Source organism: Hymenobacter convexus (assembly GCF_030580955.1).
Classification (GTDB): domain Bacteria; phylum Bacteroidota; class Bacteroidia; order Cytophagales; family Hymenobacteraceae; genus Hymenobacter.
This window is the reverse complement of the sequence record NZ_JAUQON010000008.1, coordinates 115,344-173,014: the sequence shown is the minus strand read 5'-3', so window position 1 is coordinate 173,014 and position 57,671 is coordinate 115,344. Positions and strand designations below refer to the sequence as shown.

General features: G+C 62.8%; 47 protein-coding genes and 1 other RNA gene (2 of these 48 cut by a window edge). 33 read left to right on the top strand and 15 right to left on the bottom strand.

The genetic code is table 11. The features are described from left to right. Nucleotides 1-922, bottom strand: partial view of a glutamate-1-semialdehyde 2,1-aminomutase gene (gene hemL / locus Q4S41_RS17515; RefSeq protein WP_305032433.1) — the 5' portion only. The gene continues 380 nt to the left of window position 1, outside the view; only the first 922 of its 1,302 coding nucleotides appear in the window; its start codon is at nucleotides 920-922; its stop codon lies beyond the left edge, outside the window. A 173-nt stretch (nucleotides 923-1,095) separates the two neighbouring features. Continuing rightward, a complete protein-coding gene (locus Q4S41_RS17510; protein WP_305032432.1) occupies nucleotides 1,096-2,832 on the bottom strand; it encodes an ABC transporter substrate-binding protein in 1,737 nt (578 codons plus the stop codon). 145 nt (nucleotides 2,833-2,977) lie between these two features. Here Q4S41_RS17510 and Q4S41_RS17505 point away from each other — a divergent pair, with 145 nt between their 5' ends. Then, nucleotides 2,978-3,655: a DUF1361 domain-containing protein gene (locus tag Q4S41_RS17505; protein WP_305032431.1), complete on the top strand. Its 678-nt coding sequence runs from the start codon at nucleotides 2,978-2,980 to the stop codon at nucleotides 3,653-3,655. Nucleotides 3,656-3,792: 137 nt separating this feature from the next. Here Q4S41_RS17505 and Q4S41_RS17500 read toward each other — a convergent pair whose 3' ends face one another. Continuing rightward, nucleotides 3,793-4,302: a DUF1648 domain-containing protein gene (locus Q4S41_RS17500; RefSeq protein WP_305032430.1), complete on the bottom strand. Its 510-nt coding sequence runs from the start codon at nucleotides 4,300-4,302 to the stop codon at nucleotides 3,793-3,795. A gap of 87 nt (nucleotides 4,303-4,389) precedes the next feature. Continuing rightward, nucleotides 4,390-4,815, bottom strand: a complete 426-nt coding sequence (locus Q4S41_RS17495) for a DUF1810 domain-containing protein (RefSeq protein ID WP_305032429.1) — start codon at nucleotides 4,813-4,815, stop codon at nucleotides 4,390-4,392. A 241-nt stretch (nucleotides 4,816-5,056) separates the two neighbouring features. Here Q4S41_RS17495 and Q4S41_RS17490 point away from each other — a divergent pair, with 241 nt between their 5' ends. After that, the gene (locus Q4S41_RS17490; RefSeq protein WP_305032428.1) at nucleotides 5,057-8,068 is read left to right on the top strand and encodes a M1 family metallopeptidase; all 3,012 of its coding nucleotides are present in this window, start codon (nucleotides 5,057-5,059) and stop codon (nucleotides 8,066-8,068) included. Nucleotides 8,069-8,201: 133 nt separating this feature from the next. Next, on the top strand, nucleotides 8,202-9,569 hold the full coding sequence (gene dgt, locus Q4S41_RS17485) for a dGTP triphosphohydrolase (protein WP_305032427.1): 1,368 nt from the start codon (nucleotides 8,202-8,204) through the stop codon (nucleotides 9,567-9,569). Between the two features lie 46 nt (nucleotides 9,570-9,615). Here dgt and Q4S41_RS17480 read toward each other — a convergent pair whose 3' ends face one another. Both Q4S41_RS17480 and guaA read right to left on the bottom strand, forming a co-directional pair. After that, a complete protein-coding gene (locus tag Q4S41_RS17480; RefSeq protein ID WP_305032426.1) occupies nucleotides 9,616-10,329 on the bottom strand; it encodes a type 1 glutamine amidotransferase in 714 nt (237 codons plus the stop codon). Nucleotides 10,330-10,500: 171 nt separating this feature from the next. Further along, nucleotides 10,501-12,036 carry a glutamine-hydrolyzing GMP synthase gene (gene guaA, locus Q4S41_RS17475; protein WP_305032425.1) on the bottom strand — a complete coding sequence of 512 codons (1,536 nt, stop codon included), beginning with the start codon at nucleotides 12,034-12,036 and terminating at the stop codon, nucleotides 10,501-10,503. A 216-nt stretch (nucleotides 12,037-12,252) separates the two neighbouring features. On the opposite strand from guaA, the gene ffs reads away from it, so the two are divergent. The 8 genes from ffs to Q4S41_RS17435 all read left to right on the top strand — a co-directional run bounded on the left by ffs (nucleotide 12,253) and on the right by Q4S41_RS17435 (nucleotide 17,815). Then, nucleotides 12,253-12,350: signal recognition particle sRNA small type (gene ffs / locus Q4S41_RS17470), an RNA gene on the top strand. Between the two features lie 93 nt (nucleotides 12,351-12,443). Continuing rightward, nucleotides 12,444-13,100, top strand: coding sequence for a fructose-6-phosphate aldolase (fsa, locus tag Q4S41_RS17465; RefSeq protein ID WP_305032424.1), 657 nt, complete (start codon nucleotides 12,444-12,446; stop codon nucleotides 13,098-13,100). Nucleotides 13,101-13,215: 115 nt separating this feature from the next. Beyond that, on the top strand, nucleotides 13,216-13,419 hold the full coding sequence (locus Q4S41_RS17460) for a fructose-6-phosphate aldolase (RefSeq protein ID WP_196288256.1): 204 nt from the start codon (nucleotides 13,216-13,218) through the stop codon (nucleotides 13,417-13,419). 5 nt (nucleotides 13,420-13,424) lie between these two features. Continuing rightward, nucleotides 13,425-14,102 (top strand): cell division ATP-binding protein FtsE, encoded by a 678-nt coding sequence (locus Q4S41_RS17455; protein WP_305032423.1) that lies wholly within the window; start codon nucleotides 13,425-13,427, stop codon nucleotides 14,100-14,102. Nucleotides 14,103-14,156: 54 nt separating this feature from the next. Next, nucleotides 14,157-15,050, top strand: coding sequence for a glycosyltransferase family 2 protein (locus tag Q4S41_RS17450; RefSeq protein ID WP_305032422.1), 894 nt, complete (start codon nucleotides 14,157-14,159; stop codon nucleotides 15,048-15,050). A gap of 42 nt (nucleotides 15,051-15,092) precedes the next feature. Then, nucleotides 15,093-16,244, top strand: coding sequence for a DegT/DnrJ/EryC1/StrS family aminotransferase (locus Q4S41_RS17445; protein WP_305032421.1), 1,152 nt, complete (start codon nucleotides 15,093-15,095; stop codon nucleotides 16,242-16,244). 9 nt (nucleotides 16,245-16,253) lie between these two features. Beyond that, on the top strand, nucleotides 16,254-17,285 hold the full coding sequence (locus tag Q4S41_RS17440) for a Gfo/Idh/MocA family protein (protein WP_305032420.1): 1,032 nt from the start codon (nucleotides 16,254-16,256) through the stop codon (nucleotides 17,283-17,285). A gap of 35 nt (nucleotides 17,286-17,320) precedes the next feature. Further along, a complete protein-coding gene (locus Q4S41_RS17435; RefSeq protein ID WP_305032419.1) occupies nucleotides 17,321-17,815 on the top strand; it encodes a TlpA family protein disulfide reductase in 495 nt (164 codons plus the stop codon). 57 nt (nucleotides 17,816-17,872) lie between these two features. Here the strand turns inward: Q4S41_RS17435 and Q4S41_RS17430 are convergent, their stop codons facing one another. Further along, entirely contained in the window at nucleotides 17,873-18,799 is a 927-nt protein-coding gene (locus Q4S41_RS17430) for a DUF3078 domain-containing protein (protein ID WP_305032418.1), read from the bottom strand. Nucleotides 18,800-18,989: 190 nt separating this feature from the next. On the opposite strand from Q4S41_RS17430, the gene Q4S41_RS17425 reads away from it, so the two are divergent. The 6 genes from Q4S41_RS17425 to Q4S41_RS17400 all read left to right on the top strand — a co-directional run bounded on the left by Q4S41_RS17425 (nucleotide 18,990) and on the right by Q4S41_RS17400 (nucleotide 26,458). After that, on the top strand, nucleotides 18,990-19,445 hold the full coding sequence (locus tag Q4S41_RS17425) for a BLUF domain-containing protein (protein WP_305032417.1): 456 nt from the start codon (nucleotides 18,990-18,992) through the stop codon (nucleotides 19,443-19,445). Between the two features lie 96 nt (nucleotides 19,446-19,541). Next, entirely contained in the window at nucleotides 19,542-22,562 is a 3,021-nt protein-coding gene (locus Q4S41_RS17420; protein ID WP_305032416.1) for a PD-(D/E)XK nuclease family protein, read from the top strand. A gap of 12 nt (nucleotides 22,563-22,574) precedes the next feature. After that, nucleotides 22,575-22,883: a hypothetical protein gene (locus Q4S41_RS17415; RefSeq protein ID WP_305032415.1), complete on the top strand. Its 309-nt coding sequence runs from the start codon at nucleotides 22,575-22,577 to the stop codon at nucleotides 22,881-22,883. Nucleotides 22,884-22,896: 13 nt separating this feature from the next. Continuing rightward, on the top strand, nucleotides 22,897-23,331 hold the full coding sequence (locus tag Q4S41_RS17410; RefSeq protein WP_305032414.1) for a nucleoside deaminase: 435 nt from the start codon (nucleotides 22,897-22,899) through the stop codon (nucleotides 23,329-23,331). Between the two features lie 582 nt (nucleotides 23,332-23,913). Further along, on the top strand, nucleotides 23,914-24,456 hold the full coding sequence (locus Q4S41_RS17405) for a TetR/AcrR family transcriptional regulator (protein ID WP_305032413.1): 543 nt from the start codon (nucleotides 23,914-23,916) through the stop codon (nucleotides 24,454-24,456). A 214-nt stretch (nucleotides 24,457-24,670) separates the two neighbouring features. Then, entirely contained in the window at nucleotides 24,671-26,458 is a 1,788-nt protein-coding gene (locus Q4S41_RS17400) for a chloride channel protein (protein ID WP_305032412.1), read from the top strand. Between the two features lie 10 nt (nucleotides 26,459-26,468). Here the strand turns inward: Q4S41_RS17400 and Q4S41_RS17395 are convergent, their stop codons facing one another. Further along, nucleotides 26,469-27,659, bottom strand: coding sequence for a hypothetical protein (locus tag Q4S41_RS17395; RefSeq protein ID WP_305032411.1), 1,191 nt, complete (start codon nucleotides 27,657-27,659; stop codon nucleotides 26,469-26,471). Nucleotides 27,660-27,775: 116 nt separating this feature from the next. On the opposite strand from Q4S41_RS17395, the gene Q4S41_RS17390 reads away from it, so the two are divergent. After that, nucleotides 27,776-29,002: a TIGR03862 family flavoprotein gene (locus tag Q4S41_RS17390; RefSeq protein ID WP_305032410.1), complete on the top strand. Its 1,227-nt coding sequence runs from the start codon at nucleotides 27,776-27,778 to the stop codon at nucleotides 29,000-29,002. Between the two features lie 142 nt (nucleotides 29,003-29,144). On the opposite strand, the gene Q4S41_RS17385 is transcribed toward Q4S41_RS17390, so the two are convergent. After that, on the bottom strand, nucleotides 29,145-29,417 hold the full coding sequence (locus tag Q4S41_RS17385; RefSeq protein WP_305032409.1) for a hypothetical protein: 273 nt from the start codon (nucleotides 29,415-29,417) through the stop codon (nucleotides 29,145-29,147). 194 nt (nucleotides 29,418-29,611) lie between these two features. On the opposite strand from Q4S41_RS17385, the gene Q4S41_RS17380 reads away from it, so the two are divergent. The 9 genes from Q4S41_RS17380 (at nucleotide 29,612) to Q4S41_RS17340 (ending at nucleotide 37,853) form a co-directional block, all read left to right on the top strand. Then, nucleotides 29,612-31,060 carry a diadenylate cyclase gene (locus tag Q4S41_RS17380; RefSeq protein WP_305032408.1) on the top strand — a complete coding sequence of 483 codons (1,449 nt, stop codon included), beginning with the start codon at nucleotides 29,612-29,614 and terminating at the stop codon, nucleotides 31,058-31,060. Beyond that, nucleotides 31,060-31,938: a hypothetical protein gene (locus tag Q4S41_RS17375; RefSeq protein WP_305032407.1), complete on the top strand. Its 879-nt coding sequence runs from the start codon at nucleotides 31,060-31,062 to the stop codon at nucleotides 31,936-31,938. Before Q4S41_RS17380 ends, Q4S41_RS17375 begins: the two co-directional genes overlap by 1 nt. Nucleotides 31,939-31,990: 52 nt before the next feature. Then, on the top strand, nucleotides 31,991-32,449 hold the full coding sequence (locus Q4S41_RS17370; protein WP_305032406.1) for a hypothetical protein: 459 nt from the start codon (nucleotides 31,991-31,993) through the stop codon (nucleotides 32,447-32,449). 8 nt (nucleotides 32,450-32,457) lie between these two features. Then, entirely contained in the window at nucleotides 32,458-33,156 is a 699-nt protein-coding gene (locus tag Q4S41_RS17365; protein ID WP_305032405.1) for an SCO family protein, read from the top strand. A 144-nt stretch (nucleotides 33,157-33,300) separates the two neighbouring features. Beyond that, complete coding sequence (locus Q4S41_RS17360; protein ID WP_305032404.1) at nucleotides 33,301-33,696, top strand: c-type cytochrome; 396 nt, start codon at nucleotides 33,301-33,303, stop codon at nucleotides 33,694-33,696. 221 nt (nucleotides 33,697-33,917) lie between these two features. Then, nucleotides 33,918-34,853 carry an enhanced serine sensitivity protein SseB C-terminal domain-containing protein gene (locus tag Q4S41_RS17355; protein ID WP_305032403.1) on the top strand — a complete coding sequence of 312 codons (936 nt, stop codon included), beginning with the start codon at nucleotides 33,918-33,920 and terminating at the stop codon, nucleotides 34,851-34,853. A 164-nt stretch (nucleotides 34,854-35,017) separates the two neighbouring features. Next, on the top strand, nucleotides 35,018-36,376 hold the full coding sequence (locus Q4S41_RS17350; RefSeq protein WP_305032402.1) for a M20/M25/M40 family metallo-hydrolase: 1,359 nt from the start codon (nucleotides 35,018-35,020) through the stop codon (nucleotides 36,374-36,376). A gap of 18 nt (nucleotides 36,377-36,394) precedes the next feature. Next, entirely contained in the window at nucleotides 36,395-37,006 is a 612-nt protein-coding gene (locus Q4S41_RS17345) for a hypothetical protein (protein ID WP_305032401.1), read from the top strand. Between the two features lie 79 nt (nucleotides 37,007-37,085). Next, nucleotides 37,086-37,853: a slipin family protein gene (locus Q4S41_RS17340; protein WP_305032400.1), complete on the top strand. Its 768-nt coding sequence runs from the start codon at nucleotides 37,086-37,088 to the stop codon at nucleotides 37,851-37,853. Between the two features lie 122 nt (nucleotides 37,854-37,975). On the opposite strand, the gene Q4S41_RS17335 is transcribed toward Q4S41_RS17340, so the two are convergent. Next, a complete protein-coding gene (locus Q4S41_RS17335) occupies nucleotides 37,976-38,833 on the bottom strand; it encodes a DUF2911 domain-containing protein (protein WP_305032399.1) in 858 nt (285 codons plus the stop codon). 123 nt (nucleotides 38,834-38,956) lie between these two features. Here Q4S41_RS17335 and Q4S41_RS17330 point away from each other — a divergent pair, with 123 nt between their 5' ends. The 3 genes from Q4S41_RS17330 to Q4S41_RS17320 all read left to right on the top strand — a co-directional run bounded on the left by Q4S41_RS17330 (nucleotide 38,957) and on the right by Q4S41_RS17320 (nucleotide 43,469). Then, nucleotides 38,957-40,459, top strand: a complete 1,503-nt coding sequence (locus Q4S41_RS17330; RefSeq protein ID WP_305032398.1) for an SDR family oxidoreductase — start codon at nucleotides 38,957-38,959, stop codon at nucleotides 40,457-40,459. A gap of 183 nt (nucleotides 40,460-40,642) precedes the next feature. Further along, nucleotides 40,643-42,517 (top strand): prolipoprotein diacylglyceryl transferase family protein, encoded by a 1,875-nt coding sequence (locus Q4S41_RS17325; RefSeq protein WP_305032397.1) that lies wholly within the window; start codon nucleotides 40,643-40,645, stop codon nucleotides 42,515-42,517. A gap of 124 nt (nucleotides 42,518-42,641) precedes the next feature. Then, nucleotides 42,642-43,469, top strand: a complete 828-nt coding sequence (locus Q4S41_RS17320) for a hypothetical protein (protein WP_305032396.1) — start codon at nucleotides 42,642-42,644, stop codon at nucleotides 43,467-43,469. A 15-nt stretch (nucleotides 43,470-43,484) separates the two neighbouring features. Here the strand turns inward: Q4S41_RS17320 and Q4S41_RS17315 are convergent, their stop codons facing one another. After that, the gene (locus Q4S41_RS17315; RefSeq protein WP_305032395.1) at nucleotides 43,485-46,058 is read right to left on the bottom strand and encodes a type IA DNA topoisomerase; all 2,574 of its coding nucleotides are present in this window, start codon (nucleotides 46,056-46,058) and stop codon (nucleotides 43,485-43,487) included. Between the two features lie 348 nt (nucleotides 46,059-46,406). Here Q4S41_RS17315 and Q4S41_RS17310 point away from each other — a divergent pair, with 348 nt between their 5' ends. After that, on the top strand, nucleotides 46,407-52,061 hold the full coding sequence (locus Q4S41_RS17310; protein WP_305032394.1) for a beta strand repeat-containing protein: 5,655 nt from the start codon (nucleotides 46,407-46,409) through the stop codon (nucleotides 52,059-52,061). 166 nt (nucleotides 52,062-52,227) lie between these two features. Here Q4S41_RS17310 and Q4S41_RS17305 read toward each other — a convergent pair whose 3' ends face one another. Continuing rightward, nucleotides 52,228-52,956 carry a GAF domain-containing protein gene (locus Q4S41_RS17305; protein ID WP_305032393.1) on the bottom strand — a complete coding sequence of 243 codons (729 nt, stop codon included), beginning with the start codon at nucleotides 52,954-52,956 and terminating at the stop codon, nucleotides 52,228-52,230. A 258-nt stretch (nucleotides 52,957-53,214) separates the two neighbouring features. On the opposite strand from Q4S41_RS17305, the gene Q4S41_RS17300 reads away from it, so the two are divergent. Beyond that, on the top strand, nucleotides 53,215-53,934 hold the full coding sequence (locus Q4S41_RS17300; RefSeq protein ID WP_305032392.1) for a hypothetical protein: 720 nt from the start codon (nucleotides 53,215-53,217) through the stop codon (nucleotides 53,932-53,934). 259 nt (nucleotides 53,935-54,193) lie between these two features. Here the strand turns inward: Q4S41_RS17300 and Q4S41_RS17295 are convergent, their stop codons facing one another. Continuing rightward, complete coding sequence (locus Q4S41_RS17295) at nucleotides 54,194-54,898, bottom strand: hypothetical protein (RefSeq protein WP_305032390.1); 705 nt, start codon at nucleotides 54,896-54,898, stop codon at nucleotides 54,194-54,196. Between the two features lie 151 nt (nucleotides 54,899-55,049). Here Q4S41_RS17295 and Q4S41_RS17290 point away from each other — a divergent pair, with 151 nt between their 5' ends. Further along, the gene (locus Q4S41_RS17290) at nucleotides 55,050-55,520 is read left to right on the top strand and encodes a hypothetical protein (protein WP_305032389.1); all 471 of its coding nucleotides are present in this window, start codon (nucleotides 55,050-55,052) and stop codon (nucleotides 55,518-55,520) included. 138 nt (nucleotides 55,521-55,658) lie between these two features. Here Q4S41_RS17290 and Q4S41_RS17285 read toward each other — a convergent pair whose 3' ends face one another. After that, complete coding sequence (locus Q4S41_RS17285; RefSeq protein ID WP_305032387.1) at nucleotides 55,659-57,113, bottom strand: amino acid permease; 1,455 nt, start codon at nucleotides 57,111-57,113, stop codon at nucleotides 55,659-55,661. Nucleotides 57,114-57,280: 167 nt separating this feature from the next. Continuing rightward, on the bottom strand, nucleotides 57,281-57,671 hold the 3' end of the coding sequence (locus Q4S41_RS17280; RefSeq protein ID WP_305032386.1) for an LLM class flavin-dependent oxidoreductase. 629 nt of this gene lie beyond the right edge of the window; only the last 391 of its 1,020 coding nucleotides appear in the window; its start codon lies beyond the right edge, outside the window — the gene reads right to left on this strand; the stop codon is at nucleotides 57,281-57,283.

Sequence of the window (57,671 nt, the reverse complement as noted above, 5' to 3'; positions counted from 1 at the left end):
TGGCCATGGGGTTGCCGGAGAGCGTACCGGCCTGGTATACCTTGCCCGCGGGCGCCACGCAGTTCATGATGTCTTCGCGGCCGCCATAGGCGCCCACCGGCAGGCCACCGCCGATGATTTTGCCCAGCGTCGTCATGTCGGCCGTGATGCCGTAGAGCTGCTGCGCGCCGCCCGGCGCGAGGCGGAAACCGGTCATTACTTCATCGAAAATAAGAACGATGCCGTGCTCGGTACACAGGGCACGAAGGGCTTGCAGGAAACTTTCGGCCGGAGCCACAAGGCCCATGTTGCCTACCACAGGCTCCAGGATTAGGGCGGCAATCTGGCCGGGGTTGGCGGCGATGAGGGCCTCGACGGCGGGCAGGTCGTTGTAGGGCGCAGTGAGGGTATCCTGGGCCACACCCTGGGTCACGCCGGCCGAATCGGGCTCGCCGGCGGTGAGGGCGCCGCTGCCGGCCGCAATCAGGAAGGCGTCGCCGTGGCCGTGGTAGCAGCCTTCAAACTTGATGATTTTGTTGCGGCCCGTGTAGCCGCGTGCGGCCCGGATGGCCGACATGCACGCTTCCGTGCCGGAGTTCACGAGGCGGACCTTCTCAATGCTGGGCACCATTTGCCGAATCAGTTCGGCCATTTCTACCTCGCGATGAGTGGGCGCGCCGAAGCTCAGCGAATGCGGCAGGGCTTCTTTCACGGCGTCGAGCACCACGGCCGGGGCGTGGCCGAGAATCATCGGCCCCCAGGAGTTGATGAAGTCCACATAGCGGTTGCCGTCGACGTCGGTGAGCCAGGCGCCGCTGGCGCTTTGCATAAACACCGGCGAGCCGCCCACCGAGCGAAAGGCCCGCACCGGCGAGTTAACGCCGCCGGGAATGAGCGTTTTGGCGCGTTCGAAGAGAGCAGCGGAAGTGGTGAGGTTGAGCATGTTAGAAATCAAATTAAAAATCAAAAATTGAATGAATAAGAACGTCATGCTGAGCGCAGCCGAAGCATCTCTACCGCAGTAGTAATCCCTTTCGATTGGATTAGTATTGCGGTAGAGATGCTTCGGCTGCGCTCAGCATGACGGGCTGTTTTTTGTAAAGCCAGACAAGGCACCTACCGCAGCACCTGCAGCTCCAGGTTGCTGAGCTTGACGATGGGCACCACCTGGTTGTCGTGGGCGCCGCCGGTGTAGTTCATGCCATCGAAGATGACGCCCGGCATGGCACCGGCACTGGCCAAGTTGGCCTGGAAAGCCGGGCCGTACTGGAACAGCGCCGTGCCGAAATACATCAGCAGCTCGAAGCCCTGGCTGGCGAACAGCGACGGCGGCAGGTGCTGACGCTGCAAATACAACTGCCGGAAGCGGCGGAAGCCCGGACCCTGCTCGTCGTAGTATTTGGGCTGGATGAAATACACGCCCGGCATGCCGAGCTGCGACACGTCGAGGCGCGGGTTTTCGAGCCAGGAGCCGGGAGCCAGCAGCGGCACCCGCGTGGCAGCGGGCTGCTGCTGCCACTGGCTGAAGGTGTAAGGCCCCAGCCGGCGGTTGTCGGAAAACACCATCAGGTGGCTGGCGTTGGGCAGGTCGAGGGCGGCGAAGGCGGTGCTCAGGCTTTCGTCCACGTCGGGGTTGAAGCGGCGGACCAGGCCGATTTTGCCGCCCTGGCTTTCGTATTCGGCCTTGTAGGCGTTGGCGAAAGCGGCGTCATCCTTGCTGTCTTCGTGCAGCAGCACGCCCGGGCGCCCCCCGCCGAACGACGTGAGGGCAAACTGCGCAGCTACCCGGCCCTGCGTGGCGGTGCTGGGCGAAAAAAGGTAGTGCCAGGGGTTATCAATCACCAAATCAGCATCCTGCGAAAGCGGGTTGACGCAGATAATCTGGTGCTCGCGGGCGTAGCGGCCCAGCAGCTTGGCGCCCGACTTATACACTGGGCCAATGAGCAAATCCATGCTGGCCAACTCGGGCAGGGCTAGCACCTGCTTGAGGGTCAGGGTGTCGGCGCCGGTGTCGTAGGCGAAAAGCTGGAGCGGGCGGCCGGCGCGCTGCAGGCTGTCCTGGGCCAGCCGCAGGCCGGCGTATAGGTCGGTCACAAACTGGTTTTTGCGCACCGTCTGCCAGCTCGGGTCGTTCAGCTCGAAGGGCAGCAGCACGGCCACGTTGTAGCTGCTTTTTTTGGCCACGGTGCGGGGCCGCGGCGTGTAGCGGTTGCGGTCGAGGCCGAATTTGGTGATGAGGTCGTTGAGCTGGCCCTGGTCGGCGTCGGTGTAGGCGCCGCCGAACACGAGGCGGTCGGCGTAAGCGCGGGCCAGTGTGGCGTCGTCGGGGTAGCGGCGCAGGTTGCGCAGCCACGTGTTGCGCTCCTTGATGCGCGGCAGATAGGTGGCTTTCATGCCCTCGCGCTCGGGGCCAAACTTGCCGGCGGGCAGTGCGGCCAGGGTTTTCAGGGCCGTGTCAAAATCCTCCTGCTCAAAGGAAACCTGGCCTTGCAGCAGCAGCGCATCGGGTAGGTTCGGGTAGGTGGGGTACTCGGTGCGCAGCAGGTTGAGGAGCTGTTCGGCCTCGGGCCACTGCTTGAGGCGGGCGGCGGCCACGGCGGCCAGGTAGGCGGCATCGGCGGCACGGGCGAAGCGGGCGGTGGGCTGGGCCAGCGGCTCCAGCTGCGCCAGGGCGGCGGCGTAGTTGCCCTGGTCGAGCTGGGCTTTGGCGGTGCGGTAGCGGGCGGTAGGGTCGGCGGCCGGGGGCGCGGCGGGGCGCGGTTTGGCCGGCGTCTGGGCAAGGGCGGGCGCGCTCAGCAGCAGGCCGGCCACCAGCCACCGAAACGAATGAAGCCGCGTAAAAGGAAATAACATCAAGCCAGGAAAAGGGCTTTCCTTCTATGGAAAGCAACGCAAAATTAGCCACAAAAGCGGGCGCCTGGCCCGCCGTAGGGTCGGGGCGTATACGCAACCCTCGGCCCGGGGCGTTATCTTTCCTCACTCACCATTGCTGCCTGCCGTGTTGCTCACTTCCGCCCTCCCCCTCTCGCGCACCCGCCTCACGCTCATGTTCGTGCTCGGCACCTCGCTCACGCTCAGCTTCCTGCTGATTGTGGGACGCGTGCTGATGACGGGCCATTACACGTTCCTGTTCCTGATTTGGAACTTGTTTCTGGCCGTTATTCCCTTCGCCCTGAGCACCTTGCTCGGCATCGCCCAGGGGCCGCTGCAAACCCGGATGCTGGTGCCGGTAGGCGCGGTGTGGCTGCTGTTTTTCCCCAACGCGCCCTACATCCTCACCGATTTGTTCCACCTCGACACCCGCCCCGGCGTGCCGCAGTGGTACGATTTGGCCCTCATCCTGAGCTGCGCCTGGAACGGCCTGATGCTGGCCTACGCGTCGCTGTCCGACATGCAGCGGCTGGTGCAGGCGCGGCTGGGCTTCTGGCCGGGGTGGGCGTTTGCCACGGTGGCGCTGCTGCTTAGTAGCTTCGGCATCTATTTGGGCCGCTACCTGCGCTTCAATTCCTGGGACATTTTGACTAATCCGCTCACGCTGTTCTACGACATTGTGAACCGGATTCTGCACCCCTTCTCCTTCCCCGGTACCTGGGGCGTGACACTGGTTTTCGGGCTTTTCCTGCTGGTGGGCTATGGCACGGTGCGGCTCATGGGCCGGGCGCAGGAGGATGTGTAACGGTTACGCAGTTGCTGTAAAGCCGTCATGCAGAGCGGAGCGAAGCATCTTGCCCGCCACCACTAATTCTGTCGATTGGCTTACTGCTTCGTCAAAGACGCTTCTTAGCGCTCTGCATGACGTTCTGGCGCCAAAGCTTAATTTCTCGCCACCGTCCACCAATACCACAACCCCGGCAGCGCCAATAGCAACCCGAAATCAATGGGCATCGACCACGTGCCCAGTCCTTTTGCTTGCCCGGTAGCCACCTGCGCGGTTTGATACAGAAGCTGCACAAACACCAGCACAAACCCGATTCGCAGGCTCCGGGCCACTCGGATGGCACCGCGGTACTGGCCAAGCGCATTAGCGGGCGTGATGGTGACGGGATAATTCAAGGCGCGTGGGTTTCTGCCTACGGCATTTGCGACCACCGTCATCGCCGCAAACAGCGCGGTGGCCATGAGCGATAACACGGCCAAGGTGCCCTTTTCGTCGTAGCGGTCAGGTTCGCCGGCGGCGTTGAAATGTATTGGAATGGTATCGGGCAGGCGGAAAAGATACCAGGTGGTGAGGGCCCAAAGGGCCGCCAGCGCACCCCAGGCGGCTACATCGGCAGCCTTGTCGGCGGGCGTCTGGGGCACCTCGATTTTCGGTCTCGATTCCATTTTGAGGTAGAAATTGGACTTTGGTTCTTGCTGCCTCAGTAATCGCCGAAGCCAATCGGTCATTACCAGCGCAGACCAAAAATTCACTCAGCCGGCAATGATGCGCAAGGTTTTCTCGTCCTGCTTGCCGCTATAAAACTTATCCAGCACCTGCCGAAAAACCGCCGGGGCGCCGGGCAACGACGCGAATAAGGTCATGGACGATTGCAGCTTCATGTCGTCGGGGCTGCCGAGAATGGCGTGCGCGTCGTTCGATTGCAGCGCCAGCAAGGCCGCACTGATGTCCACCAGCCGCTGGCCCAACACCGGGTGTTGGGCGTAGGCCTCGGCTTCGCGCAGGTCTTTTATCGCGTAAAACCGGGCGGTTTCGCTCAGGCCCAGGCCCTGAATTTGGGGGAAGACGTACCACATCCAGTGCGTGCGCTTGCGGCCGCTTTTAATTTCGGAGAGGGCGTCCTGGTAGTTGGCGGCCTGCGCGTCGAGGAATCGGGTTAAGCTGTTCTTGCTGTCCATCCGAAGTAAAGCGTTTGGAAAAATGGGAAACGGCCAGCCTACGCGTGGCACGTAAGATGACAGACGAAAAAAACGGTCGAGGGCGCCAAGATAGCCGGCCGTGGCCTGAATAGTAGTCAGTAATGGCCTGCTGAGGTCGATTGAACGACCTCTCCAACCCGGGCTAATTCAACTACTCCGGCGGCATACCGTAGCTTCGTACCAGCATATAGCCTTCCCCACTGGCCCGCCCGCCGCTCGCATGAACAAACTCCTACCCCTCGCCCTCCTGGCCCTTCTACCCGGCCTCACCCTGGCCCAACGCCGCCCCAAACTCAAGCCAGCCGCGCCGGTGAAAGTAGCCACCGGCCCCTACTTTCAGCAGGAAGTTAATTATTCCATTGATGTGAAGCTGGATGACAAGGCACACCAGCTGCGCGGCCACGAGGAATTGACTTACCTCAACAACTCACCGCAGGCGCTGAGCTTCATCTGGTTTCATCTGTGGCCCAATGCTTACCGCGACAACAACACCGCTTTCGGGCGGGAACAAAAACGGCAGGGCAACCGCAAGTTTCTGTTTGCCAAAGCCGAAGACCGGGGCTTCATCGACAGCCTCGCTTTCCAAGTGAACGGCCAGCCGGCCAAGCTCGAATTCGACCCCGAAAACCCCGACATTGCCAAGCTGGTGCTGCCGCAGGCGCTGGCGCCGGGCGCCACGGCCACCATTGCCACGCCGTTTCGGGTGAAGCTGCCCGCGTCGTTTTCGCGCATGGGGCACGTGGGCCAGAGCTACCAGATTTCGCAGTGGTACCCCAAGCCGGCGGTGCTCGACCGGCGCGGCTGGCACCCCATCCCCTACCTGAGCCAAGGCGAGTTTTATTCGGAATACGGCTCGTTTGATGTGAGCATCACGCTGCCCAGCAACTACACCGTGGGCGCCACCGGCGTGCTGCAAAACCCCGACGAGCAGGCTCGGATGGCCGGTCTGGCCGCCGCCACCGCCCGCAAGAAAACGGCCGACGATTTCGGCAAGGACCTGGCCTTCCCGGCCTCGGCCCCCACCACCAAAACCCTGCGCTACCGGCAGGACCGGGTGCACGACTTCGCCTGGTTTGCCGACAAGCGCTTCAACGTGCTGCGCGACTCGGTGCGGCTGCCCTCGGGGCGCGTGGTCACGTCGTGGGTGCTCTTCACCAACCGGCAGGCCGAGCGGTGGATAAAGGGTTTGCAAGAGGTGAACGACGCCCTCATCAACTACTCGAAATGGGTGGGCGAATACCCTTACGCCAGCGCCACCGCCGTAGACGGCGCCCTCTCGGCCGGCTCCGGCATGGAATACCCCATGGTGACCGTGACCGAGCCCGACGCCATTGTACACGAGGTGGGCCACAACTGGTTTTACGGCATTCTGGGGTCGAATGAGCGCGACTATCCGTGGATGGACGAAGGCGTGAACACCTACGAGCAAATCCGCGTCGAGGAGCTCACCAATCCGCAGGCCGGCATGCTGTCCGTCCTCCAGAAAGTGAAGCCCGTGGCCAACGCTTTCGGCCTCGAAAACCTGCCCGGCACGGCCCTGAGCCAACTGCCCTACCAGGCGCTGGCCACGCGCGGCCTGGCCCAGCCGGTGCAGGGCCCCACCTCGGCCGACTACACGCAGGTAAACTACGCGGCCACGGTGTACGAGAAAACCGGCGTGTCGCTTAAGTACCTGGCCGGCTACCTGGGCCAGGAGAAATTCGACGCTGCCATGCACCTGTACTACACGCGCTGGCAGTTCAAGCACCCCTATCCGGAGGACATGCAGGTCGTGTTTGAGGAAAGCACGGGGCAAAAGCTGGGCTGGTTTTTCCGCGATTTCCTGACCACCGCCCAGCCCTACGAGGCCGACCTGAGTGCCGTGGCCGTGTTCAACGACGTGGTGAAAGTGCTGGTGCGCACCGAATCGGAGCGGCCCTGGTCGGTGCCCGTTTCGACGGTGGACGCGCAGAACAACGTCCTCGAAACCCTCTGGACGCCGCCCTTCGGCAACACCGACCCCAACGCCGACGAGGAAGTGACGAGCCAGTTGAACTTCAAGCGCGACAACGTGGTGGCCGTGGTGGTCGATGCCGGCTACCTCACGCCCCAGCTCAACCGCCGCAACGACCGCCTGCGCCTCGAAAACGGCCCCGGCGACCGGTCCGAGCCCGTGCGCCTGCGCCCGCTTTTCAGCGTGGAGCGCTGGGACAAGGCCACCATCAACTGGCTGCCCGTGGTGGGGGCCAACACGTCCGATAAGCTCATGCTCGGCGCCGCGTTCTACAACAACCCCATCGCGCCCAAGAAGCTGCAGTATCTGGCCATGCCCATGTACAGCTTCAACCGCAACGAGCTCAACGGCATCGGCCGCATCCAGCTGAATTCCTTACCCCAGCGCGGCGCGCGGCAGTTCATCACGGCCCTCACCGTGCAGCGGTTCGAGCGCTATTTCAAGACCGAGCCCAGCTTCACGTTTGTGCTCCCGCACCGCATCGGCTACGTGCCCCAGCAGCAGGTGCAGGTGGCGTTTACGTCCGTCACGGACCAGGACCGCAACCGCACCAGCAGCATCATCACGGGCGAATACTCGGTGCGCCACGACAACGCCATCAACAGCTGGTCGGCCAACGTGGAGCTCAACCACCTGCTGGCCAATGCCACTGAAAGCAACGACCAGGGCGCCATTTTGCTGCGCGCCTCGGCCGCCTTGCAGCACTTCTACACCAAGGACAAGCGCATCCAACTGCGTCTGTTTGGCGGCCGCTTCCTGCAAAGTAGCACCAACACCGGCTTCGTGCTGGGCCTGAGTGGCAGCCCCGACTACCGCCGCCAAACCCCGTTCCTCGACCGCCAGCAGATTTCCCACGCCCTCACTGCCCAGCTGCACCAAACCGACAACCGCGACGGCGCCTTCAAGGCCTTCGTGCCCGTGTACAGCGCGCGCTGGCTCAGCGCCCTCAATGCCCAGATTGACGTGCCCGGCCTGCCGCTGGCCGTTTTCGGCGACGTGGGCGCCACCAGCGAAGGCCAGTTCCTAGCGGGCCGCACCGCGCAGCGCGTGTTCTACGATGCCGGTTTCACGCTGCCCATCGCGCGGCAGATTTTCGAGATTTACGTGCCCGTGGCCGGCTCGCAGTTTGCCGACGGCCTGCCCGGCAGCCGCCAAGAATTCACCGACGGCATCCGCTTCGTGCTGAACCTGAACAAGCTCAGCCCCTTCCGTTTGCTGGATGAGAACCTGACGCGGTAATTTGCCTCGCCTGTCATCCTGAGCGCAGCGAAGGACCTTATCACGCTCAAACGACTTGTTCTGACGTGATAAGGTCCTTCGCTGCGCTCAGGATGACAGAAAACACACTCACATATCCACTCCTTTGGCCCAAATGTCCTGGCCGCGCCTGCTCTCGCCGCGCCGCTTCCCCGACCAAAAGCTCACGACTCCAAACGTCCTCCCCGAGCGCGGCGACTTTGTGCGCGACTACGACCGGGTGGTGTTCAGCTCGGCCTTTCGGCGCTTGCAGCGCAAAACCCAGGTGATGCCCCTGCCCGAAACCGACTTCGTGCACACCCGCCTCACCCACTCGCTCGAAACCGCCGTGGTGGGCCGCTCCCTGGGCCGCCTCGCCGCCCGCCACCTCATGGAGGCCGACGCCGCCCTGGCCCAACAGCTGCCTAACCTCGACCAGGACTGCGGCGACATCGTGGCCGCCGCCTGCTTAGCCCACGACATCGGCAACCCGCCCTTCGGCCATTCCGGCGAGGACGCCATCAGCAGCTACTTCCTCAGCCCTGCCGCCGCCCCATACCTAGCGCAGCTAAGTGCCGCCGAAGTAGCCGATTTGCAGCACTTCGAGGGCAATGCGGCAGGCTTCCGCATCCTCACACACACCTACGCGGCGCACAGCAGCGGCACCGCCGGCCTGGGCCTCACCTACGCTACGCTGGGCGCTTTCACCAAATATCCGAAGCCTAGTCTTGTGCCCGAAGCCGCCAAAGTGGGCGGCGCCTCGGAGAAGAAATACGGCCACTTCCAGACCGAAGCCGCCCGCTTCCAGCACGTGGCCGCCGAGCTGGGTTTGCTGCCCAAAGACGCCGCGGCCGGCTTCTACCACCGCCACCCGCTGGCTTTCCTGGTCGAAGCCGCCGACGACCTCTGCTACCGCATTATCGACTTCGAGGACGGCCTCAAACTGGGCCTTATCGCGCCCGAAACCGGCCTGCCCCTGCTCAAAAAGATGCTCAACGACCCGGCCGGGCGCAAAGGCAGCGTGCAGTGGCACGACTGGCGCGAGGAGTTGGGCTACATCCGCGCCCGCCTCATCGGCAAGCTGGCGGCCGAGCTGGCCGAGTTGTTTGGGCAGCACGCCCCCGCCATCCTCCGCGGCGAGTACGACCAGTCCCTCATCAAAGAGCTCAGCTGCTGGGTCGATTTGCAGGAAGTGCAGCGCCTGAGCATCAACCAGCTCTACCGCAGCCGCCCGGTGCTCGAAATTGAAGCCGCCGGTTTCGAAGTCCTCGGCGGCCTGCTCGACGCATTTCTCGCCGCCGTGTTCGATGCCAGCCAGGGCCACCGTAGCCGCAAGTTGCTGCTGCTCCTGCCTGAGCAGTTCCGCGCCGAAGGCCAGCAAGCCCACGTCTCGGCCTACGAAAAGATTCTGTTGCTCACTGATTTCGTGGCCGGTATGACCGACCAGAACGCACTGAGTTTGTACAAGACCATCAAGGGGATTGAGTTGCCGAAGGGGTTTTAGCAAACCTTTCCGGCAGCCAAGGCGCTGGGCAGTCACGCGCTACGCGCTAAACTGCGGCCAGCGCCTTGGCTGCCGCCTCCCTTTCGTGCAGCGCCACCAGATTCTCCAGTAGCGTTTCCAGCAGTTTGCGCCCCTTCCAGACGGACTTCAGCCGGCCGCGAATTTGCTGCGCCGTCTGCACGAACTCCTGTTCCTCGGCCTGCTCGTGGTTTTCATCGGCTATCAGTTGCTCCACCATAGCCACCGTCATTTCGGGGTGAAACTGCAGGCCAATTACGCCGTCGCCCCACACGAAGCCCTGCGTGGCCGTAGCCGCCGACATGCCTACGCGCAGCGCGCCCGGCGGCACTGTAAACGTATCCAGGTGCCAGTGCAGCACAGCGGCTTTTTCGGGCCATCCGCGCAGCAGCGGATGCTCCAGCGACTTGGCCGAAAACCGCACCGTCCAGAAGCCGATTTCCGGCGCGTGGTTGGGCCGTACCTCGCCACCCAGCGCCTCGGCTACCAACTGCGCCCCCAGGCAAATGGCCAACGTGATTTTGCCCGCCCGCAATGCCTCGCGGATGAATATTTTTTCGTCGCGCAGCCATGGCAGTCGGTCCTCGTCGTGCACACTCATGGCGCCACCCAGAATCAGCAATCCGTCGAAATCGGCCAGCGCCGGAAACACTGGGTTGGGCTCAAACAGCTTTGTGAACGTGAGCGGATGGTCGTGCGCCGCCAGCCAGTCGGCCGCGTGGCCGGGGCCTTCGTGGGGCATGTGTTGGAGGCAGTGGAAGCGCATGTTTATTCCGGCTAATGGTGGCAGAGAAGAACGTCCTGCTGAGCGCAGCCGAAGCATCTCTACCGCGAGAGTAAATGATTACTCTCGCGGTAGAGATGCTTCGGCTGCGCTCAGCAGGACGTTCTGAATTATCGTTTCAAGCTTACCCTACTCCCACTCAATCGTCGCCGGGGGCTTGCTCGAAATATCGTACACCACGCGGTTGATGCCGCGCACCTGGTTGATGATTTTATTCGAAACCTCGGCCAGGAAATCGTAGGGCAGGTGGGCCCAGTCGGCGGTCATACCGTCTACGCTGGTCACGGCGCGCAAGGCCACTACCCGCTCGTAAGTGCGCTCGTCGCCCATCACGCCCACGCTTTGCACCGGCAGCAGCATGGCGCCCGCCTGCCACACGTGCTCATAGAGGCCATGCTGCTTGAGCAGGTTGATAAACACGCCGTCGGCGCGCTGCAGCAGGTCCACTTTTTCGGGCGTAATGTCGCCGAGGATGCGGATGCCCAGGCCGGGGCCGGGGAAGGGATGGCGGTTCAGTATTTCGGCCGGCAGCTCCAGCGCCGCGCCCACCTCCCGCACCTCGTCCTTGAAGAGCATGCGTAGCGGCTCCACAATTTTCAGGTTCATCTTCTCCGGCAGGCCGCCCACGTTGTGGTGGCTCTTGATGGTGACGGACGAGCCGTGTACCGACACCGACTCAATCACATCGGGGTAAATGGTGCCCTGGGCCAGCCAGCGCGCACCCTGCACCTTCTGCGCCTCGCGGTCGAACACCTCAATAAATGTGCGGCCAATAGCCTTGCGCTTGCCCTCCGGGTCGCTGATGCCGGCCAGCGCGGCGTAGAACTCGGGCGCGGCGTTCACGCCGGTCACGTTCAGGCCGAGGCCCTCGTAGGCCTTCAGCACGGTGGCAAACTCATCCTGGCGCAGCAGGCCGTTATCCACGAAAATGCCGTGTAGGCGCGGGCCGATGGCGCGGTGCAGCAGCAGGGCCGCCACGCTGCTATCAACGCCGCCGGAGAGGCCCAGAATCACCTGGTCGTCGGGGCCGATGGTGTTTTGCAGCGCTTCTACGGCCGAGTCTACGAAGTGGTCGGGCGTCCAGCTTTGGGCGCACTGGCAGATGTTCACCACGAAGTTGTAGAGCAGCTGCTTGCCCTCGGTCGAGTGCGTCACCTCGGGGTGGAACTGGATGCCGTAGGTTTCCTGGCCTTCGATTTTAAAGGCGGCCACGTCTACTTCGGGCGTGCTGGCGATGATGTTGTAGCCGGCCGGCAGCACCTTAATCGTATCGCCGTGCGACATCCACACCTGAGAGTCGGTATGCATATCGGTGAGCAGCGGCGAGCTGCCATCGAGCGAGGTGAGGCGGGCGCGGCCGTACTCGCGGATGGTGGCGGGCAGCACCTCGCCCCCGCCCTGCTGGGCCAGCAGCTGCGCGCCGTAGCACACGCCCAGTACCGGCACTTGGCCCAGGATGTGGCTCAGGTCGGGATTGGGCGAGTTTTCGTCGCGCACCGAGCAGGGCGAGCCGGAAAGAACAACGCCCCGAATATCGTCGCTGAGGACGAGGTTCGAGGCGTGGGTGTAGGGGTGAATTTCGCAGAACACATGCAATTCGCGAATGCGTCGGGCTATCAATTGCGTGTACTGCGAGCCGAAATCAAGGATGATAAGTCGTTCCATGCCGCAAAGCTAACCACGGATTGGCCCGGATTTTAACGGATTTCACGGATTTCGGGGACAGCATTGCTTGATATAGCCCGTTCGCAAAAAACAGCAAACGGAGGCAGCGCAATCATAATCAACCACCTACCAATACTTCCTTAACAGGCCGGCTACAAAATCTATGAAATTCGCAAAAATTCGTGCCAATCCGTGGCTCCGTGTATTATCTTTGCAGCGGCAAGTCAGAACGACCAGCTCCTGCTGAACTCCCCCAGGACCGGAAGGTAGCAAGGGTAGGTGGTTGTAGCGGTGCGATTTTGGCTTGCTTTTTTTTGCCCTTTCGCGTCGGCCCCGATGCTGCTCAGTTCTGCTAATTGGCGGGCGTATGAGTAGCTTTGGGGCCGACTTTTTTTATTCCTGACTGCATGAAATTCTTCATCGACACCGCCAATCTGGACGAAATCCGCGAAGCCGTCGAGCTGGGCGTCCTCGACGGCGTGACCACCAACCCCTCGCTGATGGCCAAGGAAGGCATCCGCGGCCTCGATGCCGTGATGGCCCACTACCGCCAAATCTGCGAACTGGTAGACGGCGACGTGTCGGCCGAAGTCATTGCCACCGATTTTGACGGCATTATCCGAGAAGGTGAGGCGCTGGCCGACCTGCACCCCAACATCGTGGTGAAGGTGCCCATGATTAAGGAAGGCATCAAGGCCATCAAGTACTTCGCCGATAAGGGCATCAAAACCAACTGCACGCTGGTGTTCACCGCCGGGCAGGCCCTGCTGGCCGCCAAAGCCGGCGCCACCTACGTTTCGCCCTTCGTGGGCCGGCTCGATGACATCGGGCACGATGGCCTGCAGCTCATCGAACAGATTGTGCAGATTTTCAGCAACTACGGCTACCCGACCGAAGTGCTGGCCGCCTCGGTGCGCCACGTGCCGCACCTAATTCAGTGCGCTGAAATCGGCGCCGATGTGGTGACCTGTCCACTCAACGTCATCACCGGCCTGCTCAACCATCCACTCACGGACAAAGGGCTGGCCACGTTCTTGGCCGACCACAAAAAAGTAAATGGATAGATTGCCGAATGGCTAAATGGCTGAATTGTTTAATAGCACGCATTCCACCGGTTCAGCTGATGCTTCCAAATTCAGTACACCAATTCAGCCATTCGACCATTTAGCCATACCTCTCATGTACATCATCAAAGTAAAAGGCAAAGCCAAAATTCCGGATTATATCCAGTTGCGAGACGAGGCCTTCGTACTGATTGCCTACTTCCGGGCCGACCGGCCGTTGAAAGACCTGCACCGCTACGGTCTGGAAGGCAAGGAAACTGAGCTGGCGGCGGTGATTTCCGGGCTGGAATTTGGCAAACTGCAGCCGCTGAGCTTGTAAGGACTATGACCGAAAACGTGATTGAGCTGCACGACGCCACCATCATGCAGGAAGAGCAGGCCGTGCTGCAAGGCGTAACTTTTTCGCTGGAAAAAGGCGCTTTTTGCTACCTGGTGGGCCGCACCGGCTCGGGCAAGTCGTCGCTGCTGAAAACGCTATATGCCGACTTGCCGCTGCAAAGCGGCATGGGCACCGTGGCCGGCTTCCCGCTGGCCAAACTGCCGGCCAGTAAGGTGCCGTATCTGCGCCGCCGGCTGGGCATTGTGTTTCAGGACTTTCAGTTGCTGAGCGACCGCACGGTGGCCGAGAACCTGCTGTTCGTGCTCAACGCCACGGGTTGGAAGGGCAAGGCCAAAAAGCAGCAACGCGTGAGCGACGTGCTCACGCAAGTGGGCCTCAACGGCGCCGCCAACCGCATGCCGCACCGCCTCTCGGGCGGCGAGCAGCAGCGCGTGGTCATTGCCCGCGCCATGCTCAACGAGCCCGTGCTGCTACTGGCCGACGAGCCCACCGGTAACCTCGACCCGGAAGTGTCGGATAGCATCATGCGGCTATTTGCGGAGATAAATAACGCGGGCACAGCTATTTTGATGGCGACGCATAACTTCCAATTACTGGAGAAATATCCGCACCGCGTACTCACCTGTAAGGACGGTGAGTTACTGGATTCGGCCCGACAGTAAACCAGCATTGGCGTCGCATAATTGTTGATTGAACATTAGTAATTAACAATTATTATGACTGCTGGGCTATCGGTATTAATTCCGGTTTATAATTGGAGAATTGATGAATTAATTCATTCGATAATAGCCCAACAAGCCTCTTGGCCTGGCCCAGTTGAAATACTGTTATTCGACGACGGCTCGACGGAAGAATTTCGGCAGTTGAACCGGCCGCTGGGCGTTCTGCCCGGCGTGCGTTACCACGAATTGCCGCGCAACGTGGGCCGCGCCGCCATTCGCAACCAACTGGCCGTCGCCGCGCAGCACGAGTGGCTGCTGCTGCTCGACAACGACAGCCTGCCGCCCGATGCGCAGTTTCTGGCTCGGTACGCGGCGGCCCGCAGGCAGGCGCCGGTACTCGTTGGGGGCACCTGCTACCGCGCCGCGCCGCCAGTTGAAGCTGAACTGCATCTGCGCTGGCTTTATGGCCAGGCCCGGGAGGCACGGCCGGCAGCCGTGCGCCAGGCCACGCCATATAGCCAGCTGACCATCAACAATGCGCTGATACAGGCAGACATTTTTCGGGGGTTTCCGCTCGATGAAAGTCTAACCGGCTACGGCCACGAAGACACCCGGTTTGGCACCGCGCTGGCCGCGGCCGGCATCCCGCTGGTGCATATAGAGAACCCGGTGCTGCACGAAGGGCTGGAGCCGGCCGCTGTTTTCCTGCAAAAGAGCGAGCAGGCGGTGCGCAACCTGGTCCAGGTATACCGCACCGAAGGCCTGGGCCTGGACTCTCGCTTGCTGCAAACGGCCCTGCGCCTGCAGCGGCTTGGGCTGGCAGGCGCGGCCCGCCCTACACTGGCCGCCCTGGCCCCAATGCTGCGTCGGCAGTTGCTTTCAGCTACGCCTCAGCTGCGGCTTTTCGACCTGCTGAAACTGCATTGGCTGCTGCGGGAACTGGCCTGAGTTTGCCCAGTATCTTTGGCGGCTCCTGTTTCCTGCGCTGCTTTGATACTTCCCGCCCCGCCCTCCCCTGTTTTACTCCTCGATTTGGTGGCTGAACACGCCGCTCTGCAGCCGGCTTTGAACGCCGCCATGCAGGAGGTGCTCGATTCGGCGGCGTTCATTCAGGGGCCGGCCGTGGGCCAGTTTGCGGCGGAACTGGGCGAGTACCTGGGCGGCGCGCACGTGGTGCCCTGCGCCAACGGCACCGACGCCCTCACGCTGGCCCTGATGAGCCTGGAGTTGCCGGCCGGGGCCGAAGTCATTGTGCCCGCCTTCACCTACGTGGCTACCCTGGAAGCCGCCGCGCTACTGGGCCTGCGTCCGGTGCTAGTGGATGTGCTGCCCGACACTTTCAATATCGACCCGGCCGCCGTGGAGGCAGCCCTCACGCCGCGCACCGGTGCTGTGGTGGCGGTGCATTTGTTTGGGCAGTGCGCCGATTTGGAAACGCTGGGGGCCATTTCTGCCCGCCACGGCGTGGCCTTGATTGAGGACAATGCCCAAGCCCTTGGCGCCACTTTCCAACTGAAAAACGGCGAGACGGCTGAGGCCGGCACCGTGGGCGCGGTAGGCACGACATCCTTTTTCCCCTCCAAAAACCTCGGCTGCCTGGGCGACGGCGGCGCCCTGCTCACCTGTGACCCGGCTCGCGCCGCCTTGCTCCGCCAGCTCGCCAACCACGGCCAGAGCCAGAAATACCACCACCAGCGCATCGGCCTCAACTCCCGCCTCGACACGCTGCAGGCCGCCCTGCTGCGCGTGAAGCTGCGGCAGCTGCCCGCTAATACCGCCGCTCGCCAGGCCGTGGCCGCCCGCTACGATGCCGCGCTGGCGGGCGTGGCCGGCATTGCCATTCCGGCCCGGGATTCGCGTAGCACGCACGTTTTTCACCAATATACCATCCAAGTGCGCGACGCCGGGCGGCGCGACGAGTTACAGCACTACCTTAAACGCTGCGGGGTACCCACGATGATTTACTACCCGCTGCCGGTGCACGCACAGCCAGCGTATGCTTACCTGGGCTACCAGGCAGGGCAGTTTCCGGTGGCTGAGCACTTGTGTGGCGCGGTGCTGTCGCTGCCGATTCACCCGCTGCTGACGGTGGAGCAGCAAGAATACGTCATCGGGCGCGTTGGGGCTTTCTTTGGGAATTAATTCCACTCCGTGCCTGATTTTACCTCCAAAGTTCGCTTCGTCATCTGTGGCGTGGGCCACATCGGCCGCCGCCACGCCACGCTGGTTTCCCGCCACAACGGAGCCGAATTAGCCGCCCTGATTGACATTCGCGCCGACTTGCAGCCCGGGCTGGCCGCCGAGTTTCCGGGCGTGCCTTTCTTCGCTTCGCTCGAAGAATACCTGCAAAACGGCCCCGCCGCCGACGTGCTCACCGTGGCCACGCCCAACGGCCTGCACGCCCCGCAGGCGGTAGCCGGCCTGCGCCACGGCTTGCACGTCGTCATCGAAAAGCCCATTGCCCTGCACAAGACCGATGCCGAAACCATCGTGCACACGGCGCTGCAAACCGGCCGGCTGGTGTTCGGCGTCATGCAAAACCGCTACTCGCCCCCCGCCACCTGGCTGAAGCAGATTGTCGACGAAGGACGCTTGGGCCAGGTGTTTCTGGTGCAGCTGAACTGCTTCTGGAACCGCGACGCGCGCTACTACCGGCCCGGCGGCTGGAAGGGCACGCAGGCGCTGGATGGCGGCACGCTCTTCACCCAATTCAGCCACTTCGTCGATTTGCTGTACTGGGTGTTCGGCGACATCGCCAACATTTCGGCCCGCTTCCGCGACTTTACCCACGCGGGGCTGACCGAGTTTGAAGACAGCGGCTTCGTCACCTTCGACCTCGTGCGCGGCGGCAGCGGCACGCTCAGCTACAGCACCGCCGTGTGGGACCGCAACCTCGAAAGCTCCCTCACCGTGGTGGCCGAGCGCGGCAGCCTGCGCATTGCGGGCCAGTACATGGATAAGGTAGAATATTGCCACCTCGACGGCTACCAGATGCCGGAACTGGCGCCCACCAACCCCGCCAATAACTACGGCGCCTTCCAGGGCTCGGCCGCCAACCACGTGCAGGTCATCGAAAACGTGGTGGACACCGTGCAGCAGCGCAGCCACGCCACCACCAACGCGTTGGAAGGGCTGAAAGTGGTGGAAATTATTGAACGTATTTATGCGCTGCGCCCTGCCTAAATTGCCTTAACCAACCACTTACTCAGCTTTTCCAAATGAAACATTTGCTACTCGCCTTAATTCTGCTGGTAAGCTTTCCTGCTCTTTGCCAGGACCTGGCCGTTGGCCAGCCCCTCCCCGCTTTCACCGTCAGCAACGACCAGCAGACGATAAAATCGTTGGATTTAAAAGGCAAGGTTGTGCTGATTAATTTCTTTGCCACCTGGTGTGGGCCCTGCATGCAGGAGTTGCCGCAGATGCAGCAGCTTTGGGCAACGCACAAAAGCAATAAGAACCTGGTAATCTTGGTCATCGGGCGCGAGCACACGCAAAGTGAAATTACCGCTTTCAAGGCCAAGAAAGGGTTTGAACTGCCGATGTACCCCGACGAAAACCGAGCGGTTTATTCACTCTTTGCCACGCAATACATTCCCCGCAACTACCTCATCGACGCCAAGGGTAACATTGCCTACGTATCCGTGGGATTTGAGCAAGGCGAATTCAACAAGATGCTGAGCAAGGTCGACGAGTTGTTGAAACAGCAGCGATAATAGTCCGCCCCCTGAGTTCGGCTTGTTGTTGCCAGCCGGCTTCGGCGCGCACCATGTTTACTTCTTCGCGTCCGTGAAATTCTGCACCGCATACGCCACCCCGATGGTAAGGCCCTGCGAGTATTGCAGGCCGTGGTCCTGGTCGTAGTCGTAGAGGGCGATGCCGTTGAGGGCCACGTTGATGTACTTGCCTACTTTGGCGGTGAGGCCCACGTCGAGGCGGTGGTCGATTTCCCGGGGGGTGAGGTTGCGGTAGTTGGCGAAGAGCAGGTAGCGGGCCTTGAGGTTGACGTTGGGGCTGATGTTGCGGTCGTATTCGGCCAGAATTTGGGCGGCCAGCACCTCGAAGCGGGTGCTGTGGCCGGGGTTTACGCCGTAGGGCGTGTCGCCGAGGGCGGCCACGAAGCGGTCGGCGCGGTTCACCACCGTGAGGCGCGGGGCGAAGGGCGAAAGGCGCAGGTGGAAGTACGTGGCCGGGTGGTACTCAAAGCCGTAGGCGGCCGTGAGGAAGGCGGGCGCAAAAAAATCGGAGGTAAGCCGGGCATTGTCGCCGTCGTATTTGTAGCCGGGTGCGAACTGGGAAAGCAGGTTCAGCGACAGGAACATGTCCCACTGGCTGCTCATGGCCCGGCCGTATTTGGTATCGAGATAGAGGCGGTCCTGGCCTTTGCGGTAGCCCAGGCCGCGGGTTTGGGAAAAAGCGAACAGGAAATCGGCCTCGTTGTCGAAGCTATGGATGCCGCTTTTGCGGTTGGCCTTGGCGTTAAAGAGGGCATTGAAGCCAATGGTGTTCACGCCGCCGCCTTTCCAATTGGTACTGAGCAGCGACTCGTTCAAGCCCAGTCCGGTTTTGAGGCTTTTGCGCCAGAGCGGGTCCGGGGCGGGCGCCGTGGGGGCTGGGTCGGGGATGACGGTGGGCGTGGTTTGGGCACGGGCTGGCAAAACCAGCAGGGCCATCAGGGACAGAAGTAGTGTTGCTTTCATGAGAACGGCCAGAAGGGAAGACGTAAAATAAGCGTTTATCAGGAGCCCACCCGCCGCCCAGACAAAGGCAGCTCGTGGCAGCCGGCTCAGCAGCAAGCATCCAACATTACATATAAATTTACGTATATTATTCTTCTATCTAGTGCCTTTCCGGTGGTTGGTGCTGAGTTTGTCTTTCAATTGAGCGCGCATGGGACTGTACCAGCTATTGTATCAAAGCCAGTCGCTCGTGCCTTTCGCCCCGGCCGAGCTTTCGGCCCTGCTGAAGCAGGCGCGGACGTTCAACCGTGGCCACCACATCACGGGCCTGCTGCTCTACACGCCCGACGGCCGTTTTTTTCAGCTGCTTGAAGGCGAGTACGAAGAGGTGCGAAACCTTTACTACAACCACATTGCCCTCGACCCGCGCCATTTCAATTGCCAGATTCAGGGCGAAGGCCCCTGCCAGGCCCGCACCTTTGCCGACTGGTCGATGGGCTTTCGGGCCACCACAGCCGCCGACCTGCGCCGCCTGCTGGGCCACGTCCTCCCCGACAGTCCGGCCCTGCTCATCCCTCGCCCCCACACCCGCCCCGAGCTGCTGGAGCTCCTCCTGGAACTAGTGGCACAGGGCGAAACCGAAGGCTGGCCGGAATCGCAGGCGTAACCCGGTTTACTTTTTGGCCCCTCAGGCTGAGCGCAGCCGAAGCATGAGGTGGTAAAGGCCAGCACCCATTCCCCCCGCCCGGGTATCTTTACGCAGATGCCCAACCTACCTGCTTCCGCCGTCATTTCTGCCCCTGATGCGCCCTTGGCGGCGCCTGTTTCATTCCTGGCCGCCACCGCCCGCGAATTGCTCGACCGCTACGGCTCTGGCCCGCTCGATGAGCTGTCCGACATCGTGGTGATTGTGCCCACGCGCCGCGCCGTGGTGTATCTGAAGAACGAATTGGCGATGAATCTGCCGATGGGCGCGCCCCTGTGGGCCCCGCGCGTGGCGGCCATGGAGGACTACATGGTGGAGCTGGCCGGCGTGCAGGTGGAGGAGCCCATTGCCCTCCAGCTCCTGCTGTATGATATTCTGAAAGGCATCGACACAAAGCTCGATTTCGACCAGTTTGTGGGCTGGGCCGGCCTGCTGCTCAGCGACTTCTCCAACCTCGACCAGAACCTGGCCGACACCCACGCCGTGTTCGAATACCTGAGCGAAGCCAAGGCCCTGGAGCGCTGGGACCTGGCCGAGCTGCCGCCCAAAAGCCAGGCCGCCGCCCACTCCTTCGGCTTCTGGAACCAGCTCGAACGCGTGTACCACCAGCTCAAAAAGCGCATGCTGGCCAACCACCTCGCCTATCCCGGCCTGGCCTACCGCCGCGCCGTAGAACGCCTGGAAAAGCAGCTGAAAGACCCCGCCGCTCCTACGCCGGCTATGCATGTCTTCGTGGGCCTGGGCAATTTGTCGGCGTCGGAAGAAAAGCTCATCCGGCTGCTGCTGAACGTGGGCCGCGCCGAAATCCGCTTCGACGCCGACCCGTTTTACCTCGAAAAAGACTCGCCCAACCGCGCCGGCCAGCACCTGCGCCGCTATTACGACAAGTGGAAATTGCCGCTCGATAACTTCGGCGGCGGCGTGGAGTACCTGCGCGGCCGGCCCCACCACGTCCGCTACCTGGGCGTGGCCAACCCCAGCATGCAGGGCAAGCTGGCCGGCCAGCTCCTGGCCGAAGCCCGCCAGCGCTACCCCGACGCCACCGTGGCCGTGGTGCTGCCCGACGAAACCCTCCTCCTGCCCGTGCTCCACGGCCTGCCGCCCGACGAGGTGCCTGACTACAACGTGACCATGGGCCTGAGCTTTCAGGCCACGCCCCTGTTCAACCTGGTCGATTTGCTGTTCGAGGTGCACCTCACCGGCATCCGCGAAGGCAGCCCGGAAACCGGCTACGGCGTGCCACGCTACCACCACCTGGCCGTGACCAAGCTGCTGAGCCACCCCTTCCTGCGCCGCTACCAGCAGTGGCAGGACCAACAGGCCGACCAGCCCCAGTACCACGGCGTGCTCGACCAGATTTGCCGCGAAATCGTGCGCGTGAATGCCGTGCTGCTGCCCGCCGAAGAGCTGCTACGCATGGGCGCCCACCACCCGCTCATTGAGGCCCTGTTCAAAACCTGGGACAACTGCGATGACATCATCCGGGCCTGCCATACGTTGATTGACCTGTTGCGGCAGGTTTACTCCGCCGAAGTGGCCGACTCAGACCGCGAAACCAGCATTGGGGCCGAGTACCTATACCTGTTCTACACCCTCGTCAAGCAGCTCGATTCGGCCTTCGACTGCCGCGAGCAGCGCCTGTCGGTGCGCTCGTTCCGCCGCTTCCTGTACGAACAGATGGGCCGCACCCGGCTGCCTTTCTCGGGTGAGCCGCTGGCCGATGTACAGGTGATGGGCCTGCTCGAAACCCGGGCTCTGGATTTCGACCATCTCATCATCCTCAGCTGCAACGAAGGCGTGCTGCCGGCCCCCAAGCGCCAACAGTCGCTGTTTCCCTACGACGTGCTTACCACCGCCGGCCTGCCCACCTACGCCGACGCCGAGGCCATCACGGCCTACAATTTCTGGCGCCTGCTGCAACGCGCCCAACGCGTTGATTTGGTACACGTGCTGCCCGGGGCCGAGGGCATGAAAAGCGGCGAGCGTAGTCGTTTCCTGCTGCAATTGCAAAACGACCTGCTGCCCCAGAACCCCCAGCTCACGCTGGAGGACTTGACCGTTTCGGTAGCGGGGCCGGAGGTTGAAGTGGGGACGAACCAATACGAAGGCGACCTCCTTCTGGAGAAAGACCCAGAAATGCTGGCCGCCCTGCGCGGGGTGTTGGAACGTAACATTTCGCCCTCGCGCCTCAACGATTTTCTGGCCTGCTCTCTGCGCTTCTACTTCTCGAAAGTGGCCCGCTTCCACGAAAACGACGCCGTGGAAGAAACGCTGGAAGCCAGCAGCTTCGGCACGATGGTGCACGAGGCGCTGGAAAACCTGATGCGCCCCTTCGAGCAGGATGCCCGCCAGATTACCGCCGATGATATTCCCGAGCTCATCCGGCAGGCCCCGGCCGAAGTACAAAAGGCTCTGCGCCAAGAAGAAACCGAAAAGCACGCCCGTGCCGACGAAGGCCTGAACCACGTGTACGGCCAGGTGGCTACCCGCCTCGTGGTGCGCCTGCTCGAAAGCCTAACGGAGCAGCCTGGCCTGCTCCCCATCCGCCTCTTTGGCCTGGAGAAAGAGCTGGCTGCCACCGTTTTCGTGGACGTGCCGGGCCTCGCTGAGCCGCTGGCCGTGCGCCTCTTCGGTTTCGCCGACCGCGTGGACGAACTGCCCGACGGCCGCCTGCGCGTGGTCGACTACAAGTCCGGCCTCGTGAAGCGCAGCGACCTGCAGCTGCGCGGCTACCGCGACAAGCTCACCCCCGCCGAAGCCGTTGACCGCCTCCTGCACGAGGCCAGCAGCAGCGTCGACAAAGTGCGCCAGCTTTGGCTCTACCGCCTCATGCTGGCCCACACTGCCCAGCGCGAAACCGCCGAAACCGCCATCCTCTCCCTGCGCAACATCGACGAAGGCCTGCTCTCCGCCGACCTCGGCTTCCTCACCGAAGGCGGCGAGGACTTCGTCGCCGTTTCCGAAGAGTTGGTGCGTAAAATTGCCCTGCGGATTCTCGACCCTACCGAGCCCATCCGCAAAACCGACGACTTCACCAAGTGTGAGTATTGTCCCTATAAAGGCATCTGCGCGCGGTAAATTCAATAAAATATGTTCATTGCATTTACCGCTCCGTTGGCCTTATTGCTGCTGGACATTTTATCTACCGGAATTAGCCTACGGATTTACAAGTCCACCCGCTCTGCAACCCGTAATGCAGCCTTTACTTATGGGCGTTTGCTATTGCTCACCGGCGTATTGCAAGTCGTGTTTGTCGCCTTGCTCCTAGGTGTCGACCTGAACTTCCGCCTCAGCATGCGCCAGAATGAAATGGCACTTTACGCTTTGCTGCTGAGTGCTTTTCTTATTCCCCCTTTGCTGCTGTGGTGGAAGCACCGGCAGTATTTCAATCAATCATAACCTGATACATTCCATGGATGAATTCATGCAAGCCGCCATCGACGAAGCCCGCCTGGGCCGCTCACAAGGTGGTATTCCCATCGGCTCCGTGCTCGTGCGCGACGGCAAAATCATTGGCCAGGGCCACAACAAGCGCGTGCAGGAAGACAGCGCCATCAAGCACGGCGAGATGGACTGCCTCACCAACGCCGGCCGCCAGCGTAGCTACCGCGACACCGTCATCTACACCACGCTGATGCCCTGCTACATGTGCGCCGGCACCATCGTGCAGTTTAAAATCCCGAAGGTGATGGTGGGCGAGTCGCGCACGTTCGGCGAGTCGCGCGCTTTTTTGGAAAGCCACGGCGTGGAGGTTGTCGACCTCGACCTGCAGGAGTGCGTGGACATGATGAACGAGTTCATCGAAGCCGAGCCTACGCTCTGGAACGAAGACATCATGGAGCTGTAGGGCTTCGATTGACCAGCGGCACTCGGCCGCTCAAAGCCTTACATAACGCTGGAACCACAAAGCAACGCACTAACAAGCTGAATTTATGCATTTGATAATCAGGCAAGTGAGTATACACTTACCGATAGTGAGCTAACACTCATACGGCATTAGTACACCCTCACCTACTTTTGTATTGTTATCGGAGCACAAATTGACTGGTTGCCCTGATAACCAATTCCCACGTTCTCTTTCGCTGGATGTATCCCACCCCATCCAGGAAGCAATTGGTTGAATCCGTTCGGTCTCCGTCCTAGGAGCTACGGCATGCGGAGTTCGACACGTTACAGCCGGTTAAATCGAACCCGTTCGATTTAACCGGCTGTATTGTTTCAGGGCCTGCTGGCTGACAGGCAGCCCGCCGCGGGCACTAAGCAGTGCCGCGGCGGCTGGTGGCCTAAGCAATATTTGATGGCTACCAGTGCAATTTGCGGCGCGACGGAAGCGGCAAATGCCTGCTGTCGGCCTTATCTTGCCGCAGTTCCTGGCCAGAAAATGGCCTGAGCGTTGATTTTTGGCAGTTTATTATTATTCGGTTGGGCTATGACCAGTCATTCCAAAATAGAGCAGGCAGCCCTGCAGCTTTTCGGAGAGCGAGGCTACGATAGCACCTCCACCCTATTGATTGCCAAAGGCGCCGGCGTATCGGAAGCCCTGCTGTTCAAGTATTTCCAGAGCAAGGAAAAGCTGTTTGAATACCTCATCAAGCAGGGGTTCCGGCGCATTGTGGAAGCCAACCGCGGCATCCTGACCGAGCAAAACCCGCGCGTGCTCATCGAAAACGTCATCGACCTGCCCTACAAACTGGTGCACGACGAGCCCGACTTCTGGAAAATGCAGGACAAAGAGTTTAACCGCCCGCTGGTGCAGAAATATTTTCAGCGCTTCATGAGCCCCATCGACAGCCTGTTACAGCAGGCCTTCAAGGACGTGGGCGCCGATGCCGCCGAGATGACGACGCAGCTCCTGCTACTCATCATTCAGAGCCTATGGCGCAACCTGCTCTACGAACACGACGCCAGCCTGCTGAAGCTGGGCGACCATTTGAAGCGGACTTACCTGCAGCGCCCAGCCGCTGCGAAATAGCAGGTGTTTTAGACCGTCATGTCGAGCGCAGCCGAGACATCTCGCGTGGCCCACTAAATCAATCGTTAAAAAGGATTAGTGGTGGCAAGCGAGTTGTCTCGGCTGCGCTCGACATGACGTTTTGAGCGGCCTGAAAGAGCGGCATTTCACAGAGCGCACATCTACCGGCATTTTTTTTGCGTTGGTACGCTAGCGCCAACCTTCTGCTGCCCCTATGCCCCACCACGCCGTCCACCGATTGCTGCGTCCGCTGTTAGTGTGGCGGGCCCGCCACATCAGCGAGCGGATGTATATGCTGCTGTTGAGCGTGCTGGTGGGCGGGGGCGCGGGGCTGGCGGCGGTGCTGCTGAAAACCTCGGTGCACTGGGGACAGGAAATGTTGCGGGAAGGCATTTCGGAGCCGAGCCGCGTGTTTGCCCTGTCGGTTTATCCGGTGATTGGCATCACACTTACGGTGCTGTTTACCAAGTTTTTTCTGGGGGGTCAGTTGGGCCGGGGCATCGGGCCCATCATCTACAACACGGCCCGGGAGGGCAGCGTGGTGCCGCGCTCCAAGCTATACTCGCAGCTCATAACGGCTTTTCTCACGGTCACTTTTGGCGGCTCGGCCGGTACGGAGGCGCCCATCTCCGTGACGGGCTCGGCGCTGGGCTCCAACGCGGGCCGCGTACTGCACTTGGACCGACGGCGCCGGCGCCTGCTCACGGGTTGCGGGGCGGCGGCGGGCGTGGCGGCCATCTTCAACTCGCCAATTTCGGGCGTGCTGTTTGCCGTTGAAACCATTTTGCTGGAACTGCCGGCGCAGTATTTCATTCCGCTGCTCATCTCGTCGGCCACGGCCACGGTGGTGTCGAAGGCGCTGTATGCGGGGCAGCCGTTCGTGCTCATCACCACGAGCTGGCCGGTTGATGCGGTGCCGTTTTACGTGCTGCTGGGCTTGTTTACGGCTTTTTTCTCGGTTTACATGATTCGGACCTATCACTGGTTCGACCATTTTTTTGAGCGGTGGCCGGGGCTGGACTGGCGAAAGGTGGCACTGGGCGGCATCGCGCTGGGCGGGCTTATTTTCCTGTTTCCTACGCTCTACGGCGAGGGCTACAACACGGTAGAATTGCTGCTACGCGGCCATCCAGAGCACATCACCGACGGCAGCATCTTCTCAGTGTATCAGGACAACAACCCTTGGCTGCTGCTGTTGCTGGTGCTGTTCAGCATGATGCTGAAAGTGGTGGCCACCAGCATCACGGTGGGCAGCGGCGGCAACGGCGGCATGTTCGGCTCGTCGTTGTTTGCGGGGGCGCTGGCAGGGTTTTTCTTTGCCCGCTTGATTAATCTGAGCGGGCTGGTGCACATTCCGGAGGTGCATTTCATTGTGCTGGGCATGGCGGGCACGCTGGCGGGCGTCATTCACGCGCCGCTCACGGCCATCTTCCTCATTGCCGAAATCACGGGCGGCTACGCGCTGTTTGTGCCGCTGATGGTGGTAACCAGCTCCTCCTACCTGATTACCAAATACTTTGAGCCCTATTCGGTGTACACGCGCAAACTCACTTTGAAAGGCGTGGACGTATACGCCAACCGCGACCGGGGCCTGCTGGCCCAGCTCGACCCGCGCAAGCTGCTGGCCACCGATTTTATTCCGGTGCGGCCCAGCACGACGCTGGGTGAGCTGGTAGATATTTTCCGGCATTCCTCGCGCGACTTGTTTCCGGTGGTGGCGGCCGGGGGGCGGCTGCTGGGCGTGGTCAGCCTGAATTCGGTGCGCGATGCCTTGTTTGACGACGCGCACTACAGCACCACCCACGTGCGCGAGCTAATGAAGCCCGCCCCTGCCGTGGTAGGCCCGGCCGACGACCTGGAACACACCCTCAGCCTCCTTGACCGCTACGGCTACTGGGCCCTGCCGGTGTGCGAGGAAGACGGCCGCTACCTCGGCTTCATCCTGAAAACCGACATTCTGGCCCGCTACCGCCGCCAACTTATTCAGGAAAGCGAGGCGTAAAGTCTGCGGCTCAATACTCGCCCAGCTCCGGCGCTTGGCGGGCTAGCTGCAGGCCCACCATCATGAGCAGGCCCGTGAGCAGGATGACGACGAAAAGAATGTTTTCGCTCACTTCACCGATTAAAAACCGGGCCGGAATGCTGTAGAATAACAGCACCGAAATGAGGCCTTTGGGCGCGATGAAAAGCTCGGGAACGAGGTCGGTGCGGGCCACGTAGCGTAGGTACACGTAGCGTACCAGCGTGAGCACGCCCACAATGAGCCCGCCTTGCAGCAGCAGGCTCACGCTCACTAAGTTGCTCAGGGTGATGGAGTAGCCAAAGAGGAGAAAGAAAAACGTGCGAATCAGAAAAGCCGATTCGGCGGTGATGCTTTTGAGCTGGTGCAGTTCGCCGGCCAGCTGCTCGGGGTGCAGGAAGCGGCGCAGCAGCGGGTGCTTCAGCAGCTGGTCGGCGTTGTTGACGGCCAGGCCAAAGGCCAGCACCAGCACCAACGACGAGAGGTGCAGCTTTTTGGCAATGCTATAGATGAGCACCAGAAAGGCGAACAGCAGAAAAAACTTGACGTGCGAGCGCAGCCGCCCCAGCAGCCAGGCCAGCAGCGCTGTGCTCAGCACGGCCACCACGCCCACAGCCAGCACATCGCGCCCAAACGTGACGACGGACCAGCCCTGGGCGAAATCATCCTGCAGGATGAAATTGAACAGCATGATGCCCACGATGTCGGAAAAAGTGCTTTCGTAGATGATGAATTCCTGCTTGGCGCCACCCAGGCCGGCCACGCTGGGGATGGCCACGGCGCTGCTCACTACGGCCAGCGGCACGGCATTGAGCAGGCAGCTTTGCCAGCGGGCCCCCACGTAGAAATGCAATAAGGCCGCAATGGCTGCCACCTGCACCCCCATGATGAGTACCGCCGCCAGAAACGAGCGGCGAATGAGCGGCGCCTTGTCGCGGGTGAGACGCAAATCGAGGGAACCCTCCAGCACAATGAGGATAAGACCCACGATGCCAAACAATTGCAGTAAAACCGACGGCACAGCCACGGCCACGCCCCAGTACGTGGCCGCCTGGCTTAGTGCAATGCCGGAAAGCAGGAGCAGCAGCACCGACGGCACCTTGGTAGCCCGCGCGGCGAGGTCGAACACGTAAGAAAGCAGCACGGCCAGGCTCAGGCCGATAAGAATGGTATATGGTCCCATAGATGCCTTGGCTAACGGCTGCGCTACGGTTGGGGTTAAGCCCGGCCGCACCGGGAGCGTACCTTTGGTGGCCTGTTTTCGAGGTGCGCGATGGTTGTTTTCACTTGCTATTGGATATGAATGAGCGCCGTGAATGGGTGGCCATCATCGGGGGCGGGCCGGCGGGCCTCATGGCCGCCCAGCGCCTGGCCGAGGCCGGGCTGCCGGTGCAGGTATTTGAGGCCCAGGCCACGGTGGGCCGCAAGTTTCTGGTGGCGGGCCACGGCGGCTTCAACCTGAGCAATGCGGAGGACAAACGGCATTTTGCCAGCCGCTACGGAGCCGAGGAAACGCGCTTTGAAGCTTTACTAAACCACTTTTCACCCACCGACCTCCGCACTTGGGCGGCCGACCTGGGCATCGAAACTTTTGTGGGCACCAGCGGGCGCATCTTTCCCGTGGCGGCGCACAAGCCCGCCGATTTGCTTCGCGCCTGGCTGCACCGGCTGCGGGAGTTGGGCGTGCAAATCCATACCCGGCACCGCTGGCTGGGCTTTGCGGACGCTACCGGCCTGCGCCTGCGCAACGAAATTTCGGGAGCAGAAACCACGATTGAGCCCGCGGCCACCGTGCTGGCCCTGGGCGGCGCCAGTTGGGCCAAAACTGGCTCTGATGGCGCCTGGGTGCCCCTGCTGCAGGAAATTGGCGTGCCGGTGACGCCTTTCGCACCGGCCAACTGCGGCGCGGAAGTGGCTTGGTCGGAGTTTTTCAAAACGAAAGTGGGCCGCGCGCCGCTCAAAAACATTGGCCTGCGAGTGCATGATGGCCCCATGGTGCGCGGCGAACTCATGCTGACGGACTATGGCGTGGAGGGCACGCCGGTATACGCCCTGACGCCGCAGGTGCGGCAGGCGCTACACCGTGGCGGCTCTGCCACGTTGTTCCTGAACCTGAAACCCGACCTGCCTCCCTCAACGCTGCTGGCTAGGCTGCAGCAGCGGCGCAACGGCGCGTCGCTGCCCGATTTTCTGCGCAAAGCCTTGAGCTTGGCGCCGCCGGTTCCCACGCTGCTCCGTGAGCTGGCGCCCGAAGTTTCTACCTTGAAACCGGAAGCGTTGGCGGCACTGCTCAAGGCCCTACCGCTGCCCGTTGCGGCCCTGCGGCCGCTGGATGAGGCCATTTCCACGGCCGGCGGCATCCCCTTTTCCGCCGTCGATGAACACCTGATGCTGCGGCAGCGGCCCGGCACATTCGTGGCCGGCGAGATGCTGGATTGGGAAGCCCCCACGGGCGGCTACCTGCTGCAGGGCTGCTTCAGCACCGGCGCCTGGGTGGCACGAGGGGTGGCGCTACGCTTGGGGTAAGCAATGAGCAGTAAGCAAAAAGAACGTCCTGCTGAGCACAGCCGAAGCATCTCTACCGCGCAATGTAATCATTTACTACTGCGGTAGAGATGCTTCGGTTGCGCTGAGCAGGACGGTCCGTTCCGTGTTACTTACTCGTTCTTTATTCCTTGTTCTTCGCTAAACGCAGCACCTTTTCCCGCTCCTCGGCTTCGCGCAGGAGTTGGCGGGCTTCGTTGAGCAGGCGGCGGCCGGGGTTCAGCTCGTCGCGGGCGATGAGGGCGAAGAGCAGGAAAAACGAGGCGATGGGCACCAGCCAGCCGAGCGCAAACCACAGCCAGAACGAGCGGCCCCGGCTCTGGGCGCAGTAGCCCGTGAGGATGGGAATGAAAGAAATGGCCAGCGCCACCACAAAAAGCATGTCGACGAAGAGCATAGGCGGGCTTTTGAGGTTGGCGGTGGAAGGGGCGGCTGAAAGGGCCGGCGATAGCCCGAAGATACGATTTTCCGGGTCGGCAAAGAAGCACTGAAATGGGAAATTTGTTTCGGAACGCCACTTTCCACCGGTTTTTTCCGTAGTTCGGGGCGAAGTCGGGGCCCCAACGTGGCCCGGCTGTCTTGAATCTGCCCATGTGGGAACACCAAAGTCTGTTTCGCGTTTCGGCCCAACTCTTTGCCGAGGGGGTTTTTAACTTGCTCGACCGCAACCTGCGGCCCGAGGTTTTTCTTCTGGGCTTCGCCTCGGCCAGGGAGGCCGACGAGCCCGAGGCCGTGGTGGTGGAACCGCCCACGGCCCGCTACGCGCCCGCCGATTTTCGCGAAGTAAAAACCAATGCCGCCGCCCTCGAAGCTGACACCGGCCCGCAGGGCTCCGTGTACCACCTGCACCCCAACGACCACGACCGGTTTGAGAAGCAGCACTGGTACGAGCTGATGTGCCGCGCCACCGAGACCGCGCTCAACAGCATCACGGCGGCGCGCCACGAAAACCGCCGCTCGTTCTGCTCGGTGCCCGTGAGCTTGCAGGGGTACCTCGTGACGGTGGTGCTCCAGCTCTCGGCTGACTGCTACGACGGGTATTATTCGCTGCCCAAGCCCAGCAGCGGCCGCCCCGCCAACCTGCCCCACGCCACGGTGATGGAGTTTTTGCACGACTGCGCTCGGGCCCTGCGCGAAGCCGACACGGCCGACAACGACCAGCCTGTGCTCGACCGCGACTACAACGAGCTGCTGCGCTCGGCCGGCCGCCGGCTGATGCTGCGCGTGGCCCCCGCCGGCACCCACGGCCTGTATGACGCCTGCAACGGCGTGGCCGCCCTGCGCCACGAGGGCGACGAAGGCATTGGCACCATGCTGATTAGCCGGCGCCTGCACCCGGCCATCGTGCCGGTGCTCACGCTGGAAACGCCGGTGCCCATGCGCGACCACCGCTCCATCCGGAAGCTGCTGGAGCTGAGCGAGGGCCACACGGCCCTGATTTCGGACGCCTCGCACGTCTTTGGCCTGGGCCAGCTGGTGCCGGAGTCCGACGCGCAGTTTGAGCCGCTCGTGACGGTGCATTTCACCAACCACTATAGCTGGGAAATGAGCCACAACGGCCAGGTGCTGATGCGCGTGGTGAGCAACACGCCGCGCCTGCCCCAGGGCCGAGTGGCGGCCGACAATTTCGCCCGCATCATCCGCATCGTGTTTCCCAGCCTCGACGTGGACAGCACCGACTACCTCTGGGACTTGGCCCAAAAGGCTACCACCCAGCCCAATGGCACTATCCTGGTCATCACCACCGGGGCGGCGCAGGAGGCCCAGCGCCTGGCCCGGCAATGCTTCCGGGTGGTGCCGCGCATCATGACGCCCTCGGTGCTGCGCCTCGTCACTAACATCGACGGGGCCGTGCTCATTGAGCCCAACGGCATGTGCCACGCCATTGGCGCCATTCTGGATGGCTTGGCCACGGAGAAGGGCGATTCGTCGCGCGGGTCGCGCTACAATTCGGCCCTGCGCTACGCCCACAGCAGCAAATACCCCGTGCTGGCCGTGGTGGTGAGCGAGGACGGCTGGATTGATTTGCTGCCCAGCTAATGCCGGCCTGGGCTCTTGCAGCCGACTTGGCCGACCTTGAGCAGAATCCAGCCTTACGCGAAGAACTGAATTTTACCGGCCGGGCCGAGGCGCTGGATACTCTTGATTTTCACATCATTGAACAGCTCGCAAGCCTGCCACCAGCCCCGGGCTCGTCGGCGCTGCAGCGTCGGGCCGAGTTGCTGAAGCAGCAATTGGAAGCCATTGATACAGGGCTTTTTGAGCGGCTAAGGGCCGGGATTCACGCGGGGCAGTACCGGGGCGCGGCATTTCGGGCGATGGTGGAAACGTACGTGAGCCGCCCGCCTGGTGCCCGCCCGCAGGCCGGGTATGACCTGCTCGATGTGTTTACCAACGGCCTGTTTCCTCTGCCGGTGCTGCCGCGGGAAACCGCGGCCCGCGAGCCGGAAATGGTGCACTACCAGAAAACGCCGGCCCGCGTCATTTTCGAGCTGGCGAAAAGGGCGGCTTTCAATCACAACGATGTATTTGTGGACGTAGGCGCGGGGTTGGGTCACGTGGCGCTGTTGGTACATCTGCTCAGCGGCTTGCCGGCCCAGGGCATTGAAATAGAGCCGGTTTATTGCGCGCTGGCTACTGGCTGGGCCACAGATTTGGGTTTGCCGCAGGTGACTTTCATGGAAGCCGATGCGCGCTACGCTAATTATGCCTGCGGCACAGTTTTCTTTCTCTACACGCCTTTCAGGGGCCATATGCTGGTGCAAGTGTTGGAACGGCTGCGCACCGAAGCACGTCGGCGCCCAATCCGGCTTTTCACCTACGGGCCCTGCACGTTGGAAGTAGCCCGCCAGCCTTGGCTGCACTGCGCCGATGCAGCGAAGATTCAGGCCGACCAGCTGGTTGAGTTTAAAAGCTAAACGGGCACCGGCCGGCCGTGCCTGTGCTCCGCGCCGGCCGTACCTTTGGGGCGTGAAAAATTCCTGCAAAAACTCGCTGCGGGTAGCGCTGGCCGCCTTGATTCCGGTGCTGGCCGCCTGCTCCTCGCCCAACAAGCCCACCACGGAAAACGGCGCGCCCTCGCCCACCAGCGCGGCCGAGATAGCCCTCATGAGCAAGCACGACTCGCTGATGGCCCAAACCGACCAGCTCTACAAGCTCAAAACCAAGCTCTCGGGCTACCACTCGGAGGCCCCGGCGCCCTACATCCAGGGCCTGAAGGCCGCTGATGCGGCCATGATGAACTGGATGCACCAATACAAGGCGTCTGACAGCACGGCCACCCCAGAGGCACGCCTGGCTTATTTCCAGCAGCAACAGCAAATGCTGAACACCGTGCAGCGGCAGTTCCGGTCGTCGCTCGACTCGGCCACCCGCTTCCTCACCCAGCACCCGCCCGCTGGCGAAGTGCAATCCACGCCTGCCAAATAACTACCGCTATGCTTCTCAATCGCCTTTTGCTGCTGGCCGGGCTAGCGGCCATTTTGGCCGCGCCGGCCTGCACCGAAAAACCCAAGGAAGTGGCCCGCCTGCCCATCATGGGCGAGCGCGACGTGGTGCCCCGCGCCGACGGCGGCCCCGCCGATACCGTCTTTGCCACCGTGCCCCGCTTCCGCCTCATCGACCAGGCCGGCCAGACCCTCACCAACCAAAGCTTTGCCGGCCGGGCCTACGTGGCCGATTTTTTCTTCGCCACCTGCCCCGGCATCTGCCCCAAAATGCAGGGCGAGCTGCTGAAGGTGTACCACCAGTTCGAGAAAGACCCGCGCGTGGTGTTCCTCTCGCACACCATCGACCCGGCCCACGATTCCATTCTGGTGCTCAAGGACTACGCCCAGCGCCTGGGCATTGCCGATGCCAGCCGCTGGCACTTCGCCACCACCGGCGCCCACGGCGAGCCCACGGCCCGCGACACGGTGTTTCAGCTGGCCCGCGCCTATTTCACCGCCGCCCAGCCCGACAAAGAGGCGCCCGGCGGCTTCGCCCACAACGGCACCTTCGCGTTGGTGGACGACCAGGGCCACATCCGCGGCCTCTACGACAGCCTGAACCCCACCGAAGTGGCGCGGCTGCAAAAAGAGCTGCCCGTGCTGCTGGCCGAAATTGACAGCCGCAAGGCCGGCACGGCCGGGAAGTAAGGGGAAATCGGCTGTCATCGTGAGCGCAGCGAAGGACCTTGTAAAGACAGAACAGTTTGCAGTAATTAAATCGTTTATCGTGATAAGGTCCTTCGCTGCGCTCAGGATGACAGCCGATTTTCATCACCTCGTGCCCATTCATCAATGTCTCTCGCACGCCTCTTCGCCAGCTTTCTACTGCTCCCTGCCCTCACCGGCTGCTTCAGCAACAACCGGCACCAGGGCGAGAAGCTCTACGCGCAGCGCTGTGCCAGCTGCCACGGCGAGCAGGGCCAGGGCTTGGGCCGCCTCATTCCGCCCATTGCCGGCTCCGACTACCTTGCCGACCATCGCGACGAGCTGCCCTGCCTGCTGCGCAACGGCCAGAACGAGGTGATTGTGGTGAACGGCGTGGGCTACCACAACGTGATGCCTGGCAACAAAAGCCTCAGCCCCGCCCAGGTAACCAACCTGCTGAACTACATCGAAAGCCATTGGGGCAACGAGGCCGCGCCGCGCACCATCAGCGACGTGCAGGCCCAGTTGGATAAGTGCCATTGAGGTTAGAGGCACGTCGGGCCGCAGAACGTCATGCTGAGCTTATCGAAGCATCTCTACTGCGCAACGCAATTGATTACGACTTCGGTAGAGATGCTTCGGCTGCGCTCAGCATGACGGCCTATTTTCTTCTAGTCCGGCACCTACCAACCCGCATTTCTCCAGCCAAAAACTCGTTTTTCGCCGTAGATTGCACTCCCAATTCACTTGCTTGCTTATCCTTTATGGGCCTGTTAGACTTTCTGAAAAATAAACCCGCCGAGACTCCGGCAACCCCTCCCACCCCGAACGCCGCCCCCAACGCGGCCCCGGCCGACAAAGCTGCCGGCGGCCCCCGCTACCAGGGTTCCAAGTTCGTGGCGCCGGCTGAGCCCGTGGCCCCGGCCCCGCCGGTCTATCAGATTCCGGAGCCCCTCCCCATGCCTTTCGAGCCCGAAAACGTGCTGGAGCAGCTTCTGCTGCTGGCCGCTACGGACGAAAACGCCAGGCCCGCCTTCTACCAGGCGCTGCTGCAGGAGGAGATTCTGATGATTCTGGCGCCCATGGAAGGCATCGAGCCCGGCGAAGTGGTGCTCAGCGAAGGCCAGGAAATCCAGCTGCAGGTGCTGAACGACGGTAAATTGCCCATTTTCAGCTCGGTGCCACGCCTCACCGACGGCGGCATCGATAACGGCCCCGTGCCCTACGTGCGCATCCCCGGCCACGCCTTCTTCCAGATGATTCAGGGCCAGGACTGCGTGCTAAACCCCTTCTCGCCCGCTGGCAAGCTGCTGCCCAAAGACGAGTTGGCCGCCCTGCTCAACGGGCAGCTCACCGGCCCGCTTTCGCCCGGCGGCGGCGATGCCCAGGTGCTGCTCAGCCAGCCCGCCGAACAGCCCCAGGCCGTGGCCGATGCCATTGCCGCCTGGGCCGCCACCCAGCCGCACATCGAAGCCGCCTACCTGGCCCAGATGCAGCTCGCCGACAACCCCGACGTGCCGCGCCTGCTGCTGGCCTTCATCAGCACCAACCCCGACCCCAGCTTCATGCAGGAGCTCGGCCCCGTGCTCGAAGGCAAAACCAACGTGTACCAGTTCGTGGATTTGATGCTGCTGGACATGAATTCAGAGGAAGGCGTGAACCCGTATTTCCGCACCATCGAGCCGTTTTATAAGGCTTAGTTAAGCGCAAGCTCAGCAGATGATAAGAACGTCATGCTGAGCGAAGCCGAAGCATCTCTACCGTGCAAGTAATCTATTTACTTCTGCGGTAGAGATGCTTCGGCTTCGCTCAGCATGACGTTCTTTTTGCTTCTACTTTTCGATTCGCCCCCTACCTTCCCGCCATGAAACTCGCCGCCGTCCTCCTGGCCCTCGCGCCCTTCGCCGCCTTTGCCCAAAAGCCCGCCCCGCTCCTGCCGCCCGCCGACCCCGCCATTCAAAAGCTAGTGGACGAGATTTCGGCCAAAAACCTCGAAGCCGACATCCGCAAGCTGGTTTCCTTCGGCACGCGTCACACCCTGAGCGACACGCAGAGCCCCACCCGCGGCATCGGCGCGGCCCGCAACTACGTGCGCGACGAGTTCCTGAAATACAGCAAAGCCGGCGGCGGAAGGATGACCGTGGAGATGGACACCTTCACCGTGAAGCCCGACGGCCGGCGCATCAACCGGCCCGTGCTGATGGCCAACGTGCTGGCCACCCTGCCCGGCACCGACCCGGCGGACACCCGCGTCATTCTGGTGAGCGGCCACATCGACTCGCGGGTAACCGACGTGATGAACGCCACCGCCGACGCGCCCGGCGCCAACGACGACGGCTCCGGTACCGTGCTGGTGATGGAACTGGCCCGGGTGCTGGCCGGCCAGAAATTTCCCTGCACGCTCAAATTTGTAGCCGTACAGGGCGAGGAGCAGGGCCTCTACGGCTCGGGCCACCTGGCCGAGCGCGCCAAAAAGGAAGGCTGGAATTTGGTTGCGATGCTCAACAACGACATCGTGGGCAACTCCCACGGCTTCGACCCCGAAATCAGCGACGCCACGCAGGTGCGGGTGTTCAGCGAAGGCGTGCCGGCCAACGAAACGCCCGACCAGGCCAAAATCCGCCGCCAGCTCAGTTCCGAAAACGACGCGCCCAGCCGCCAGCTGGCCCGCTTCATCAACCGCACGGCCCAGCTCTACGGCCACGGCCACAAAGCCACGTTGGAGTACCGCCCCGACCGGTTTCTGCGCGGCGGCGACCACACGCCCTTCAACCAGCAGGGCTTCGCGGCCGTCCGTTTCACCGAGATGAACGAGGATTTCACCCACCAGCACCAGGACCTGCGCACCGAAAAGGGACGCCCCTACGGCGACGTGACCGAAGGCGTGGACTTCGCCTACCTGCGCCGCAACGCCGGCATCAACCTCGCCACGATGGTGGCCCTGGCCAAAGCCCCCGCCGCCCCCGCCAAAGTCGAAGTCCTCACCGCCAACCTCACCAACCGCACCGAGCTGCGCTGGCAGGCCCCCGCCGCCGGCCCCAAGCCCAGCGGCTACGTGGTGCTGGTGCGCGAAACCAGCACGCCGCAATGGCAGCAGCGCTTCCCGGTTTCGGATACCAAAGCCGATTTGCCCATCAGCAAGGACAACTTCATTTTCGGCGTGGCTTCGATTGATGCGGCCGGACACGAGAGCGTAGCGGTGCTACCGGTGGTGGGGCGGTAATAATTGCGCCATAATGAAATGGGATATTCATTTATAATTCCGGCAACATTTCTTCTTTCAATTTCCTTATCGCAAGGCCAGACGATTCAACGAAAAAGCGCAGAAACCACCGAGCAATTCGCAACCAGGCTGAAACCGCGCGTTCGCCAACTGGCGCACCCAGTGCTGGAAACCACAGCTTGGGGCGGCCAAAAGGCCATTATTGCGCTATATGGTTACGACGATACCAAGGATGACAATATTGGCTACAACCGAATAGAAGGGCATATTTATCTTCAGGAATCGCCGGGTCAATACCGGAATATTGCGTTTGGTCCAATTGAAGAGGATGGTGGATACCCGGAAATTCTTTCGGTATTCTTTGCCAATTCGGATACTGATGCCGCTAAAGAATTAATTATTCTTTGCAAATACCCACAAAACCATTACGACTACGAAGGTGCCTTTTATGAAACCTTCATTTTTGATAATCCCGGTCAAAAAAATCAGCTCACATATTTAAAAAAGACCAGCGAAAAATTCACTGGCTGCGAATGTGATTGGAGGGACGGAAAAACGGAAATTGCCAAATACAAAACTGCCGCAGCTGTGAAATCGCGGTTAAAAGGGCTGGGGTTTAAGCAGCAATAATTATTTATAATTGATTCGCTGTAATTCCTAGCCTCTCACCGCGATACATCACCCAAAACCTCACCAACCCCAACCCACCATGTTGCTGTACATCCTTTTAATTGTTGTTGCAATCCTGCTTTCCGGCATTCGCATTGCGCAGGAATACGAGCGGGCCATTGTGTTTCGGCTGGGCCGGTTTGTGGGCACGCGCGGGCCGGGGCTGTTCTGGATAATTCCGTTTTTCGAGCGCCAGCAAACCATCGACATCCGCACCAAAACGGTGGATTTGGAGCAGCAGGAAACCATCACCAAGGACAGCGTGACCATCAAGGTAAACGCCGTGCTGTGGTTTCGGGTGACGAACCCGGCCGATGCCATCATCAAAGTAGCCAATTTCAACCAGGCGGTTTACCAGCTGTCGGTCACGGCGTTGCGCAACATCATTGGCCAACATCAGTTGGATGAAGTGTTGCGCGAGCGCCAGCAAATCAACTCGGCACTGTTGCAGATTGTGGATACCGCCACCGAAAACTGGGGCGTGAGCGTGGAACTGGTCGAAATCAAGGACGTAGAAATTCCCGAATCCATGCAGCGGGCCATGGCACGCGAGGCGGAGGCCATCCGGGAGAAACGCGCCCGCATCATCAAGGCCGAGGCGGAATTGGAAGCCTCCATCAAGCTCACGCAGGGCGCCAAGCAGATGGAGGAAAGCCCCATTGCGCTGGAGCTGCGCCGCATGCAGATGCTGTCGGAAATCGGTATTGACAACAACACGACGACGGTGGTGCTCATCCCGTCGGAGTTCACCAACGCGGCCAAGAGCTTCTCGAAAATGGTAGAGCAGCACGACAAGCCGAGCGAGTAGGCTGGCAGGTCACCATTCCTGTCATCCTGAGCAAAGCGAAGGACCTTATCACGATACAACATGTCGTTCTATCGTGATAAGGTCCTTCGCTTTGCTCAGGATGACAGAAGTTACAAAAAGCCCTATTTCCGCCCTCCTGCGGCGGCCAGCACTTCCTGGTTCAGGCGGGTGTATTCGGCTTTTGAAACTTCGTTTTTATCGGCCTGCACCAGCTCCAGCGACTTGTTGGCGGCTTCGATGGCTTCTTTGTTTTTGCCCTGCTTTTGTAGCAGCTTGGCTTTCCAATAGTAGCCGTAGTAGCTGGGGCTGGCTTTGATGGCCTCGTCGACCCAGCCAATAGCGGGCGTGAGGTCTTTGCCAGTGTTGTAGTAATACTGCGCGGCCGTGATGTAAGGCTTCTTTTCGCCCTTCATGGCTTGCTCAATCTGGCCCATCACAATGCGGTCGGGGTCGGCGGTGATGGGCAGGGCCACTTGGGTGCGGTCCCAGGTCACGACGAGGTCGGCGGTGGCAGGGCGCAGGTTTTCCACGGTTAGCGACATGGTTTCGACGGGCGCGGCCAGCTTGGTGGGCTTGGCTTTTACGCGCAGCACGTCGAGGGCCTGCTTGTACTCGTAGCTGCCCCACTGGGCCGTGTCGCGGTTCAGAATGAACGTCCACTCCTTGGCATCGGGAATGGTGAGCAGGGCGTAGGCGCCGGCCGGCACCGTCTGGCCGTTGATTTTCACTTCCTCGCCGAAACGCACCTTGGTGATGGTGTTGGCCCCCGTGCGCCATACCGTGCCGTTGGGCACGAGGCTGCCGAACGCCGTGCGCCCCCGCAGCGACGGCCGCGAATACGTGAGGTCGATGTAGGACGTGGAAAAGCGCTGCTGGATGTGCGTGGTGGGGCTCAGCGGGGGCATGCTGAGCTTGGTTTGGGCCTGGGCGCCGGCGGCCAGCAGCAGGCTGGTGGCGAGAAGTGGTATAGCGTGTTTCATGAAAGTAAAGATGGGAGTTGGCAGCATAGGGTTGCGGCCCGCCCAGGCCGGGCTGCGAACAACTCGGCGCTAGGACCGTTCAACTTATGCAGGCCCAGCTTTTCCAATACGGCCACTACCCGCATGAAAATCCTCCTCACTGGCGCCACCGGCTACATTGGCCAGCGCCTGCTCCCGCTGCTGGCCGCCGACCACGAGGTGGTGTGCCTGGTGCGCGACGCCCGCCGCTTCGCCCTAACCGACATCCTGCCCGAGGCGCTGCAAAGCCGCGTGAGCGTGGCCCAGGGCGACCTGCTCAAGCCCGATTCGCTGGCCGACGTGCCCACTGACATCGACGTGGCTTATTACCTGGTGCATTCGATGAGCGGCGGTAGCGCCAACTTCTTTCAGCTGGAGCAGCAGTCGGCCCACAACTTCACGCAGTTTCTGGACACCACCACGGCGCGGCAGGTCATCTACCTTTCCGGCATTGCCAACGACGAAGGCCTGAGCAAGCACCTGCGCTCCCGCCACGCCGTGGAGGCCGTGCTGAGCGAAGCGAAAAAGGCCCGACTCACGGTGTTGCGCGCCAGCATCATCATCGGCTCGGGGTCGGCGTCGTTTGAAATCATTCGGGATTTAGTGGAGAAGCTGCCCGTAATGGTGACGCCGCGCTGGCTGAACTCGCGCTGCCAACCCATTGGCATTCGCGATATTATGTTCTACCTCACGGCGGTACTGGATAACGAGGCGTGCTTTGGCCGGGCCTTCGACGTGGGCGGGCCAGACGTGCTGACCTACCGCCAGATGCTGCTGGGCCTGGCCGCCGAGCGCGGCTACAAGCGCTGGATAGTGACGGTGCCCGTGCTTACGCCGCGGCTGTCGTCGTGGTGGCTGTACCTGGTCACGAGCACCACGTTTTCATTGGCGCAAAGCCTGGTCGAAAGCCTGAAAAACGACACCGTGTGCGACCCCGCCCGCAGCATCAGCCAGGTCATTCCGCACGCGTGCATGAGCTACCGCGCCGCGCTGGCGCTGGCTTTCCAGCGCATCGAGCAAAACGAGGTGGTGAGCAGCTGGAGCGACGCCATCAGCAGCGGCACCATGCGCCAGAACTACATGGACGCCATCCAGATTCCGAAAAACGGCATGTTCTTCGACCGCCAGTTTCGGCACTTTACCCGGCCGGTGGCCGAGGTGCTGGACAACATCTGGCGCATCGGCGGCGACCGGGGCTGGTACAAAACCGACTGGCTCTGGCGCATCCGGGGCATCATGGACAAGGCCGTGGGCGGGCCGGGCCTGCGCCGGGGCCGCCGCTCGCCCTCGCGTCTGCGTGCCGGCGACCCGCTCGATTTCTGGCGCGTGCTGGTGGCCGACAAGCCCGGCCGCCGCCTGCTGCTCTACGCCGAAATGAAACTCCCCGGCGAGGCCTGGCTGCAGTTCCGCATCGTGGACCAGCCCGACGGCACCCACGCCTTGGAGCAGCTGGCCGCCTACCGCCCACGCGGGCTGGCCGGGCGTTTGTACTGGTACTCGGTGCTGCCCTTCCACGGCATCATCTTCAAGGGAATGGTGAAGAATATTGTGGAGTACCGGGAAAGCCCGGCGCTGCCCACCAGCCAGCCCGAGCTGACAAAGCAGTAGTATCTGCACGTATCTCAAAGTCCAAATATTATTCATCTATTTATTGAATAACAATCATTTATACAGGAGTACATCTGCTGTAAAAGTCTGATATTCGCAGAAGTTGGGTTTCATTCTTTTCAGTTAAGAGGGTAGGTTTAGCAGCCGCTATTCGCGGTGCCACCTCACACCTCCTGACCGACTATGCTGATTCCTTACGCGCCGGGCCACGACTCGTACACCCCATTCTACCTGTTGGCCACACTCACCAACGTGCTGCTGCTGCTGTGGGAAGGCTGGCGGCGCGGCTTCCCGCTCCGGTCCTGGCTCACGCTGGTGGCAGCCAGCAGTTTGGCTCTCATCCTGGGCACCAAGCTCATCACCCACCCGGTAGGCGAATGGAACAGCCTGCTGTTCACCAACGCCCCAACTGATACCGCCCGCTCCATTCTGGGCGGCGGGCTGGCGGCGGCGCTCACGGTGGTGGCCCTGCGGCGCTGGCTGGGCCTGAGCTGGGCCGTGCTGGATGCGCTGGCCCTGCCCCTGTGCGCCGCGCTGGCGGTACAATGCGTGGGCTGCTTGCTGACGGGGTGCTGCTTCGGGGAGCCTACTAGCGCCGCCTGGGGCCTTACGTATGCGGCCGGCACCCTGCCCTGGGCGACGCAGGTGCAAGCCGGGTTGCTGCCCGCTACGGCCGCCCACAGCCTGCCGGTGGTGCCCACGCAGGTGCTGGCCCTGGCGCTGTGCGCGGCCGTGGGTGGCGTGTTGCTGGCCACGCGCCGACGGCGCTGGCCGGTAGGCTCGTGGCTGCTGCTGCAAACGGGCTTGCTGCTGCTGGGGCGCTTTGGGCTGGCTTTCGGGCGCGATGCGGCCGGTGAGCCGGTGGCCGGCGATGGGCATTGGGTGCTGGGCGGGCGGTGGCTGGAGCTGCAGCTGTGGCTACTGCCGCTGGGGGTGCTGGCGCTGGGGCTGTGGGCGTGGCGCGTGCGCGGCGGCGCTTTGACCACGTCGGCCGATGCCGTTGCCTCCCCTTCCGCCCCGTGGCCCCGGCTCATCACGGTGGTTGGCATGCTGGCCATTACGGCGCTGCTGGGGCCGGCGGCCCTCACGCTGCCGGAGGTGCTGGTGGTGAAGGCCCTGCTGCTGGTCGTGCTGGTGGCGGAAGTGGGCGCTGCCCTGGCACCCGGGGCCAACGCCCGCACTTTGCGCCTGGCCGGACTGCCGCTCAGCCTGCTGCTGATGGGCCTTATTGCCATCAGCACCGCGCAGGCTCCGGCCCCTGAGCAAACCCCACCTCCCGGCGCGGGCCCCACCAAAACCCTGACGGTGACCGGGGGCGTGCTGGCGAACCAGCACGATGCGGACCAAAAAATTCTGGTGAATAACTCCGGTTGCAGCGGCAGCCAGCGACTGGCGCTGCAGCAGCAAGTGTCGGCGGTGGGGGGCGAAATGGCGGTTGAAACCGCCAGCGAAAACAACGACTTCGACCAGCCCACCGGCAAAACCAATACCTGGGGCGGGGGCCTGTGGGTGGGCCAGCAGCGCATCAACGCTCAGCCCTTGCCCGAACCCAACGGCTATAATTCCATTACCGACCGAGATACGACTTTCCACCGCACCCTGGTCGATGTCCACATCTACAAGCAGATTCATCGTGAAAACGGCTGGAAGAGCATCGACGCCCGGTTTGGCCTGCACATGGGCCAACTCGGGTACTTCAGCTACTTTGGCGACGGCGAATCGAAGGAGAGCGCCTTTTTGATGCCGGAATTCATGCTTCGCATGGGCAAGCCGGAGGCATTTTTTGGGCAGGCCGACTTTTGCTACGGGGCCGAAAACGTGCTAGGCGGCTATACCTCGCGCCTGGGGCTGGGTTCCGGCCTGGGCATCCGCAACGGGCCGCAACTGCTGCTGGGCTACGCGCACTCGCCGCACAACCCCAGCCCGGGCATGGGGTTTGCCAGCGCCCTGCTACGCCTGCCCAACCGGCCCGGACTCACCCTGGAACCCTACTTGGCCACCAATTTCGGCCGGCACAACAGCTTCAGCCTGAAGCTGAACTACCGGCTTGGGCGCTAGAGCTTAAGCCCTGGGTTTCCGCGTTCAACAGAGCCATCCACATGTCCTAACCTGCGCTGACATGTTAACCTACTTCTCGCCGCTTCGCAAGGTTGCTACTGGTTTCCTTGCCCGTGTGGACGCAATGGCAGGGGCGCTTTTGCCCGCCCTGTTCCTGAGCCCGGCTCCGGCAATGGGCCAGGCGCGCGCGCTCAGCTTTTCGGCTGAAACCGCACAGGGCCAATACCAGGACGATGTGGTGCGCCAATCCAGCAGCAACAGCATCCTTTGTACCTTTTGCGGCAGTGGCTATTCGGTCCGGCGCATGGGCTACTACCATGACTACACGCTGGCCGGGGTGGCCATGGCTTACGATTTGCGTCCGAAATCTGCTACCGGCATTCAGTCTGTTGGGATAGGCCTGCGAGGTGGCCGCCAGCGCACCGGCTTCCGCCCGCTCGCGCCCGGGGCACCCTTCGAAGCAGCAGAACCACCCTTCGCCAGCAGCCTAGCCCTGTATGACCTCAACCCTTATCTGGAAGGGCGCGCCCGCCTGTGGGGCCTCGACCTGGGCTATCGGGCGGGGCTGCACCTGGGCCAACTGCGCTACACGGCCACCGTGGCCGCCGATTCGTCGCTACGTAACGATTGGCTGGCCCCGGATGCTGAGTTATGGGTGGGCGTCCGGCGGGTGTTGTTTGCACAGGTCGACGCAGGCACGGGCATGCTAGCTTTGGGCAACCATACTTCCCGCTTTGCTTTGGGCACTGGTTTAGGGGCCGACGACGGGCGCCACCTGCTGGCTGGGCTGGCGGTAGCCCGGCACGAGTCTGGCTATGGCATGGGCTTTCTCAGCGCGCGTATTCCCTTGCTTCGGTCCCGGCTCCTGGCCGAGCCGTATGTCGCCACGAATTTCTCCCGGCATCACCAACTGCACTTTTGCCTGAGCTACCAACTGCCGTTGAATGAATAGCTTAAGCACCCTGCTTTACCCAAACACCGGCACCACGCGCCCCTCTTCCACCTTCAGCGCGGCGTCGTATTTCTTGCCGGTTTTGGAGGAGATGAAGCCTTTAATGACGCTGGTTTCGCCCTTGCGCAGTAGTTGCTTGAGCTGCGTTTCGGTGAGCTGCTTGCCGCCCCACTCGAAGGCGACGCGAAACTGGCAGTCTTCGCGGAAGCGCGAGCAGCCGTAGGCCGTCTTGCCTTTGAGCATGGTGCCGAGCTTGCACACCGGGCACGGTATCAGGCCCGAATCGGGCGCCGCGCCGGGCTTGCTCTCGGCTACTTGCAATAGGATGGGCTGGAAGCTGTTGTCGAGGCCGATGGCGGCGTCGAACTTCTGGCCGTCGGCGCCGATGAAGCCTTTCATCACGGGGGTGCGGCCTTTGGCGAGCAGGGCTTTCACCTGCGGGTCGCTCAGTTTTTTGCCGTGCACTTCGGCCGGCAGGCGGAAGGTGCAGCCCTCGCGGAAGCGCACGCAGCCGAAGGCCGTTTTGCCGCGCACCACATGGCCGGTTTTGCAGGCGGGGCAGTAGCCCAGGCCGTTGGCCCCGGGCAGTGGGGCCGAGCCGTGGGGCGTGGTAGGCCGGCCGCCGGTCATGCCGGCGGGTACTTTGCCAGCGCCGGCCTGCGCCTGCTGCACGGCCAGCTCGGCGCTGCCGGAGGTCACCATGCGGCCGCGGCCGTCGTTCTTCACCTCGGCCACCATCTCCTTCACCAGCCCCGAAAGCTCGCCCAGAAAGCCCTCCGACGACAGCTCGCCGCGCTCAATCTGGCGCAGCTTGTGCTCCCATTGGCCCGTCAGCTCAGCCGATTTCAGGGTCGGATTTCGGATGAGGCCAATCAACTCCACGCCGGTGGGCGTGGGCACGATGCGCTTTTTCTCGCGCTTAATGTAGTTGCGCTTGAACAGGGTTTCGATGATGGCGGCGCGGGTGCTGGGGCGGCCGATGCCGTTTTCCTTCATGGCCTGGCGCAGCTCCTCGTCGTCGATGTTGCGGCCGGCCGTTTCCATGCCGCGCAGCAGCGTGGCCTCGGTGTAGTCCTTGGGCGGCTGGGTCATCTTGCTTTCCAGGCGCGGGTCGTGGGGGCCGCTTTCGCCTTTCACGAAGTTGGGCAGCACCGTCGAAACGGCGTCGTCATCGGCTTCGGCAGCGGCACCAGCCGCACCTGGCGCAGGCGCGGGCTTGGGGGCGGCCTGCTGGGTGGGGTCGCCGTAGACCACGCGCCAGCCGGGGTTCAGAATCTGGCGGCCGCGCACACGGAAGGGGCGCTCGGCGGCTTCGGCCAGTACGGTGGTGTTGCTCACCTCGCAATCGGGGTAGAAGGCAGCGATGAAGCGGCGCGCGATGATGTCGTACACGCTGGTTTCCATGCCGCCGCCGGGGCCGGCCGCGCCCGTCGGAATGATGGCGTGGTGGTCGGTGACTTTGTTGTTGTTGAAAACCTTGGGCGTCTTCGGAATCTTGGTGGCCAGCAGCGGCTTGGTCAGCGCATCGTAGCCGATGCCGCGCAGGATGCCGGGGATTTTGGCGTACTGGTCGTCAGGCAGAAACGTGGTATCGACGCGCGGGTAGCTCACGGCTTTCTTCTCGTACAGCGCCTGCACGATTTTCAGCGTGTCTTCAGCCGAGAGGCCCAGCTGGTTGTTGCACTGCACCTGCAGCGAAGTCAAATCGAACAAGCGCGGCGGCGATTCGCGGCCTTTCTTAATCTCCACATCCGTGACGCGCAGCGGCGCGGGGCGCACGGCTTCCAGGGCTTCGCGGGCTTCTTCCTCGGTCACGAAATAGCCCAGGGCGCGCAGGCGCGACTTTGTATCGGGGGCAGCGTCGGCGTCTTTGGCTTTGTCGGGCGCGGCCATGTGGCTGAAAAGGGTGCCCCGGTATTCCGTCTTCAGCACCCAGTACGGCTCGGGGCGGAAGTTCTGGATTTCGTGCCAGCGCTCCACCAGCAGGGCCAGCGTGGGGGTTTGCACGCGCCCGATGCTCAGCAGTTGCTTGTCCTGGTAGGTGGTGTATTTGAGGGTGAAGAGGCGCGTGGCGTTCAGGCCCAGCAGCCAGTCGCCCACGGCGCGGCTTTTGCCAGCTTGATATAAGGAGTCGAACTCCCTGGCCTCGCGCAGGTTGGCGAAGCCCTGGCGGATGGCCTCTTCCGTCAGCGACGAAATCCAGAGACGCTTCACGGGCTTGCGGCACTTAGCCTCCTGCAGCACCCAGCGCTGAATCACCTCCCCTTCCTGGCCGGCGTCGCCGCAGTTTATCACTTCCGTGGCCTCATCCACCAGCTTTTTGATGGTGTGGAACTGCTTCACCACGCCTTCGTCGCGGCGCATGAGCTTGATGCCGAACTTGTCCGGAATCATGGGCAGGTTGTGCAGGCTCCAGCGCTTCCACTCGGGCTGGTAGTCGTCGGGCTCCTTGAGCTGGCAGAAGTGGCCGAACGTCCAGGTCACCTGGTAGCCGTTGCCTTCCATGTAGCCGTCCATGCGGCGGGTGGCGCCCAGCACGTTGGCAATTTCACGGGCCACGCTGGGCTTTTCGGCAATGCAAACTATCACGGAATTCGGAGCTGATTAATCGAAGGTCGCCGCCGGATTGCAGCGCGAAGAATCAACAAAGATAACCGCGAAAAAGGTCGGTTTTGGGCATTCAGGCCGAGTGGTGCCGCCGGGTGGCGCAACTGGCTCAGAGGCAGGCGAAGGCGGCGCTACACCAAGACCCGGTGCGGGAACTCAAGATATTTGAATGTACCGTATCAAATAAAGCCCATTCGTGCATAGCTTTCCGAAACTTATGCCGGCACTGTTTTGGCGAACCGCCTCCTCGTCATTGCCCCACGCTCTTCCGCGCCTCCCACCCACCTGTTGCATCTAATTTCCAACCAACCATCCCCTCAACCACCCCACATGAAAAAACCTTTTACCAGCCTACCACGCCTGGTTTTACTGGCACTGGCGAGCGTCTGCACGCTGACCGCCCGGGCCCAGACCTACACCCCGGTGCCCCTGACCGGGTTCACCCACGACATCATCGCCAACGGCACCGGGGCCGTGAGCGCCAGCACCACGGCCGACATCGACGGGGCGGCGGCCACCGGCGGCACCGGCTACACCCTGATGGCGCAGGACTACGTGGGCCCCGCCGGCCAGGTGCCCAACAGCACCACCTACCCGGCGGCCACCTACCCGGCCCTCGAAACCAGCGGGCTGATTACCAGTGTGCTCAACAGCGCCATTACGTATCAGCTGGCGTCGTATTCGGCCAATAATGCCCTGCGCTTGTACGGCGCCAGCGCTTCGGGCACGCTTTCGTTTGCCACGCCCAGCCCGGCCGCCGAGCTGTATGTGATTGGCACCTCGGGCAACGCCAACAGTGTGCTGGACATCACCGTTACTTTTGCCGACGGGACCACGCAACTATTTCCCAGCCAGACCATTGCCGACTGGTTTGCCGCCAGCCAGACCAACGTGGTGCGCGAAAAGCTGGGCCGCGTGAGCCGCGGCGACAACACCGTGCAATACACCGGCACGCCCGTTGGCCCGCGCATCTACCAGCTGAAACTGGTGCTGAGCCCGGCCAACGTGACGAAAAACATCACGGGCATCACCTTCACGAAACCGCTGGCTGCCGGCAACACCGTGTTGCTGGCCGTGACGGCCGGCGTGCTGCCGGTGTGCGCCGCGGCCCCCACGGGCCTGACCACCGCCGCCACCACCACCAGCGGCGGCACCACATCCCTCACCACGGCCTGCTCCTCCACCAGCATCTATCTGGCGGTGAGCGGCCTGGCCAACCAGTCGGGCTATACTTATCAGTGGCAGTCATCGACGAATGGCAGCACCTACACGGACATCAGTGGCGCAACCAGCGCTACGTACACGGCCACGGGCCAGCTGGCAGCCACGTACTACCGGGCGCGCGTAGCCTGCCTCTACGATGGCGCGGGCGGTACGGCGGTATCCTCGGCTCCGGTGCAGGTGGCCCAAACGGCTTTCGACAATTGCTACTGCACGCCCAGCAGCAGCAGCGGCTGTGGCACTTACGCCCAGCTGCTTAAGGTAGAAATTCCCGGCACCACGCTGTCGAACACCTCTACCTGCTCGTCGTCGCCTTACTACACCAACTACACCACCGGCGCGGCCACCACGGCCACGCTCAGCCCCGGCGCCAGCTACCCGATGTCCATCACACTGGGGCGCTACGCCAAGGCCGGCCTGTGGATAGACTACGACCACAGCGGCACCTTCGACGCGTCGGAATACCTCGTGGTGGGCACCAACTCAACCAACACCTCCGGCAGCACCGCCACCGTGACGCCCACCCTGACCATTCCGGCCACAGCCCTGACGGGCACGACCCGGATGCGGGTTCGGACCCAATATTTCCTGGTTTCGACTTCCTACCCGCTTGACGGCACCAGTGCCTGCATCAGCACTACGTACGGCGAAACGGAGGATTACACCATCACCATCGCGCCCGCCACGGCTTGCACGGGCACACCGCCAGCCATCACACTGGCGACTTCGGCAGCCACGGTTTGCGGCGGCACCGGCTTCACGCTTACGGCCAGCGGCGTCGCCGCCGGCACCACGGGCCTGTCGTACCAATTCCAAAGCAGCCCGGCCGGCGCCAATACCTTCACTAACCTAGGCGCGGCACAGGCTACAGCCGCTTATGCCGTGGCCAGCCAAACGGCTGCCACCGACTACCGCGTGGTGGTAACCTGCACGGCCAGCGGCCAGTCGGCCACTTCTACTGTGGCGGCCGTGGCCCAAAGCCCTTTCCTGAATTGCTACTGCACGCCGGTAACCTCGGGCCTTGGCTCCGATGGCATCACCAACGTGACGCTGGGGCCGCTGGTCAGCGCGTCTTCGGCCACTAATGCCTCGCCGTATTACACGGATTATTCAGCTACGCAAACGGCCGGCACCCTCCAGATTCCGGCGCTGTTCCAGGGCGGCACGGCTTCGGTTTCGGTTACGATGGGCTCCGACGGCTCGCAGTACAGCGGCGTTTGGCTTGACTTCGACCACAGCGGCACCTTCGATGCCAGCGAGTTTTTCACGCTGGGCACCAATGCCGGCAGCGGCGGCACGTCGGTTATTCCGATTACCATTCCGGCCGGGGCCCTGACGGGCCAGACCAAGATGCGCGTACGCGGCGGCAACGACGTGGTGCTGCTCAGCAGCCAGTCGTGCACGGCGGCTTCCAGCACTTCCAACTACGGCGAAGTAGAAGACTACCTGGTGACCATTGCGGCCCCCATTGCCTGCACGGGCACGCCGCCCACCACCACGGCCACGGCTTCGGCCACCACGGCATGCACCGGCACCGGCTTCACGCTGAACGCCACGGGCATTGCCGCCGGCACCACCGGCTTGAGCTACCAGTGGCAGAGCAGCCCGGCCGGCGCCAACACCTTCACCAACCTGGGGGCAGCGCAGGCCACGGCCGGCTATTCGGTGACTGCCCAAACGGCCGCCACCGACTACCGCCTTGTCGTGACCTGCACGGCCAGCGGCCAATCGGCCACTTCCAGCGTGGTGAGCGTGGCCCAAACCTCGTTCCTGAGCTGCTACTGCACGCCGGTGAGCACGGGCACCAACGAATACATCAAGAGCGTGACCCTGCCGGGCACCCCCGGCTTCACCAACGCCACCAACGCCAACTCGACCAACGGCTTTGGCGACTTCACGGCCAGCACCACCAACACCACGACTCTCGTGCAGGGCGTGACCTACACGAACGGCGTGAGCGTGATTGTGCGCTCGAATAATGCCAACTCGCAGGGCGGCATGTGGATTGACTACGACCACAGCGGCACCTTCGACGCGAGCGAATACACCCTCATCGGCTCGTCCAGCCTCACGGCCGCCGACGTTACCTTCCCGGTGACACTGACGGTGCCCGCCACCGCCCTGCTCGGCAACACCCGCGTGCGGGTGCGCTGGCGCAACGGCGTCTTCACCTCGGCCGATGCCTGCGTATCGGGCGCCACGGCCTGGTATGGCGAGACGGAAGACTATGTGGTCAATATTGTGGCCTGCACGGCCAGCCCGACGGCCTTCAGCTACGGCCCAGCCGCTACCTACTGCGTATCGGGCGCTACCAACCCGGCGGTTGTGCTGGGCACGGGTGCCGTGGCCGGTACCTTCACCTCCACGGCGGGCCTGACTATTGACGCCACCACCGGCGCCATCACCCTGGCTAGCTCCACGCCCGGCACCTACACTGTCACCAACAGCGTACCGGCCTCCACCACGCTGTGCGGCTCGACGGCGACGGCAACCATCACCATCACGGCGGCGCCCACGGCGGACTTCTCCTACGCCGCCACTACGTACTGCGTATCGGGCACCAGCAACCCCGCTCCCGCTCTGGCTACGGGCGCCACGGCCGGCACGTTCTCGTCCACCACGGGCCTGAGCCTCAATGCCACCACCGGCGCCATTGCCCTGGCCAGCAGCACGCCTGGCACCTACACCATCACCAATACGGTGGCGGCTGCCAACGGCTGCGCGGCGGTAACCAGCACGGCCAACGTGACCATCACGGCGGCCCCGACGGCCGGCTTCAGCTACCCCGCTACGGCCATTTGCGCCGGCAGCAGCGCCACACTGTCGCCCACCATGGCCACCGGCGCCACCGTGGGCACATTTTCGCTGCCCACCGCCACTGGCCTGAGCGTTAACCCGAACGGGGTGGTGACGGTAGGCGCTACGGCAGCCGCTGGCACGTACACCGTGACCAACACCGTAGCCGCCGCCAACGGCTGCGCGCAGGTAACCAGCACGGCCACCTTCACGGTTGCGCCCCAAACGACGGCCACCTTCACCTACCCGGCCGCTACTTACTGCGTGAGCGGTACGACCAGCCCCACGCCCACAATCACGGGCACGGCAGGTGGCACGTTCAGCGCCGGCACCGGTCTGACCATCAACCCAACCACGGGCGTTGTGGCGCTGAGCAGCAGCACGCCCGGCACCTACACCGTGACCTACACGGTGGCCGGAAACTGCGGCAGCAGCAGCACCCAGACGCTGAGCATCAGCGCGCCCCTGGTAGCTGGCTTCAGCTACGGCGGCGGGTCGTTCTGCGTGAGCGGGGCCGCCAACCCGGCGGTGACGCTGGCTTCGGGCGCCACAGCGGGCACCTTTGGCTCGACGGCCGGCCTGAGCCTGAATGCCACCACGGGTGCCATCACCCTGGCTTCCTCGACGCCCGGCACCTACACCGTGACCAACACCGTAGCGGCTGCCAACGGCTGCGCCGCCGTGACCAGCACGGCCACCGTGACCATCACGGCCGCCCCGACGGCCGCCTTCGCCTACCCCACGGCCACGACCTGCGCGGGCAGCACCGCCACCCTCACGCCCGCCCTGGGCACCGGCGCTACGGCGGGCACCTTCACGCTGCCAGCGGCTACCGGCCTCACGGTGAACGCCACCACGGGTGCCATCACGGTGGGCGCAACGGCCACGGCTGGCACTTACACCGTGACCAACACCGTGGCCGCCTCCGGCGGCTGCGCGGCCGTCACCAGCACCAGCAGCTTCACGCTCACGGCGCCCAGCACGGCTACGTTCACCTACCCGGCCGCTACCTACTGCCTGAGCGGCACCAACCCCGCCGCTACCATCACGGGCACAGCGGGCGGCACCTTCAGCTCGGCCACGGGCCTGAGCCTTAACGCCAGCACGGGCACCATCAACCTGAGCGGCAGCACGGCCGGCACCTACACCGTGACCTACACCGTGAGCGGCACCTGCGGCAGCAGCAGCACCCAGACGGTGACCCTCACGAACGCACCGGTGGCCACGTTCAGCTACGCTACGGCAACCGGCTGCGTGGGCTCGGCATCGGCGGCGACGCCCACGCTGGGCACGGGGGCTTCGGCCGGTACCTTCAGCTCGACCGCGGGCCTGACCATCAATGCCACGACCGGCGCCATCACGCTCTCGACTTCGACGGCGGGCACCTACACCGTGACCAACACGCTAGCTGCTTCCGGCGGTTGCGCAGCGGCTACGGCCACGACGACCTTCACGGTGAACCCGCGCCCGGCCACGCCCACCATCACGCCAACGTACAACGGCACGACCACCACGCTCACTTCGAGCGCCACCACCGGCAACCAGTGGTACCTGGGCAGCGGCATTGTGACCGGCGCCACCGGCCAGACGCTGGTGCTCACCGGCCTGCCCGCGCAGTTGGGCTCCTACACCGTGACCACCACCAACGCCAACGGCTGCGTGTCGCTGCCCTCCAACCCGCTGGTGGTAACCTCGGCCAAGGGTGGCATTGCCGGCACCACGCTCACCCTCTACCCCAACCCCACGCCCAATGGCCGCCTCACGCTGGAGCTGGGCGGCTACCGCGAGGCCGTGACCCTCACCGTGCTCAACGCCCTCGGGCAGCGGGTGTACGAGGGCTCGGTGACGGGCAGCGCCCTCACGCAGCAGCAAACGCTCAACCTGAGCGCCCTGCCCAGCGGCGTGTACATGCTGCAGGCCCGCACGGCCAGCGGCGGCGTGGAAGTGCGCCGCTTCGTGCGCGAATAGCGCAGAGCAACTCCGCTTAAAACAAGAAAGCCTGCCGCATTGCGGCAGGCTTTCTTTGTTTTGGCGTAGCGGGAGCTTTTAGTTCGCGGGCCTGAACGATGCCCGGGCGATGCCGACGGTGCGGGGACGCGCACTGAAAGTCCGCGCTGCGTTGCTGACGGGGCAGTTACCGCACGGATTTGAGGGCGGCCTGCAGCTCGCGGTAGAGCGTCTGGGCCAGGTAGCGGGCCTCGTCGAGGCGGGAGGCGGTGTAGCCCTGGGCGTCGGCGGTGTCGGTGGTTTCTTCCCACTGGCCCAGTTTGGCCAGGGTGGTGAGGCGGTTGAGCGACTGCTGCACGGGGCCGTCGAGGCGGGTGCGCAGGGTGGCCATCAGGGCGGGGTTGGTAGCCTGGGCCGCTTGCAGGCGCAGCAGCTCCTGGGCCACGAGGGCCAGCTCCTTCAGCAATTCGCCCTCCTGCGGTGTGAGCTGGCGGGGGCGGCGGTCCATCACGCAGAGGCTGCCCACGGCCAGGCCGTCGGGAGTGCGCAGGGCCTGGCCGGCGTAGAATCCCAGGTTCATGTGCTGGGCCACGAAGGGGTTGACCAGCTCACAGGGGTCGGCGGCCACGTCGGTAAATTCGGTCAGGCCGTCATTCAGAATGGCCACGGAGCACATGCTGTCTTCGCGGGCCACCACCAGGGCTTCGGGCAGGCCCTCGTTGCCGATGAACACCACGTCGTCGGCCCGCACGAGGCTGACGAGGGCAATGGGCATGTCGAAAAGCCGGGCCACCACGCTCACGAAGTCGTTGAACACCTCCTGGCCCGGGGTGCCCAGCACCTGGTAGGGCTGCAGGGCCTCCAGGCGCTCGTGCTCGTAAGAAGGTATCAGGCCCGGGTACTTCGTAGAATCCATAGAACAAAGAAAACAGCTGCGATTGCAGGGGCCAACTGCTGGGGTTGGGGAATGGTTCGGGTGGGCCGGCAAAAGGCACCGGGTACCGGGCGGGCGCGTATTCGTGAAGTCCCTAAAAGGACTGCCTGTTGGCCGGCATGCCTCATAGTTGCCGGTATTTCGGGCTAGTCAGAAAGTCTGATGTGGTGCTATTTCGACTTGCGAACCTTCGGGAAGCATCCCTACCTTTTGGTTTTCACTCTTTTTGACATTCCTGACATGCGCCGGTCCTTACCAGCCCTGTTACTGGGCACCCTGCTTCTTGGCGGCACTTCGTGCAGAAAGGACGGTCCTGAAGCGGAGGAAGGCCTTTCCTACGTTAACGGCTTGCCGTATTATCATTTCACGAGCCAAGACCAGCCTTGGCTTCAGGCCAAAACAGGGGACAGCTGGACGTTTGAAAACGGGCGGGGTGTGCGGCATACGTATGCCATTCAAGTGGGGCAATACCCGCAACGTGCCTACGAGACGTTTGCCCCTTACGGGCTATTGGGCACCAAGTACACGGTGGTTAGCTACTACGATGAAACCGTCTTGAGTGCATTTAGCCCCGACACCTCCGGAACGGGCAGTGGAGGCAATTTTCACTTTTATCGAGACGCTACCGTCAGGCCTTACAACGAAGTCGGCACCGGCCCCAGCCGATTGTATGCGGAAGGCTACTGGGGCAAGTTTGTTGGCAATACCGACCTCCACAGCGACTATTACAGCTGTCGCGGGGTCAAGTTTCCCAGCGGAACGGCCCTGAACGGCCCTTTTCAGCAGCTCACTGTGCGCGGCCGGACCTATACCGATGTGGTGGCTTTCATCGGCACCTCGCGCGGCCCCAACTGCCAACCGGTTTCCTCCGCCTACCTGCAGGAAATGTACTACGACCGCCAAGCCGGCCTGGTGCGCTTGGTCAGCCTTGGGGGCGAAGTGTGGGACCGGGTGCCCTAGCCCCCTCCCCGGCGGCCGCAATGCCCGCCACCACCCGGCGAAGCCCACTCCGGCCGTCTGGAATGGACTCTGCCGTGTGGCGAAGCCCATTCCAGACGGCCGGAACGGGGTCCACCGTCCGGCGAAGTCCGTTCCAGGCAGCCGGAGTACCCATCACCGCCCGGCTAAGCTCGCTCCAGACGGCCGGAGCACTCCCCACCGCACAGAAAAGCCCGCTCCGGCGGACCGGAACGGGCTTTTCCGCTTTAGGGCGGTTCTACTAGGCTTTTGGGACGCCGGGCGGGGTGGTTTTGGCCTTTTTCGTGCCCGTATCGGCACGGCTCAAATCGAAAAACGCCGCCACCCGCTGGGGCTTGTCGGCAAATTCGAGCAGCAGCGTGGCGTACACCCGGAACAGGGCCAGGCAGGTGGCTTCGCGGCCGTCGTGCAGGTCGAGGCGCTGGGTGTCGGCGGTTTTGGCGATGCCGTCGGCCCGCTTCAGGGCGGCCGAGAGGGCGGCCAGCACGGCGCGGCCCTCGGCGCGCACGGGCGAGGTGAAGGCCGTGGGGCGGGCATCGAGGGCGTCGAGGAAGGCCGTGAAGGCGTCTTCCACTTTGGCCTGGTTGCTCTTGGTGAGGGCGGCGCGGCCCTTGGGGAAGATGGCCAGCAGGTCGGGGCTGCCCTCCTCGTAGGTGGGGATGATGACCTTGCGCTCCACCTTTTTCACGTAGGCCTTGAAGTCGGCCAGGGCCTGGGCCACGGTGACGGTGGCAGCCTGGCCCTCGCCCGAGAGCTGGCCGGCGTGGGCGGTGCGGTAATCGGTAAGGGCCACTTCGAGGGGGTCGGCCACGGCGTCGTACCGGCCCTTGGCTTCCTGCTGCAGGGCCTGCAGGGTGAAGGCGGCCATGTCGGCAAACTGGTCGCGGTTGAGGCGCAGGTTGGCGAAGAAGTTTTCGAACCGGGCGGCGTATTTGGGCTGGGCCATGCGGTAGATGTGGGGGGTTGGTGAAAGCGGCGGCCGGGCACCCTGCCAAGCACGGCCGTAAGGTAGCCGAAATCCGGCAGCCCTGGCGCGGGGCACCGGAAACCGGACGCCCCCACGGCCGTAGAACCCCGCACACCGTCCCCCCATCGCCATGCCCCGTACCGTCGTCGGCCTGTTCACGAGCGCCACCGAAGCCCAGTTTGCCATCGAGCGCCTGCTGGCCGCCGGCTTCGAGCGCACCAATCTGCACCTGGCCACGCAGGCCACCCTGCAAGCCGAACACCTGCCCGCCAGCGCCAGCACCCCGCCCACCGAAACCTTTGAGGACGGCCTCGTCCGGTTTTTCAGCGACATTTTTGCCGGTGCCAATAACGACGACGCCCAGGCCCACATCGCCGCCACCGGCCCCGACCACGCCGTGGTCACCGTGGCCGCCGCCACCGACGAGCAGGCCGACCAGGCCCGCGCTACCCTGGATGCCAACGGGGCCATCGACGTGTACAAGCAGGCCCAGCCGTCGCCGAACCCCATCCCTGGCGATGACGTGGTAGACCTGGAAGGCCGCCTGAGCCGCGTGCGCGACGACGACGAGCTGGACGCCAACGGGCTGACCACGCATTGACCGTTAAGAGTTGGGACCGTCTGTCATCCTGAGCGCAGCGAAGGACCTTCTCACGTCTGCGGCGGATGAATTTCTAGAATTCGTTCACGCGTGATAAGGTCCTTCGCTGCGCTCAGGATGACAGACGCCTCTTAACTCCTAACTTTTAACTCCCTCCTGCGCCAGCCGCAGCTTGCTGTGCCTGCGGCCGTAGCCAAAATAAATCAGCAGGCCCAGCGCCAGCCACACCACGAGGCGCAGCCACGTTTCCCAGGGCAGCGAGGCCATCATCACGAGGCACACCACAATGCCCAGAATGGGCACCACCGGCACCCACGGCGTACGGAACGAGCGGGGGGCGTCGGGGTTGGTGCGGCGCATGATGAGCACGCCCAGACACACCATCACGAAGGCCAGCAGCGTGCCGATGCTGGTCATCTCGCCCACCACCGAGATGGGCACGAAGCCTGCAAATAGCGCAATGAACAAGCCCAGCAGCAGGCTGGACTGAAACGGCGTGTTGTATTTGGCGTGAATGCGCGAGAACACCGGCGGCAGCAGCCCGTCCTTCGACATGGAGAAAAATACCCGCGACTGCCCCAGCAAATCGACCAGGATAACCGACGTGTAGCCCACCAGAATGGCCAGAATCACGGCCGAAGAAAGCCAGGCATAAGGCGTTTTCTCAATGGCAATGGCCACCGGTGCCGCGCTGTTTTTGAACTCGGTATAATTGGCCAAACCCGTCAGCACGTGCCCAAACAGCACGAACAAGACCGTGCAAACCGCCAGCGAGCCGAGGATGCCCACGGGCATGTTGCGCTGCGGATTCTTGGTTTCCTGCGCCATGGTTGCCACGATGTCGAAGCCGATAAAGACGAAGAAAATAACGCCCGCCCCGCGCAAAATCCCGCTCAGGCCGAACTCGCCAAACGTGCCGGTGTTGGCCGGAATGTAGGGTTGGTAGTTGGCGGGGTCGATGTACTGCCAGCCCAGCGCAATGAACACCAGCACCACCGCCACCTTCAAGGCCACCACCAGCGCATTGAACCACGCCGACCCTTTGGTACCGCGCGTGACAATGGCCGTAATGGCCAGCACGATGAGCATGGCCGGCACGTTCACGAAACCGCTCACGGTAGAGCCGTCGGCCAGCGTCGCGCTTTCGAATGGCGACATCACCAATTGAGCCGGGATGTGCAGCCCGTATTTTCCCAGAAACTTGATGAGATACTGCGACCAGCTGATGGCCACCGTGGCCGCGCCCACCGAGTACTCCAGCACCAAATCCCAGCCGATAATCCAGGCAAACAGCTCGCCCATAGTGGCGTAGGAATACGTATAAGCCGAGCCCGACACGGGCACCAGCGCCGCAAACTCGGCGTAGCATAGCGCCGAGAAGGCGCAGCCCACGGCCGCCACCACAAAGGAGAGCGTCACGGCCGGCCCCGCGTTGTTGGCCGCCGCAATGCCGGTGAGCGAGAACAGGCCCGCCCCGATGATAACCCCAATGCCGATAGCAATCAGGCTGACGCCGTTGAGGCTGCGTTTGAGGGTGTTCGCCCCCGTTTCGGCCGCTTCGGCACGAAGCAGTTCGAGTGATTTTTTAAGCATGTAGTTGTTGAAACGCGCCGGTTGTGGCGCATAGAAAAAGAACGTCATGCTGAGCGCAGCCGAAGCATCTCTACCGCAGCAGTAAATGATTTGCTTGCGCGGTAGAGATGCTTCGACTGCGCTCAGCATGACGACCCATTGAACAGCTTTGTCGTCAGTAGCCTTCGCTACGCCAGCACCTGAATAACCGACTCCGAAAACCGCTCCATTTCTTCCAGTTGCGGACTGGCTTGCAGCAGGAAGAAGTCCACTCCCACATTCTCGAACTCGCCAATACGGTCCTGCAGCTGGGCAGGCGTGCCCGTGAGACCCGTGCGCAGCCCGCGGTTCGATACGGAGTAGTCGTGCAGCGACACTTGCTGCTCCAGCTGGGTGCCGGCCAGCCACTGCTGGTAGTTGCCGTAGCCCGAAGCGGAGGCCTGCACGTTGGTGATGCGGTCCAGCTCCTTCTTCACCTCTTGCTCGGTGTTGCGCACAATGGAGTAGCCGGCCACGCCGAACTTCATCGGCGGCAGGCCTTTCTGCTCGCGGCGACGGCGCATGTCGGCAATGCGCGCG

Bases quoted from the DNA above. Each gene is read 5' to 3' on its own strand.
- Q4S41_RS17510 (WP_305032432.1), bottom strand. From the start codon at position 2,832: ATGTTATTTCCTTTTACGCGGCTTCATTCGTTTCGGTGGCTGGTGGCC.
- Q4S41_RS17500 (WP_305032430.1), bottom strand. From the start codon at position 4,302: ATGGAATCGAGACCGAAAATCGAGGTGCCCCAGACGCCCGCCGACAAG.
- Q4S41_RS17495 (WP_305032429.1), bottom strand. From the start codon at position 4,815: ATGGACAGCAAGAACAGCTTAACCCGATTCCTCGACGCGCAGGCCGCC.
- Q4S41_RS17490 (WP_305032428.1), top strand. From the start codon at position 5,057: ATGAACAAACTCCTACCCCTCGCCCTCCTGGCCCTTCTACCCGGCCTC.
- dgt (WP_305032427.1), top strand. From the start codon at position 8,202: ATGTCCTGGCCGCGCCTGCTCTCGCCGCGCCGCTTCCCCGACCAAAAG.
- Q4S41_RS17480 (WP_305032426.1), bottom strand. From the start codon at position 10,329: ATGCCCCACGAAGGCCCCGGCCACGCGGCCGACTGGCTGGCGGCGCAC.
- guaA (WP_305032425.1), bottom strand. From the start codon at position 12,036: ATGGAACGACTTATCATCCTTGATTTCGGCTCGCAGTACACGCAATTG.
- fsa (WP_305032424.1), top strand. From the start codon at position 12,444: ATGAAATTCTTCATCGACACCGCCAATCTGGACGAAATCCGCGAAGCC.
- Q4S41_RS17460 (WP_196288256.1), top strand. From the start codon at position 13,216: ATGTACATCATCAAAGTAAAAGGCAAAGCCAAAATTCCGGATTATATC.
- Q4S41_RS17455 (WP_305032423.1), top strand. From the start codon at position 13,425: ATGACCGAAAACGTGATTGAGCTGCACGACGCCACCATCATGCAGGAA.
- Q4S41_RS17450 (WP_305032422.1), top strand. From the start codon at position 14,157: ATGACTGCTGGGCTATCGGTATTAATTCCGGTTTATAATTGGAGAATT.
- Q4S41_RS17435 (WP_305032419.1), top strand. From the start codon at position 17,321: ATGAAACATTTGCTACTCGCCTTAATTCTGCTGGTAAGCTTTCCTGCT.
- Q4S41_RS17430 (WP_305032418.1), bottom strand. From the start codon at position 18,799: ATGAAAGCAACACTACTTCTGTCCCTGATGGCCCTGCTGGTTTTGCCA.
- Q4S41_RS17425 (WP_305032417.1), top strand. From the start codon at position 18,990: ATGGGACTGTACCAGCTATTGTATCAAAGCCAGTCGCTCGTGCCTTTC.
- Q4S41_RS17420 (WP_305032416.1), top strand. From the start codon at position 19,542: ATGCCCAACCTACCTGCTTCCGCCGTCATTTCTGCCCCTGATGCGCCC.
- Q4S41_RS17415 (WP_305032415.1), top strand. From the start codon at position 22,575: ATGTTCATTGCATTTACCGCTCCGTTGGCCTTATTGCTGCTGGACATT.
- Q4S41_RS17410 (WP_305032414.1), top strand. From the start codon at position 22,897: ATGGATGAATTCATGCAAGCCGCCATCGACGAAGCCCGCCTGGGCCGC.
- Q4S41_RS17405 (WP_305032413.1), top strand. From the start codon at position 23,914: ATGACCAGTCATTCCAAAATAGAGCAGGCAGCCCTGCAGCTTTTCGGA.
- Q4S41_RS17400 (WP_305032412.1), top strand. From the start codon at position 24,671: ATGCCCCACCACGCCGTCCACCGATTGCTGCGTCCGCTGTTAGTGTGG.
- Q4S41_RS17395 (WP_305032411.1), bottom strand. From the start codon at position 27,659: ATGGGACCATATACCATTCTTATCGGCCTGAGCCTGGCCGTGCTGCTT.
- Q4S41_RS17390 (WP_305032410.1), top strand. From the start codon at position 27,776: ATGAATGAGCGCCGTGAATGGGTGGCCATCATCGGGGGCGGGCCGGCG.
- Q4S41_RS17385 (WP_305032409.1), bottom strand. From the start codon at position 29,417: ATGCTCTTCGTCGACATGCTTTTTGTGGTGGCGCTGGCCATTTCTTTC.
- Q4S41_RS17380 (WP_305032408.1), top strand. From the start codon at position 29,612: ATGTGGGAACACCAAAGTCTGTTTCGCGTTTCGGCCCAACTCTTTGCC.
- Q4S41_RS17375 (WP_305032407.1), top strand. From the start codon at position 31,060: ATGCCGGCCTGGGCTCTTGCAGCCGACTTGGCCGACCTTGAGCAGAAT.
- Q4S41_RS17365 (WP_305032405.1), top strand. From the start codon at position 32,458: ATGCTTCTCAATCGCCTTTTGCTGCTGGCCGGGCTAGCGGCCATTTTG.
- Q4S41_RS17360 (WP_305032404.1), top strand. From the start codon at position 33,301: ATGTCTCTCGCACGCCTCTTCGCCAGCTTTCTACTGCTCCCTGCCCTC.
- Q4S41_RS17355 (WP_305032403.1), top strand. From the start codon at position 33,918: ATGGGCCTGTTAGACTTTCTGAAAAATAAACCCGCCGAGACTCCGGCA.
- Q4S41_RS17350 (WP_305032402.1), top strand. From the start codon at position 35,018: ATGAAACTCGCCGCCGTCCTCCTGGCCCTCGCGCCCTTCGCCGCCTTT.
- Q4S41_RS17345 (WP_305032401.1), top strand. From the start codon at position 36,395: ATGGGATATTCATTTATAATTCCGGCAACATTTCTTCTTTCAATTTCC.
- Q4S41_RS17340 (WP_305032400.1), top strand. From the start codon at position 37,086: ATGTTGCTGTACATCCTTTTAATTGTTGTTGCAATCCTGCTTTCCGGC.
- Q4S41_RS17335 (WP_305032399.1), bottom strand. From the start codon at position 38,833: ATGAAACACGCTATACCACTTCTCGCCACCAGCCTGCTGCTGGCCGCC.
- Q4S41_RS17330 (WP_305032398.1), top strand. From the start codon at position 38,957: ATGAAAATCCTCCTCACTGGCGCCACCGGCTACATTGGCCAGCGCCTG.
- Q4S41_RS17325 (WP_305032397.1), top strand. From the start codon at position 40,643: ATGCTGATTCCTTACGCGCCGGGCCACGACTCGTACACCCCATTCTAC.
- Q4S41_RS17320 (WP_305032396.1), top strand. From the start codon at position 42,642: ATGGCAGGGGCGCTTTTGCCCGCCCTGTTCCTGAGCCCGGCTCCGGCA.
- Q4S41_RS17310 (WP_305032394.1), top strand. From the start codon at position 46,407: ATGAAAAAACCTTTTACCAGCCTACCACGCCTGGTTTTACTGGCACTG.
- Q4S41_RS17305 (WP_305032393.1), bottom strand. From the start codon at position 52,956: ATGGATTCTACGAAGTACCCGGGCCTGATACCTTCTTACGAGCACGAG.
- Q4S41_RS17300 (WP_305032392.1), top strand. From the start codon at position 53,215: ATGCGCCGGTCCTTACCAGCCCTGTTACTGGGCACCCTGCTTCTTGGC.
- Q4S41_RS17295 (WP_305032390.1), bottom strand. From the start codon at position 54,898: ATGGCCCAGCCCAAATACGCCGCCCGGTTCGAAAACTTCTTCGCCAAC.
- Q4S41_RS17290 (WP_305032389.1), top strand. From the start codon at position 55,050: ATGCCCCGTACCGTCGTCGGCCTGTTCACGAGCGCCACCGAAGCCCAG.
- Q4S41_RS17285 (WP_305032387.1), bottom strand. From the start codon at position 57,113: ATGCTTAAAAAATCACTCGAACTGCTTCGTGCCGAAGCGGCCGAAACG.